The sequence below is a fragment of the bacterium genome, from assembly GCA_024226335.1.
Taxonomy (GTDB): Bacteria; Myxococcota_A; UBA9160; order SZUA-336; family SZUA-336; genus JAAELY01.
In genome coordinates, this window is sequence record JAAELY010000191.1 from 1 (window position 1) to 53002 (window position 53002).

A 53002-nucleotide genomic window follows, 5' to 3' on the forward strand; every position below is an offset into this window, starting at 1 on the left:
CAGTTGCGGTTGCTTGCGCTCCTGGGGCGTCATCGAGAAGATCATGGCTTCGATCTTCTTCAATTCCTTGCCGTCCACGTTCGCGCCTTCGGGGATCAGATCGCCCGCGAACGGCATCTTCTCCATCACGTCTTTGAGCGGACCCATCTTCTGGATGGTCTGTAGTTGCGACAGGAAGTCTTCGAGCGTGAACTGACCCTTCAGCATGCGCTCGGCGTCGGCTTCGGCGCTCTCGACGTCGACGACTTCCTCGAAGTCCTGCATCAGGCCCACGACGTCGCCCATGCCCAGGATGCGCGAGGCCATGCCCTCGGGCCGGAAGGTCTCGAGTCGGTCGACGCCTTCGCCCATGGTCACGCAGCGGATCGGCACGCCGGTAGCGGCGCGAATCGCCAGCGCGGCGCCGCCGCGCGAGTCGCCATCGAGCTTGGTCAGGATCAGCCCGTTGAGGGGCAGGCGATCGGCGAAGCCGCGCGCCACGTTGACCGCTTCGCGACCCATCATGGCATCGCAGACCAGCGTGATGAACTCGGGCTCGGTGCGTTCGAGCACCTGTTCCAGTTCGTGCATCAACTCGTCGTCGATCTGCAGACGACCGGCGGTGTCGAGGATGACGGTGTGGTGGCCGTTGGCGCGCGCGTGCTCGACGGCCTCGGCACAGATCGCCGGGGCGTCGTCGCCCTCGCGCGTGTACATGTCGACGTCGATCTGTTCGGCTAGAACGCGCAGTTGTTCACGCGCAGCGGGGCGGCGCACGTCGGCCGCCACCAGTAGCGGCTTTTCGCCCTGCTTCTTGAGCTGCAGCGCCAGCTTCGCGCTGGTGCTGGTCTTACCCGTACCCTGTAGACCCACCATCATCAGCACGCGGGTCTTCTTGGACGGTTCGATGGGCTCTTCGGCGCCCATCAGCTCGATCAGTTCTTCGTAGCAGGCTTTGGTGAAGTGATCGCTGGGGGTCACCTTCATCTGGCCGCCGCGCGTGCGCAGCTTCACGTTCTCGCCGATGGCCCGCTCTTTCACTCTGGCCAGGAAGTCGCGCACGATGCCCAGGTCGACGTCGGCCTCGAGCAGCGATAGGCGCACATCGCCGAGGGCCTCGGCGATGTTCTCTTCCGTCAGATCCGTGACGCCCCGGAAGCGGTCGCGGGCGCTGCGGAATCCCTTGGTCAGGGTCTCGAGCATGGGCGGCAAATTAGCACAAGTGTCTGGGCGCTCCGGTCAGCCGTCGGGCGAGCCCGGCTGGCTGGTCTTGGAGCGAGATTTCGTGTACAAGAGAGCCCGATTTTCCTGCGGAGAAAAGCATGTCCACGACGGTCGAGGCCCAGATCACGGGAACCGTGTTTTTGATCGAGACGCAGGTGGGCGCGCAGGTCGCTGAAGGCGACACGCTGATCGTGATCGAGTCCATGAAGATGGAACTTCCGGTCGAGTCACCGGCCGCGGGCAAGGTTTCCGAGATCAAAGTCGAGGAAGGCCAGAGCATCGAAGAGGGCGACGCCCTCGTCGTGCTCGACTGAGCCTTCCGCGCCCCTGAATGCGGGGCGCATCTCAATCCCCCAACAGAGTCTGGCCGCGAGCCACCGGCTGCGGCCGCGCTTCGCGAAGTGCGAAGCACAATGCGAAGGAGAGATCATGGGTCTACTGGATGGCAAGGTTGCAGTCGTTACGGGTGCGGGTGGCGGACTGGGTCGCGAGCACGCGCTTCTGTTTGCCAAGGAAGGCGCTTCGGTCGTCGTGAACGATCTGGGCGGTTCCCGCGACGGCTTAGGCGGTGGCGGTGCCATGGCCGATCAGGTCGTGGACGAGATCAAGGCGGCGGGGGGTGAGGCCGTGGCCAATTACGATTCCGTCGCGACGGTCGAGGGTGGACAGAACATCCTCAAGACTGCCGTCGACGCTTTCGAGCGTGTCGACATTCTCGTGAACAACGCCGGGATCCTGCGCGACAAGACACTGTCGAAGACCGAGGAAGCCGACTGGGACATCGTGCTCTCCGTCCACCTCAAGGGCACCTACTGCGTCACGCGTCCGGTGTTCAACCACATGAAGGAAGGCGGACACGGCGGTGTGATCGTCAACACCACGTCCACTTCGGGCCTGCTGGGCAACTTCGGTCAGTCGAACTACGGCGCGGCCAAGGCCGGAATCGCCGGTTTTACCCGTTGCCTCGCCCTCGAAGGCAAGAAGTACAACATCCGGGCCTGGGGTCTGGCGCCGGTGGCCTTCACGCGACTGACCAATGACCTGCCGGGTTTCAACAGCGAAGAAGCCGCCAAGATGCTCGACCCCAGCAAGGTTTCGCCGACGGTTCTGTACATGGTGAGCGATCTGTCAAAGGACAAGACGGGCAAGTTCCTGTTCGCCGGCGGCGTCAAATGCGCTGAGATGAAGGTCGTGATGGCGCCCGGCTTCAAGAACATGGCGGGCATGACGGCTCAGGACATCGCTGCAAATGAAGACAGCGTATTCCTGCCCGACGAGGGGCCGATCAACTTCATGGGCTGAGTTTCAGGGTCCCTCACGGGGCCGGGGCTGAGAGAACAGCGCCCCCGTTGCTGGTTTCCGGTGACGGGGGCGTTTCCTATTTCGGGCACTGGCGCCGCTTCAGGTGTTGCGGCGTGAAGATCTCGTCCGGCAGGTCCGTGTCTACGCGCAGGTTCTTCGTGTTCACTGTGGTCTTCACCCCGTGATTGTCGTCGGTCACGGTCGCGCTGCGCATGTAGTGGGTTTTGCCCTGTTTGGCGATGTCGTCTCGGGTCGTGCGCACGCGCTTGCGCGGTTTCGCATCCGATTCGTACAGATCGATCTCGATCGGTACGCAGCTCGCGTCGTCAATACGGGCGCGCACGCGCGTGTAGTCGGTCTTTCCCCCCGAAGGCAATGCGAGTTCGACCTGTGTGCTGCCCGGTGTCGATCCCGTGTCCGCCGTCCCGTCCAGAGTGGCCTGGGCCAGGTTCAGGGGTAGATAACGCAGATCGTCGTAGCGGATTGCGGTGCGTCCGATGCGCCCGCGCCTGGCGGCCGCGCCCGGCGTGTAGCGCAGCACGCGTTCGTCCTCGGGCAGGTAGAGCCAGATCTGACGCTCTGATTCCCGGTTGTGGATGAGATAGGCCAGGCCTTCGACGTCGCGCGGTGCGGTCATGCAGACCAGGGTGCGGCTCAGGCCATCGGGCGCGAGTTCCCAGAAGACCCGACCTTCGTGGGTGTAGCTGCGCCCGCTGCGGTCTACTGACTCGAGTCTCAGTTCCAGCACCGCAGAGCGGCGCGGCACGTTTTCGTTCATACAGGCGATCGTCGCCTCTCCGGTCTCCGCGCCATTGGCAATCAGCGGAATCGCGAAGCTCAGTGTCGCGAGTATCAAAGCCCAACGTCGTGGCATCTCGTCTCCCACCTGGTGAGTGATTCTCGAGGAAATCCGCCCGCATCATACCGGAATGGGTCTGAGTCCTGGCAGGCTGCGGAAGGGTCCGCTCCCGTCGCTCTGGGGTGACGAAAGTGGACAAGCTTGACGCAATGCAGCGGACCCGGCGTCAATACACGAGCGAAACTTCGCCGAAGGAATGCGCGCTTCGGTGTTTTCGTTAACTTGAAACCGTGCACACGAAGCAGCCTCCCGCACCGCCTGAGGAGACCCGATCCGAGGCGGATCCGCTCGAAGAGAGTCGCCCGCCCACAACGACCCCTATCCCCGACGGGGACGGTTCCGGCGATCCGTATACTTCGATGACGCCGCGCTTCGGGAACATGGCCCAGTGGTTCGCGCGTCGCTTTTTTTCGTCATTCCAGTTCGAGACCGGCGACGCCGGGACGCTGCGCTCGCTCGAGTCCACGGGCGCGATCGTGTACGTCATGCGTTATTCGTCGCGCCTCGACTACTTCCTGTTCAACTGGCTGTTCCTGTCGGCGGGCTTGCGCCTGTCGTCCTTCGCCAACGGCATCAAGTTCTACTACTACCGTCCACTGGGTGAGGCGACTCGCCTGCTCTGGAGCGGTCTGATTGAACGCATACGCTTCGGCAATCGCGGCATGCGCGAACGCGGCATCTTGCACATCCGCCGGACGATTCGCCGCGGCGATACGGCTTTTTTGTTCCTGCGCACCGACAAGACCGGATCTCGTTTGCGTACGCGCCAGGGAGCCGTCAGTTCCGCTCGCTCCGAACTGGACTACCTGCGCCAGATCGTCGACAACTGTTTCACCAGTCCGGATCCGGTGTCGCTGGTTCCGCTGGCGTTGTTCTGGCGCAAGGGCAGTCGCCCGCAGCGCCCGTTCCTGAATCTCTTCTACGGCGGGCCCGAGCGTCCCACGGATATCGGCAAGGTCATCTCGTTCATCTGGAACTACCGCAATCTGGCCGTGCGCATCGGCACGCGCATCGATCTACAGGGCTTCGTGAGCGAGCGCCGTTGGGAAGGTCGTGAGCGCATCGTCAAGCAGGTTCGACGTTCGCTGCTCATCTTCCTGCGCCGCGAAGAGAAGCCGGTTCTCGGCGCTGCGCTCCCGACGTTCGAACGCATCCAGGAAGCCGTGCTCGACGATCCCGAGGTGCGACGCACGATTCGCCAGATCGCCGACGAATCCAATCGATCCGAGGCGCGCGTCGAGGCGCGGGCGCGTCGCATGGTCGGCGAGATCGCCGCGAACCAGAGCCCAACGATGCTGGCCGCTCTCTCGGTGATCATCGCCGCGATGTTCAAGCGCTTGTTCGCGCGTTTCGAAGTTCACGGGCTGGAGCGTGTCATCGAGGTGGCCAAGCTCCATCCGATCGTGCTCCTGCCGAGCCATCGCAGCCACTTCGACTATCTGATCCTGTCGTGGATGTTCTACCAGCGGCATCTGGTGCCACCCCAGGTCGCCGCGGGCATCAATTTGAGCTTCTGGCCGCTCGGTCCCATTTTCCGTCGAGCTGGTGGCTACTTCCTGCGCCGCAGTTTCGACGGCGATCAGCTGTACTCGGCGGTGTTCCGCGGCTACGTGCAGAACCTGATCAAGGCCGGCATCACCCAGGAGTTCTTCATCGAGGGAACGCGCTCGCGCACCGGCAAGACGCTGACTCCGAGACTGGGCATGCTGCGTATGGTGCTCGAAGCTTTCTCGCGCGGCGCGCGGCGCGAGCTGTACGTGATTCCCGTCGGCTTTACCTACGAACGCCTGGTCGAAGAAGGCAGCATTCGCGAAGAGCGGCAGGGCAAAGCGAAAAAGCGAGAGAGCTTGGTTGAACTCCTGAAAGCGCGCAGCGTCTTCAACTACAGCTTCGGCAGTGTGACGGTGCGCTTCGGTGAGCCCATCTCGGTGGCGCAGCGCATGGAGGAAGCGAAACAGAGCGGTCTGCTGCTACCGGCTGCGGAAGGCGAGGCGGTCCCCAATCTGCGCCCGCTGACGCACGAACTCGGAATCGATATTTCACGCAAGCTGAACGAGCTGACGACGGCCGGTCGCTCTTCGGTTGCGGCGGCCGCGCTACTGGGCAGTCCCGCCCTGGGGATTCGCGAGAGCTTGTTCCGGGCGCGGGTCTCCGAGATTGCCCAATTGCTCGAACTGCTCGGCATGGCCCGGTCCGAGAACCTGGAGCGCTGCCTGGCCACTGAACGGCCCGCGGCCGTCATCGAGTTGCTCGAGCAGGCGGATCGAGTCAAGCGGGTCCACTCTCCACACGGTGACCTCTTGCAGATCAAAGACGGTGTGCGCGACGCGTTGGACTATTACCGTGCCACGATTGCCCCGGCCCTGGTGTGGCCAGCCGTGCTGGCGTTCGCACTGCACGAAGCGCGTACTCGCAAGAACGCCTGCGATACCGCCTCGGCCTGGCTCGATCTGCTGAGGCTCGAGTACTTCCCCATCGAGGGCCCAGAACGTCATGTAAAACTCCTCCGGCTGATCGATCACTTCACCGAGCGGGGGTGGATCGCCGATGCAGAGGACGGCAAGATGCACGTCACGCGCCGGGGCCACGAATGGCTGAGCTTCCTGGCCGCGCAGTTGCGCCCGATCATGGAGGCCTACCAGGCGATGCTTCTGGCCGTGCGCGCATCGCAAGGCAAGATCAAACGCCGAGAGCTACTGGATTCCGTGCAGAAGGTGCAGCGCGAACAACTCCTACTGGGCGAGGCGGTCTTCCCCGAGGGGATCTGCAGCGTGGCTGCCGGCAATGCGCTCGCTCGCTTGCTGGCCGACGGCGTTCTGCGAACCGACGGAAACCCCAACAAGCCCGACGCGGACCTGGAGCCCGGAGAGAACTGGGATCTACTCGAAGCCGATGCCGCGCTGGTGGGCGCCGCGTTGCGTTGGCCGTAAAACCGGCGGGCGAAACCCGCCCTCAGGGCACCTTTCCCTCAAAAAACGTGCAGTTGGGGGAATTAGTCCACAACTTTCGAACGTTTCGAACGTTTCGAGCGACAAGATGCACTCGAATTGCGCTATCCTATGGCCGATTCTCTCCACCTTTCTGGGAGCACCCTATGAGCCTCTATACTTTGCGCAGCAAGCTGATCGCTATTTCACTCATCCTTCTGGCCTGGGCACTGCCGACTCCGGCCTCTGCGAACGCGCTGTTCGCCGGAGACCTTTCGAGCACTCTGTGGACAGTGGACTCGACCACCGGTGCGGCTGTCGAAATCGGTTCGATGGGGCCGCACGTCATCTCCGACCTGGCGGTCTCGCCGAGCGGCGACCTCTACGCGGTTGGGTACTCGACTCTCTGGCGCGTCGACAAGGCGACCGGGGCCAAGACGATGATAGGAGCTCACGGAATCGCCGGTGCAAACGCTCTCGCGTTCAACCCGAGCGGGATTCTCTTCCTCGCCGGTGGTTCACAACTCGCCACCGTCGATATCACCACGGGTGCCGGTACGGTGATCGGCTCAACTGGCTTCAACTCGGCAGGTGATATCGCTTTCGGTCTCGACGGAGAGCTGTATCAGACCGCGGATGGATCAGTCGGAAACCAATTGGTGATTCTCGATACGACCACGGGAGCGGGCACGGCAGTTGGAGACATCGGTTTTGGCAACGTCTTCGGACTGGCGGCCGAAGGCTCCGGGCTCGTAGGCCTGACTTCCCGTGGCTGGACTATTTCGATTGACACCGCGACCGGTGGCGGAGTAGCCATCGCTTCGGGTGGGATCGACGCAAATGGAGCGACGCCCGTATCGGGTGGGATCGCGACAAATGGAGCGGCGTCCGCATCGGCATCGGGTCTGCCGATTCCCGAGCCAACCTCTACGCTGCTCTTTACTGCGGGAGTTTTCGTTGTGGCCTGGGCCATTCGCAGGAAACGGGAATCCTTGAACATCGCCAACTAGCTGCAAGCTAGGCGCGAACCCCGAAGCGACTGCCCGATGTGTAGCGGCGCAGGCCGCGACCGAAGAACCAGGCGGCCAGGCACGAGTAGAAGATCGCGGCAGCGAACGCCGCAGCGATGCCTTCGACGCTGAATTCCCGTAACAGGCCCACTGGCAAATAGCCTATGAAGCCGGCCGGCAGGACTGAGAACAGCAGTAGACGCAGCGGTCCCGTGAACAGCGGTTGCGGGTACAACGCGAAGGTGAGCAGGAACTCCCATACTTGACGGGCCAGACCCTGCGCGTGACCCAACCAGAATGCCGTGCTGTGAATGATGATGCCGGTCGATAGGAACACGATCGAGGCGAGCGCGACGACGAGCAACGCCAGCGGAATCTCCAGCGGAGAGACGACGCCCGATATGCTCAGAAAGAACGTTCCGCTGAGCAGATCACCCCAACCGGCTGCAAACGTGTGCGAGCCGGTCGTGTGCAGCAGGGTCGACTTCGGCTGTGTCAGGAAGACATCGAGTTCCCCGTCGGCGATCATGCGAGAGAGTTCGCGCACTCCCCCTCCCAGAACGACGGCACAGCCGAAGGAGCACGCCACGACCCCGTGCAGCGCCATCACGTCGCCGATCTTCCAGCCGCGAATATCGTCGAAACGGTCGAAGAAGATCCACCAGATCGTGAAAAAGATGAGATTGTTGAGCGCCATCATCGCGACTTGAAGAAAGAAGGCCCCGCGCCGGGCGAAGCTGGCCTTCAGGTTCGTGGCGATCAGCGCCCGCGCGAACAGCAGGTTGTCTCTGGTCGCCATGGTCAGCCTCCACTCACTTCAAGTGCCCGCAAAGCGCGTCGATAGATCCAGACAGTGAAACACGCCACGAGGACCAGCCAAGTCGCCATGCGCAGGGCGACCATCGCCGCGAGTTCCCAGTCCAGACCGAAGGCCATTCGCGCAGGGCCGTACATCAGCGACGAAAACGGACTCGCGAGGGCGATCCGGCGCAACCACTCCGGGTAGATCTCCAGAGGCAGTAAAAGGCCGCCGAGCACGAAGCCCAGCTTCTGCCAGATCTAGTACAACGGTGAAGTGTCCTGAAGCCAGACGGCCCCCAGACCGATGGCCACGGTGAAGATCAGTCCCAGGATCGATGCACCGATGCCCAGGGGGATTGCCAGCCATAGGCCGCGGGGATCGCCGGGCAGCCCACCGGCCATCGCGTAGGCGAGCGCAAACCCGACCGGCGCCAGCACCAGGAGTCGCGCCGCGTATTCTCCACCACCGCGCGCGATGCACACCCCCAGATAGGAGATCGGACGCGGCAGTTGATAGGCGATGTCGCCGCTGATCACGTCGCTTTCGACCTGCAGGAACACCCAGGGCATCGAGAGTGCGATCCACTCCGTGATTGCGACGTACCACAGGAGTTCGGGCACCCCGAGGCCCTCGACGACGTTCTTCTCCACGATGACCACCCATAAGCGAGAGAAGATCAGCAGTAGGATCGCGAAGAAACCGCTGCGCCCGAGGATCGGCGCCCACTCCCGCAAGGCGCTGCGGAAGGACAGTGAGAACAGGGCGCGGTACTTCCCCACTCGATCGGGCTTGGGCGGTGTTGCAAACGCTGTAGTCATCTCAGGCCCTTCCCGCAGCTTGTTCGTAGATCGCCGAGACGATCTCGTCCATGGGCGGATCCTCGACCCGCAGGTCGCGCAGGCGCGAAGTGCTCAGTGCGGCCTGCACGACGCATTCGACAGGAGTCTGCGAAACATCGACCTCGAGTTCGGTGGTGTGCGGGCTCCTTCCCGCGATGCGCACGCCGGGCAACTCGAATTCCACGCGCTCCTCGGAGGTGTGCAAGGTGATCAGTTTTCTCTTGATGTAGTTCCTTCGCAGGGCCGCAACGGGTTCGTCGAGCAGTAGGCGACCTTCGTGGATCACGATCACGCGATCGCAGACCCGCTCCATATCGCCGGTGTCGTGTGAGGTCAGCAGCACCGTGCGGCCATTGCTGGATTGCTCCTTGATCAGGTCGCGGATGATCGCCTTGGCGGTCACATCGAGTCCGATCGTCGGCTCGTCCAGAAACAGGACATCCGGGTCGTGCAACAGGCTCGCGGCGATCTCGCAGCGCATCCGCTCGCCCAGGGATAGCTGGCGTACGGGCCGATGGATCAGGTCTCCGATCTCGAACGCCGCGACAAGGGCATCGCAGCGCCGCCTGTGGGTCGGGAGATCTCGATCGTAGATGCGCGCGAGCAGTTCGAACGTATCGGCTGCGGGCAGGTGATACCAGAGCTGCGAGCGTTGCCCGAATACCGTACCGATGCGATAACCCAGGACGCGCCGCTGCTCCCAGGGGACGAGTCCCATGACCTCGACCCGTCCGGAACTCGGGTACAGGATTCCCGACAAAACCTTGATCGTGGTCGACTTTCCGGCGCCGTTGGGGCCGATGAAGGCGACCCGTTCGCCGCGTTTGATCTCGAAGCCGAGTCCGTCGACTGCCCGAACTTCGTGTTTCACGGGGCGCACGAGTTGGCGCAGAGCCGCGCGCAGGCCGGGCTCGCGCACGGCCGTGTAGAAGCGTTTGTTCAGATCTTCGACGATGACGACGGGTTCCATGGCGTTCTCCAAGCGGCTCGGGCGAGCCTCTAATGAAAAGCGCCCTTCCGGCGGGACCGGAAGGGCGCTTGAAAAATCTGCTCTGTCCCTTCCGGCTACGTATTTGTCCCCATGACCGCAACAAGGGCGATCGGAGCGCACGGCTGCGAAATCGACGCGCAGCCGGCGATCAGACGCTCGTTTGTGTAGTCGTTGCGGGACATCGCTTGCGACGATCTCCCGAGACGGGCGTCTTGTCAAGCCGAATCAGGCTTTGATCAAGGGGAAACGCCAGAAATCTGCTTCAACTGTCGCCAGAACTCGTGGTTGTCGTCACTCTCGCCCAGGAGTCGGGCAGGTCCGGGTTCCGGACAGAGATGCCGCGCAAGCGCCGCAAAAACGGGCCTCTTCTCTGTCGTCGTGCCCGCGGGTCGAACAGATCACTCTGGCTCCACCGAAATCAGCCGACCACAATAGCCCGATGAGGTGAGCGTTTCAGTATTAGGCCGTGGCTTCTCCAGCCGTCGGCGCAAACCCCCAGACGAAGCGATCGACGCCGAAGCCCGAGATCACCATGCGTTCTTTGCGGTTTGCCAGCATCCGCTGCGACCAGTCGACCACGCCACCGTCTCCCACTTCGCTCTCGGCGCCCGAGGCGTCGCTCAGGAATATCTTGAAGGCCGTATCGACGTAATAGCCACGCCCACTCTCGCGCGTGTCGGAGACACTGATCTCGACGTCCGGGTGATCTCGTCGGAGCGGTGCTTCGATCGAGTCGCGAAGTGCCGCCAGTCGCAGGCCGTCAGAGAAGTCCGAGATCTCCAGACGAATGCACGAGATCTCCTTGCCGATGTCCGCGGCATCGGCAAGGGTCCGCAACCAGAAATCGAGTTGTTCGCGCAAGGCCGAGGTTTCGAATGAGAAGCTGCCTTCGTCGCGCCCGGCGGTGCACAGGCTGAACAGGCGGAAATGCGGCACGTGGCTGGCGTCGAGCAACGCCTGAGCGCGAGCGACGCGCTGGCTGGTACACAGGCGCACGCGCTCGTGCCGGTTGCTTCCGCTCGCGAGGATCTCGCGTCGTCGCACGGCGCACTCCAGGGCCAGAGCGTTAGTCGGGTCCGCGCACGCTTCCGTTCCGCGCCCCGCCGAGATGACCTTGTCCTGGTTGACGCTGGCGACCGACGAACACGCACCCAGGGGCGACAGAGGGGACAGTTCCAGTCCGCTGAAGCTCTCCGGAAGATGCGAGAACGCCAGGGCGTCGAAGGCGCGAAACCCGGCCGGATCTGCCCCCGCAGGTCGAACGAACCGGTTGCGTCGGTACCGTGCCAGAAGATCGGGCGCCGACTGAGCAGCGACGTGGCGCCGGTAGACCTCGAGTAGGAGGGTCTGCAGATCGCTGGCCGACAGACGCTCGGTGAGCACGTCGACCAGATCGGGCACGCCCGATTTGCGTGTGATGCGCTGGAGCAATGGAGAGTCCATCCACCCAGGGAATCGGATCGTCAACGTCCGCGCAAGTCCGCGGACCGCGACCATGGATATTTCGCTAGGCTCGCGGGGTCGTTCGAAGTCGAAAGGTCCACCCATGCCATCGCCGCGCGTCGCTTTCGTGATACTCGATGCGTTCCCATTTCGAGGAGTTGACGAAAAGCAGACACCCTCGCTCGCTCGGCTGCGAGAGCAGGGCGGCTGGGCTCGGGAGGGTGGGCGAGCGGAGTTGTCGGCCTCTACCTATCCGAACCACGCCACGTTCGTGACCGGTGCGGCGCCGATCGATCATGGAGTCCTCACCAGCATGGTGCTCGTCGACGGTGGCTTTCAATCGGCCCAGGAGGTCGGTCCGAGAGGCCCGACGCTCTTCACGCGCTGCAGGGAAGCGGGGCGCCGTTCCGTCGCTGTGTTTGGCGATCAGAACCTTGTGGGAGTGTGCGGCGCGCAGCAGGCCGATGCGCACTGGCCACCGGGGGGAGTCCTTCCTGAAGACGCTCCGCGCGGGGGTTTGGGGTACGGCGCAGACGAAGCCGTGCTCTCCGGTCTGGAACAGGTCGACGTCGATTCCGCCGATCTGCTCGTCGTGCAACTCGATGAAGTCGACACGGCTCGGCATCTGTTCGGGCCCGGACCCGGTGTGCCCGAGGTCGCGCAGCAATGCCGCCGGACGGATGCGGCTTTGGGGCAGGTGATCGAGCGGCTCGCGCCGCGTTGGGACGACACCATCCTGATTGCGGTGAGCGACCACGACCACGAGAGCGTACGCCCCGGAGCCATCGATCTGGCTGCCGAGGCTCGCGCATCCGGCCTCGATGTCCTCGTGCAGCACGACGGGACCGCGGCGCTGGTCGTGGGAGACGTCGAGGCTTCGGAACTACTCGAGTTGCCCGGGGTGAGCGGCGAAACGGCCATCGCTCCGGGTGTCTATGTGGTCTGGGGAGACGAAGGTCAGCAGTTCGGAATCGATTGGGGGCTCAAGGCGCAACACGGCAGTCCGCGCACCGCCGGACAGCTCGCCGTCGTCGGTGGGGGACACCCGCGTGTCGCCGAACTCGCGCGCTGGGTCGAAGCCGGACCTCCACCGGCCGCGGCCTGGGCGGATCGCGTGGCGGATCTGCTCGATCTGCCGGATCGCCGCAGTTGAGGACCGGGGACCGCACCCAGATGGCCAGACGGATGGCTGCGGCTCGCTGGCACTAGGCCCCTGGAGCCGATAAGCTCCGCCCCACCATGGCACTCGGATCAAAAAGATCGAAAGAAGACAAGCAGATTTTGCGCCTCGGACTCCCGAAGGGCTCACTCCAGGACAACACTGCGGCGCTTTTCGAGCGCGCCGGTTATCGCCTGAGCTTTCCGGAGCGTTCGCTGTTTCCAACCGTCGACGATGATGAGATGGAATGCGTGCTGATCCGAGCTCAGGAGATGGCTCGCTACGTCGAAGAAGGTGTGCTGGACGCCGGTATCACCGGTCACGACTGGATCGTCGAGAACCGCGCAAAGGTGACTCAGCTCGCGGACCTGAAGTACTCCAAGCAGAGCTTCCGCCCCACGCGCTGGGTGCTGGCCGTACCCGAAGATTCCAAGATCAAGAAGGTGAGCGACCTGCAGGACAAGCGCATCGCGACCGAAGCGGTGGGGCTGGTGAAGACCTGGCTCAAGAAGCACGGTGTAAAAGCCAAGGTGGAGTTCTCCTGGGGTGCGACTGAAGTCAAGCCGCCGCTGCTGGCAGATGCGATCGTCGACGTGACCGAGACCGGTTCTTCGTTGCGTGCGAACAAACTGCGGATCGTCGATACGCTCATGGAAAGCACGCCGCGCCTGATCGCCAACAAGGACGCCTACAAGGATCCCTGGAAGCAGCGCAAGCTCGATCGTCTGGCGCTGATGCTCAACGGCGCGATCAACGCGGCCGGCAAGGTCGGGTTGATGTTGAACGCACCCTCGACGCATCTGCCCAAGGTTCTGGATCTCTTGCCCGCGCTCGCATCCCCCACGATTTCGCCCCTGGCGGACGGCAAGATGGTCGCGGTCAATACGATCATCGAAGAGGCGCTGGCGCGCGATCTGATGGCGGATCTCTTCGAGGCGGGCGCGACCGGAATCGTCGAGTTTCCGGTCAACAAGATCCTGCTCTAACGCCACTGGGCGGCGCGGTCGCCTAGCCTGTTCCCCACAGTATACCGGGAACACGAAGCGTCGACCAGACTGACAATCTCGCTCTACCTGGGTTATCTCCCGAATCATGTCGCGCATAGGTCTCGGGATCGATTTCGGTACGTCCAATTCTTCGGTCGCCCTCTTCGACGGTCGGAACACGGAGTACCTGCGCGTCGACGAAGGGGATCTACCCGAGGTGATGCCCAGCGCGCTCTACCTGAATTCCGCGCTCGAGGCGGAGGTCGGAAGCAACGCGATCTCGGCCTATATGCGCGAGAACGCTGGGCGCGTCGTGAACCTGACGCAGGAGAACGTCGGTAACATCGAAGTGACGGTCTCCGGCGGTGACAACATCCAGGGGCCGAAGGAAGAAGGTGGGGCGATCACCGATTCCTATGACGTCCACGCCTACACCGATCGCGATATGCCGGGCCGGCTGTTTCGCAGTGTGAAACGCTGGCTGGGAGACGCATCTCTGGAGCGTGTTCGCGTTTTCGACTCCCGCTACCGGATCGTGGCTCTCTTGACGCCGATGCTCACCAGCCTGCGCGAGGCCGCCGACGAGGGCAGGGCGGAGCGCCCCGCGAACATCTGGGTGGGGCGCCCCGTGCATTACGAGGGGCGCAGTCAGGAGGCCGATGAGGTGGCTGTCGAGCGCATGCTCGAAGCTTGTGGTTATGCCGGTCTGGCCGACGTCACGCTCTACCCCGAGCCGTTGGCCGCGGTGCGCAGCTATTTGCACCGGGTTCCGGCCCGCACCGGTGAAACCGTACTGACGTTCGATTTTGGCGGCGGTACGCTCGACCTCACGGTTGTGCGCGTGTCGGATTCGGGCTTTGACATCCTGGCGACCCACGGGATCGGCCTGGGAGGCGACGCGATCGACCGCTTGATCTACCGCACCCGAGTGTTTCCCGAACTGGGGGAGGGCGCGCTGATTCCGACGCCCGTCGACGATCAGTTCAAGGAACTCGCCTTCCCCTTCCGCGAATTCGGGGAGCGTCTGCTCAACTGGCCTCTGGCCTACGAACTCAATCGACCCGATCTGCGCGAGCAGATCCTGCAGGCTGCGAAATCGCGTGGAGACGTCGGCCGGCGCTTTGCCCGCCTGTACGATCTGGTCACTTTGAATCACGCCTACCGCGTCTTCCAGGCGATCGAGCGGGCGAAGGTCGAGCTGTCTTCGTGCGATCGCACCACTCTTTCGATTCCAGAGATCGATCTCGAACTGGAGTTGCGCCGCGATGCGTTCACGCGCCTGCTCGAGCCGGTTCTTGCGGAAATCGCTCACACTATCGAGACGGTGTTGGAGCAGGCCGGCGTTGAGCCGAAGGCGATTGGCGTCGTGGTGCGCACCGGAGGATCGGCGCGGATTCCCGCGGTGATCGATCAGCTCACGCAGATCTTTCCCGGCAAGGTCGTCGAGCACGATGCGTTCACCGGGATTGCGGCGGGGCTGGCGATTTCGAGCTACGAGAGCGGCGCGTAGTCTCCCGGCGTTCCCCGCTTCTGCCGGTCCTTTGCGCTTTCGGCCCAGGCCAAAGAAAAACCCGGTTGGAAGCGATGCTTCCAGCCGGGTTCCGATTCCGTCTGACGGTCCGGGTTCGAGCCCCGCTACCTCGTCATTTCCCGCAGGCCACTGGCTTCCCATTCCTTGGAAAGCTGCTGGAGCTTGCGGTTGAATTCGTCGAAATCATCGTCGAACGAAAGGATGATCTCGGTCGTGCGCGGGATGTCGTCGCCAGAAAGCAGTCCGCGATAGCGGTTGAGATTGGCGAGGATGGCTTCGGCGACCTTGAGCGCGCGCTTCTCGGTCTTGATCAGCGGCGACTGCAGAGTGTAGACGTTGTTGCGGCCCCAGAGACTCTCGTCGCGAACGATCGCGATCTCTCGGTAGATGCCGTGGATCGGGTCGAAGTTGTACTCGACGCGGACCTCTTTGAAGATGTCGGAGTTGCCGGTGTAAAAGCCTCGCTCCTTCTCGACCTTGCCCAGCTGGCGGCAGCGGGGGCAGTAGAAGGTGTCACCGTGGTTGAGCAAGAAAACGCCCTTGGCGTAATCCTCGCACTCAGTGTTCTCGCAGTAACCGACCCCGCGCTTCATTCGTGCCATCTGACTGGATCTCCCAAGGCCTTCCCGGCCTGTCTGCTCGACTGTCCTGCGGCGCTGTCCCGAGTTCCAGCGTGGCTGAGACACTTTCTCAGATGTCGTTGCTGCCCTGCGGCGCAACCAACTCAAACTGAGAAGTTCTCCCAACCTCATCCTGCCGCCCCCCGCAGCTGGAACACGTCCGCACCGATGTGAACTGAATCCAACTTTCGTGCCAGATCGAGCATGCCGCTCGATGGTCGCTTTGAAATCGCCTGTTTGGCTGCCTGATCTGCCGTGCCATTGCCTTCTCGAGAAGTAGGCTTGTTGCCAGAGTGGTGGGTCACCCGCCTCCTCGAATGAGAAGTCGACTCCCCACCCCCTCCCAGAGGCGCAGAACAAAGGTGTGGATCGCTACAGATCGAGCCCCATCCTGGATCTGCGGAATCCGCAGTTGCGCAGGAATGAAAAGGCCGGGGTAGGAGGGGACGTGAAGAGCACTCGTTCTCGCAAATAGTCAGTGGAAAGCCGTGATCGCGACTGCCCAGTACGATTAATCCCCGAGCGCTCCGCTTTGTCAACTGTTCTGTGCAAAGCGCCAAAACAGCCGCGAAGGCGAGGGGTTGAAGCCGCCCTGAAACTCGCGGTCAAGCACATTCTAGGGGCCGAGATCGGCCTGTGCAAAACTCTTCCGGATTTCAGGCTGCGGGTCGGACCCCTCAGGGACCGATCAGATCCTCGGATCTTCCTCTCCCAGCTCTTTTCGCAGCTCCGAGCGACGCGCGCGCAGGTGCAACTCGTAGCCCGCGAGCGTGACCAGGACCGTTGCGTAGGCCGCGATGACCCAGGCCATCACGCGCCTCCCTGCAGATCGCGCAGCAGCAGGCGCTCGTCCAGGCGCGCGATTTCGAGGCGCCGCGCGGCCAGGTATCCGAAACAAAGGACGTAGGCCAGCATGCCGACCGCCAGGGTCTGGGACATCTCGGCCGGCAGCCCCGCGCGCGCGGGGTTGCTCGGGTGCAGGGTGCTGCCCTTCGCGATGTCGACTGCGAAATACACGAAGGGAATCGCGGCTGTGCCGAGGATTCCGTAGATCGAAGTGAAGGTTCGGGCCGTGTCGCTGCCAAACGTCAATCCGCGCAGGAACAGGTAGGCAACGTAGACGAACCAGAGTACGAGCGCGGAGGTCAGACGAAGGTCCCAGACCCACCAGTGTCCCCAGATGGGTTTCGCCCAGATCGGCCCGGTGATCAGGCCGAGCGTGCAAAAGACGATGCCGACCTCGGCCGCGGCCAGCGCGAAGTGGTCCCATTGTTCCTTGCGCGAAACCAGGTAGCCGATGCCGCCGACCGCCGTGAGTGCAAAGCCCAGGTAGGCGGGAGGCCAGCACGGGACGTGGGCGTAAAAGATCTTCTGAGGCAGGCCCTGGACCTTTTCCAGCGGCGCGTAGAAACCGGCCATGGCCAGCCAGGCCGCGCCTGCGAACAGCGCCAGGAAACCGACCATCCGGGTGGCATCGCTGCGTTCGGCCTCGCCCAGCGCAAGCCGGATCAGCCAGGCGACGATCGCCAGAAGCGTCAGCGTGAACAGGGCGTAGAGCGCGCCGGTCATGGCTTGTCAGTCCTCCAGAACGTAGTCGAACACGAAGAACCCGATCAGGACGAAGACCCAGTCGTAGAGCGCGAGCGCACCCCACCAGGTTCCCGGGATACTGCCACCGTCGAGTGCGATGGACGTCATGCGCGAGGCGATCACCACCACGGGCAGCACAAGCGGAAAAAGCAGGATCGGCAGCAGGAACTCGCGGAAGCGCACCGAGATCGCAACACCCGACAAGAGTGTTCCCTGCGCCGTCAGGCCCGCGCAACCCAGTACGCAGATCCCCAGCGCCTGCGGAAACGCGGCGGGCCAGCTCACGTTCAAGAAGACCGTGAAGAGCAGGCCGGTCCAGAGCGCGACCGCGATCAGTGCGATCAGATTTGCAGCGGCCTTGCCCAGGAAAACCCAGCCGCGATCACAGGGCACCTGGTTCAAGAGCGCGACTGCACCCGATTCGCTTTCCGATTGAAACGAGCGCGCCAGTCCGAGCAGCGAGGTCAGCAACATCACGACCCACATCAGGGCCGGGACCCAGGCTCGGCGCGCAGCTTCGGACGACGGCAGGGCGATCGAGAGCAGAGTCGCGATCAGTGCAGCGAACACCGCCATGTGTCCGAAGCGATCCTTGCTGCGCAGATCGAGCAGCAGGTCCTTGCGCAGCACGGCCAGGGCGACGCGGGGTCCCGTCATGTCTCGAGCAGACCCGTTTCGAAGGACGTCAAGCGTCCGGCCTCGATCGACAGTCGCACATCGAAGAGGTCGGAGAGTTCGGTGACCGCGTGCGCAGCAACCAAAGTAGTGGCACCGGCTTCGCGGCGCGCATCAAGCACCTGGACGAGCTTGCGCGAAGCGGCCGCGTCCAGACCGTTCCAGGGTTCGTCCAGGAGCAGGAGTTCGGGTTCGCAGAGCAGGGTGCGCGCGAGTCCGGCGCGCCGCTGGTAGCCCAGCGAAAGAGTCCGCACCTTGCGCTGGGTCCATCCCACCAGACCCAGGTCCGAGACGACCTTTCGAACGCGTTCGCTCTGCAATCCGTGCAGTTGCGCCCCGAACTGAAGGTTTTCCTCGATGCTCAGATCGCCGTAGAGGCCGGACTGAGCACCCAGATAACCCACCTGTCCGCGAATCGAGGAACCGCCGCTCGCGAACGGGTCGCCGCCCAGGATCTCGACCTGACCACTGCTGGGGCGAGTGAGCATGCCCAGTACGCGCAATAGCGTGCTCTTGCCCGCGCCGTTGGGTCCGGCGACCAGGGCAATCGATCCGCGAGACAGTTCGAAGCTTACGCCGGACAGCGCCGCGATCCGCTCATAGCGTTTGTCGAGAGCTTCGACGCGGACGCTGATCTCGCTCAAAGTTCTGTGCCGCACCCGCCGCAGAAGCGGTCGTCCGGCCTCGCTTCGCGACCGCAACTACACACCCGGAGCGTGTCGGCGCTTGTCTTGCCTGGGTTCGATCCCGATCGGGTGACGCCGCGTTCGCGGGCGAGTGCGCGAGCCGCTTCGTGTCGCAGTTCTTCGCGAAGCCGGTCGCGATCTTCTTCCGATAGTTTCGCGGTCTCGAAGTCGTGTTCCAGATCGCGCAAGGCGGCCCTGAGGGCGTCGCTGTGCCGCTGCTCGTCGTCATCGGGCAGGCGCACCACCTTGCCGTCTCCTCCGGCCTCTGCGATCGGTTGGCCCACCAGGAAGAGAAGTCCACCGGCCAGCAGGGCGACCAGGCCCGCGATCAGGCCATCGGCGGGGGCCTGATCGGATGCCAGCGGTTCGATGCGCACGCGGCTCACTTGTCCGGGGGGCAGATCGAAGCCCACGAAGCCCAGATAGAACACATCGTCCTGGCGTGCAGGCTGGGCCGGGTGCAGGCCATCGGCCGTGACCTCGATGCCGAAGTCGCGCACGTACAGGCGCAAGCTGTCCACGCGATCGGGGAAGCGCAATTCGGTTTCCAGCAGCGCCGAGTCGTCGCCCAGGTCGAAGGCGAAGTTGACCCGCAGGCCCTCTTCGCCCGGCATGACGGGTCCGCGGACCTCGACGACCTCGCCCGCGATCGTGACTCCCTTGGGAAGCTTGCCGAAGGGCAGTTTGAGTTCCGAGTACCCGGCGGGCAGGGGAAGGCGAATTGCGGGAGGATCGTTCGGGTCGATCTGCACCATCATCGCGCTCGAGTTCGCAATCGACACGTTCACATCGACTCGGTAGACACCGGCCTCGCGCTCGAAGACCCATTGCATCGAGTTGATCGAAAGCGCACTCGCATCTTCGCTGCGGTCGAAAACATGGATCACGACCGGGTCTGCGGATTCCGGCTCGCCCGGTCGGAAGATCGCAGTGCCTCCTGGAAACACCACGCCCGCGAAGATGGCCCGCAAGAGATAGGCGGCGGGCGCCGGCAGGTCGTCGAAGCGGAAGTGCCCGTCGCTGTCGCTACGCGTTCTGCGCTCGATCGTGTCGCTATTGGGATCGCCGCTGATGCCGAGGGCCAGGATCTCCAGGTTTTCGACGGCTTCCGGTCGCGTGGAGTGCAGAACTCGCCCCTCCACGACCGCTGCCGAAACACTTCCCGCCCCGATCCAACTCAGGCAGAGCGCGATCAGGGTGGCGCCGATTGTGCGGAAGGTTCCAGGCGTTGCGGGGATCACGTTCTCGCTCCCGCGCCGCTCCCGCGCCGCTTGAAGGGCCACAGCAGTATCGTATTGCCGAATACCAGCACGAAGCCACCAATCCAGATCCAGTTGACCAGCGGATTGATGTAGACCTTCACCGCGATCGACTGATCGGGCTGAAGTCCCGCAAGGATCACGTAGAAATCTTCGCGAAGGTTGCTGGCGATGGCCGGAATCGTGGTCGGTTGTTCCTGCTGAAAGTACATGCGCTTCTCGGGCAAGAGCACACCGACGGGTTTCCCCTGGTCTTTCAAGGCGAGACGCGCGACCGCTCCCGCGTAGTGCGCGTGCCGAACCGGTCGCACCTGGCGGTACTCGAGACTGTATCCGCTCACCTCCCAGGTTTCGCCGGGCTTCAGCAGTCGGGTCTCTTCGGAGTTGAACGAGGCTCCGGCGAATCCGATGAACATGAGCACGATGGCCAGGTGCACGATGTAGCCGCCGTAACGGCGCTGATTGCGCCGGATCAGGCCGAGTGCGGCCTGCAGTGAGTTCTCGCCGCGGCGGCGTCGCGCGCGGATGCCGCGCTGGTATTCCTCGACGATGGTAGCGATCACCCAGGCGCAGAGCGCCAGGAAGGACACCGGGTAGAACTCACGTACGCCGACCGCGAGTGTCCCGACCACGGTCGCAAGGGTGATCACCGCCGGCCACAGGAAACTCTTGCGCAGGTTGATCCAGGTCGCCCGGCGCCAGGCGATCAGCGGTCCGACGCCGGTCAGGAAGAGCATGAAGATCGCCAGGGGACCCGAGTAGCGCTGGAAGAACGGCGGTCCGATCTGGGTGCGCACGCCCGTCAGCGATTCCGAGAATACCGGGTACAAGGTTCCGAAGAACACGATCGCCAGCAGTCCGATGAACACGTAGTTGTTGAGCAGGAAGCTCGCCTCTCGGGAAACGATGGAGTTGAGCTTGTTGTGACTGCGCAGCAGGGGCAGGCGCCAGATCAGCAGCGCCGCAAAGCCGATGGCGAGCACGGCGACGTAGGCCAGGAAGAGCGTGCCGAACCAACCCGCGTTCGCGAAACTGTGCACCGATTGCACTACTCCACTGCGCGTGAGGAATGTGCCGAACACGCACAGTGAGTAGGTCAGGCCGATCAAGGCCACGTTCCAGATCTTCAGCATGCCCCGCTTTTCCTGGATGATCACCGAGTGCAGAAACGCGGTGGCCGCCAACCAGGGCATGAGCGAGGCGTTCTCGACCGGATCCCAGGCCCAGTAACCGCCCCAGCCCAGGACTTCGTAGGCCCAGCGCCCGCCGATCATCAAACCCATGCCCAGGAAGAACCAGGAAACCAGCGTCCAACGGCGCGTGGTTTCGAACCAGGTCGTGCCGAGTTGTCCCGTGATCATGGCCGCAGCCGCGAAACTGAAAGGCACGGAAAAGCCGATGAACCCGATGTACAGAACCGGCGGGTGGACCAGCATGGCCGCGTGCTGCAGGAGCGGATTCATGCCCGCACCGTTGGAGTAGGCCTTCGCCGCCGGCAGGGCTTCGAAGGGGTTGCTGCTGAATGTGACGATCGCGCCGAAGAACAGCAGATTCAGCATCATCGAGGCGATGACCCAGGGCATCAGCATGCGATTGCGCTGGCGGTTCTGCAGGACGACCAGAAAGCTGAACAGTGACAAGAGCCAGGCCCAGAGCAGCAGCGAACCGGCCTGACCACCCCAGAGCGCCAGCTTGAACAGGAGTGGTTGCTCTCGTGCCGAGGTCTTGGCGACGAAGGCCAGATCGAAGCGATCGGTCACCAGGGCGACCTCTACACCGAGCATCGCCAGACAGCACAATGCGAAGACCGCGTAGACCGCGCGTTCCGAACTGCGCAGCCACGCCTCGCGTTCCGGGTTGGCGCCGATCAGCGCAGCTACGAGGGCGTAGATGCAGAAGCCGAGCATCAAGTACAGCGAGTAGTTGCCGACTGCTACGAGCAACGGGTCTCCAGTGTTCTACCGTTTCCGGCCTCGAACCGCCTCCGACCATCGGCGATTTCGGCCGGGGAGATCAGGCTTCTGTACCCGGCTCCTGGTTTTCGTATTTGGAAGGACACTTCGCCATTACACGCTCGGCCAGGAAGGTGCCTCGTTCGAAGCGGCCCTCGATCACGACCTCGGCACCGTCGCGAAACAGATCCGGTACGTCGATCCCCAGGAATCGCACCGAAAGCAGGCCGGGGTTCTCGGCGTCCTTGATCGAGAAGTCGACGTGGCCCGCAGGCAGATCCGCCTGGATGGAACCGGCGACCACGAAGCCGTGCACGCGCGCTACGCCAGCGGAGCTTTCAGGAGCGCCATCACCCACGAAGTCGCCAACACTCGAGTAGTACGTGAAGGTTCCGTCTTCGCCGTCCATCTGGGTGAGTCCGATGGCTACCGCGGCAAATACCGTGACGGCGGCGATCGCGATCTGAACTCCCTTGCTCATGCTCAGTTCCTCAGGCTCTGCAATCTTCCACCCTGTTTGGCTGCTCATCTGAGAGCCGTGCGGTCAGCGATGCTGAGGCTAACTTGGGACCCCTGAAGCGTCAAACATCAGGGAATCGCTGAGGAACCAGGAGACAGACCCGTGAATGCCAAACTCGCGCACGATGCTGCGGACGCCTCCCAGTTCCCCTCCGACGGTCTGCCCGAGGTCGCCGTCATGGGCCGCTCCAATGTCGGAAAGTCCACGTTCATCAACGCCCTGATCGGGCGCAAGAACCTCGCGCGCACCAGCGCTCGACCCGGAAAGACCCGGCGCATCCACTTCTACAGGCTGGAGCAGCGCGCCTATCTGGTGGACCTGCCCGGCTACGGCTACGCCGCGGTCGGCAAGGAAGAGCGCCGGGCCTGGAAGCCGCTGGTGGAGTCCTACTTGCTCGGCTCGCGCGCTGCACTGCGCGGAGCGGTGCTCCTGGTCGACGCCCGACGCGGTCCCGAGATCGAAGAGCGAGAACTACTGGCCTGGCTGGAAATGCAGAACATTCCCGCCCGCCTCGTGATCACCAAGGCAGACAAACTCAAGCCCAGCCAGCTCCACGCGCGCACCACCGCGATCGCAAGCGAAGTCAATCTGAAGCCAGACGAAGTCGCCGCAGTCTCGGGCAAATCAGGAAAGGGTCTGAGCCTCGCAGGCAACTGGCTCACCGACTGGATAGACCTGGAATTCCTGAGAGCCGACGGAACAAAACTGCTCTAGAGGATCAGAAGCCATCCAACGACCCACCGATCCACCGACCCACCCCCGGGCGGGGCGTAGCCCCGCTTCCATCCACCAGAGTCCGAGATGGTGCGCGATCCCCGGGGCGGCGTGACGTTTCCCGAAGTGAGCGTCAAGAGCGACCCAACCTACCCCCCAAGCAACTCATCAACCCCCGCCCCAGCGAAGCGAACGAAGGAAACGTCACGCCGCCCCGGGAACGTTCGAAGCTCTCCCTCAACTACCGAAACAGATCGAGCGCCGGATCCCGCATTAGATCGGCCAGGCTTCCGTCGCCGTGGGGCGAGAGGCCCGTGATCCAGACGCACGGCGTGCCCGCGTCCTTTTCCATCAGCAGGCCGGCCGCAGCCGTCAGTTGATCTGCGGTCGCCAGGGCGGTCACCTGCATCTCACGGCCTTCCCGGTCGCGTTCGCCACGGTAGTCGCGCACCGGTTCCAGGCCGGCTACGCCGATGGTCACGTCGACCTGACCCTCGCGCCAGGGGCGTCCGAAGGTGTCGGAGATGAGTACGGCTCGCTGCGGGCCCAGGGCCGCCAGGATCGCTCGCGCGGAGGCGTCGGGGTCCAGTGGAAGCAGGATTGCGCAGCCTTCGGGCGCGTTGGACTGATCGATGCCCGCGTTCGCGCACACCAGTCCGTGGTGCGTCTCGGTGATCAGCACGCCCGGGGCCGCGCGCACCACGCGCCGGGATTCGCCGAGAGTCAGTTCGACCAGACGCGGATCCTTGTCGACCTGTTTGGCGAGTTCGATGGCCTCGGCGGACGGCTTCACGCGCTCGAGCGGGATCACGCGATCTTCCGCCTTCGAGACGATTTTCTGCGCGACCACGAGTACGCCCGGGCCTTCTGGGACGAGCTCGGCCAGCATGCGCGGCAGGTCATCGTGCGCGCGGATTTCCGGGAGGCCCTGGAGCGCGACCAGTTCGAGACGCATCAGGACAGCAACTCGCGCAGGATTTCGCGCGTGCGACACGGCACGGCGGTGGCGATCAGGCGTACCGCGTCATCGGGCGTGTCGAGGTCGACTCGCGTCGACTCGGGCATCGCCGTGTACCAGAGCGCTTCGCAACCGGCTTCCTGCGCGGCGATCTGATGTGCGCGACTGCTCTCGGGACCGAAGCGCGCGGGGATGCGCGTGGGCGGACGCCGCAGGAGGAGGGCGGTCCCTTCATCGGCGGCCGGTGCGATGACCACCGGGTAGTCCCCACTCGCATCGATCATCGCATCGATGTCCGCGCCCTTCAGCAGGGGAAGATCGCCCAGGACCACGAGCATCCCGTCGTAGCCCTGAGCTTCGAGATCCGCCGCCGCTTCGTCGATCACCGGGTTCAGACCGGGGTCGGGCTTGCGTTCGCGCACCCGGGCTCCGGCTTCCCGCGCGGCATCGGCGACGGCCGGATCGTCGGTCAGCACCAGCACGCGATCGATATGTTTTGCGGACTTGAGCGCGTCGAGCACATCTGCAAGCAACGCTCGAAGGATGCGTTCGACTTCCGCGTCGCTGAAGCGCGAGCGCAGGCGCTTCTTGGCGCGCGTGAAATCCTTGACCGGAACCGCGGCAGCCAGTCTCATGCCGGATGTCCGGCCAGGTCCAGAGCGCTACGGGCCAGGTCCGCGGCGATCTCTACCTTTCGCATCAGCGTTTCCTCCACGCGCACTTCGATGTCGAGCGCCTCGATCTCGGCGCGCAGCCCGTCGTCCTCGCAATCGATCACCATACCGCGGCAGATCTTCCGGTACAGCTGCGCAACGCCGAATGCCGACACGGGCACGCCCAGCGCTCGCATCAGCCGGTCCGCCGGCCCCTTGACCGGCCGTCCGCCGATGATCGGGCTGACGGCCACAGCACAGCGGCGTGCCTCGAGTCGCTCCCGCACGCCGGGTACGGCCAGGATGGTTCCGATCGAGACCACCGGGTTGCTCGGGCAGATCAGTATGGTTTCCGCTCCGTCGATCGCCTCGAGCACGCCCGGACCGGGGCGCGCCGCTTCCGCGGCCGACAGGTCCACCTTCGCGATGTCGTCGGGTGCGCCGTCGCGCACCATGTACTCCTCGAAGTCACAGCGCGAACCGTCCTCGCGCACGATCATTGTCGGAGCGGGGTCTTCGCTCATGGGCAGCAGGCGGATACCCAGGCCGAACGATCGCGCGATTTCACCGGCAATCTGCGCCAGGCCCGCGCCTTCGCGCAGACGCGAACTGCGCTGGATGTGCGTGGCCAGGTCGCGATCGCCCAGATTGAACCAGACGTCGGAGCGCAGTCCGCGCAGCGCATCCAGGCAGTGATAGGTATCCCCCTGGAAACCCCAGCCCGTGTCCGGATTGACCACACCGCCGAGCGTATAGGTGACGATGTCCAGGTCGGGGCACACGCGCAGTCCGAAGAAGTCGCGATCGTCTCCGGTATTGACGATCACGGTCAGATCTTCGGGCGGTAGTACGCGTACCAGTCCCGCCAGGAATCGAGCTGCACCGACACCGCCCGCGAGCGCGACGACTCGGGGCACTAGTGTCCCGTTCCAGAAGTTCGCTGACTATCCCGGTGCCCGGACGCCCCGCTGGCAAGGCGGGAGGCCGCCGGAGTATCCGTTGATACTTCAAGGCCTTTCCAACGCAGTCGGCGGGGATGGGCGGGCGTCGCGATAGTTGGCGAACTTCTGGAACAGGGCACTAGGGGTTTGCGCTCCGGCGCAGCCGTTCGAGCCGAGCCTGCATGCGCGGCAGCCGATCCGCGAGTTCGCGCAAGCGCTCATCCTTGGCGAGTTCGGCTCCCTGCCATTCGCGTTCACCAATCAGGCGGCGCAGTTCGTCTCGGTCGCGCTCCACGAGATCTTCGAGTTCTTCCAGGCTCAGGTCGCCGGTCGTTTCTGGGTCGATCGGCGGGTCGACCGGCACCGGGTTCGCCCGGGGTGTCTCCAGGCCCGTCTCGATGGGCGGCAGTTTCGGAGCGGCACTCGCGCTCGGTTTTGCGAGTGAGCCGGGTCGGGCCGCCGTCGGCGCAAGCATTTCGTCTCCGGGTGTCGCCGGATGGGGAAGCGGTTCAATCTTGTCTGCGGGTCTGTCGGCGTCCGCTTCGCGCAGCGGTTCGCGCAGCGGCGGAGCCTGTTCGGCGGTGTTGCGCCCGGTGCGAAGCTCCGGCGCCTGCGGGGCTTCGCGCACGACAAGAGATGCGCTGACTCCGCGCGGAATGCGTTCCGGATCCGTCGTGTAGTGGCGGATGCCTTCTTCGTCGATCCAGCGATACAGCTCAGCCTTCGCGCCCAGCGGCAGCGCGCACAAAAGGGCCATCAGCGCGATCTGGACGACGACGGACCACATTCTCTGGAACTCCCCAGTCTTCCCTGCGACGTTGTCTGCAACGCCGCGTTTCGTCTCGGATTCTACGTTCGGGCCTCGAAGGTGTCGAGGGAGGCGGATGGGCGCGAGTCAGAGTCTTCACGCGGCGCCCGTGCGACGTTCACATGGCACGTGCAGCCGTCCGGATTCATTGGCGGAATTCAAGGAGAACTGGCGGCACGGGGTTTGCTCTCCCAGGGGCCCATGAGCCTCTCGATCTCCGCCGCTATCGGAATCCTGTTTACCGCCCTCGCGCCGCACTGGTGGGCGGCCCGGCCTCCGGCTCCTGTCATCGATGCCGTGCAACACGAAGACGATCTCCTGATCGCGACCGCGCACGGCCTCTACCGCGAGGTGCGCGGCGAGTGGCACAAGGTCGCGACACGGGGCCAGGCCCGCGGTCTGGCCGATACCGCGCGCGGAACCCTGATCGCGACTTCTTCCGGTCTGTACGACTGGCGCGATCGGACCCCGGCCCCGCGCGCGATCCCGCTCGGGGCCGGTGCGCGCGTCCGAGGAGTCGCGGCAAACCCGGGCGGTACTGAATGGGTGGCTTCCGAAGTCGGCCTGTTCGCCCGAGGGCCTGACGAATCGGCGTTTCGCAGAAGACTCGACCTGCCGCCCGGTGAAGTCTTCGCCGTGCAGGCAGACGGGGAGCAGGTCTGGGTCGCCGCGCGGCGTGCCCTCTGGTCGGGCAAGGCAAGTGTGAGCCATTCCGGAGTTTTGGAGCGGAGAATTCAAGCACAGGAAGATGGTTGGTGGGAACTGCGCGACCTGGCCCGCATCGCCGGAGCCACACTGCTCTGCGTTCCGCAGGGCATCTGGCGGGTTGAAGGTTCGCAGTCGCGCCGGGTGGAGCTCGGGGTCGGCGAGTTGCGGGCGATCGAGGTTCGAGGGGATCGACTCTGGGTCGCGTCCGCGCGCGGTTTGTACAGCTACGATGCGACGGACTGGGAAAACCAGGTGCCGACGAGCCTCCTGGCCTCCCCGGCCCACGACATCGTCGTGCGTTCCGGACGCCTCCTCGTTGCGACGCGCGATGGCATCGCCGAGCTCTCCACGGAACCAGGCGGAACCGGTAACGGCGCCGGCCGCGCGGCCGAGCGCAGTGGCGGTGCTTCGGGCGAAGTTCCGGGGCTGCGCTCCGGTCGAATTCCGCGCGCAGACATCGGTCGAATCCAGCGCGCCGCCCTCGCATACCTGGAGTTGAATCCATCGCGCATTGCGCGCTTGGAAGAGCGTGCACGTCGCTCCGCTCTGTATCCGCAGCTTCGCGCGGGTCTCAGTATCGACCGCGATTCTCACCGCGACCGAGATCGCGACGAGGTCCTGTCGTCGGGTGAAGTGCGCGGCCTGCTCGACTCGGAGCGCGGGCGCGATCGAGGTCTGAGTCTGGATTTTCAGCTGACCTGGGATTTCACCCGACTCGCCACACCGAACGACGCACTGGCCGTATCGCGTGAGCGACGAAGTCTGATCGAGATGCGCGACCAGGTACTGGAGCGCATCCACCGGCTGTACTTCGAACGCGAACGCGTTTTGGAACGCTTACGCGTTTCCGCGGATTCCAGCGAATCCGCCAGGTCAGAGCGGCGCGAGCACGATTTGCGTGTCCGGGAACTCACCGCCCAGCTCGATGGCTGGACCGGCGGTTTGCTCACACGCTTCGAAACCCACCCGTCCACGGGTCCCGGGAGGAACCGATGAAATCGATCATTCACTTCGTTTCGAGCCTCGTTCTGGTCACCGCAGCGGCGCTACCGGCCCAGGCGATATCTCTTCAGATCAGTGAAGTCTTCTACGACCCGGCCGGGAGTGACAACGGTCTGGTGTTCGTGGAGTTGTACGGGGCTTCCGGCCTTTCCCTGGACGGCTACCGGGTCGAGGGCGTGAACGGCTCGGGCGGGGCGGTTGGGCCGACGCTCTCGCTTACGGGCAGCATTCCCGGCGACGGCTTCTTCGTGATCGCCGATCTCGACGGAGCGACGACCGCAGTGCCGAATGCGGACCTGACGCTGAACTTCGACTTCCAGAATGGTCCGGACTCGATCGTGTTGCGGGATCCTGCGGACTCGATCGTGGACGCGCTCGGGTATGGCAGCTTCGGCGCGGGTGATGTGTTTGCCGGCGAGGGGTCGCCCGCGCCAGATCCGCCCTCCGGTCAGAGCGTGGCGCGACTGTTTGCCAACGTCGATACGAACGACAACGGGGTCGACTTCGTCGCGCTCGAAACCCCGACACCCGGTGGCGGGCCAATTGCGGTACCCGAGTCCGGGGCCGTCTCCCTCATGCTGCTCGCGTTTTGTGCGACCGGCTGGCGCCGGCTGAGCGGTATTCCTGGCTCGAGGTTCCGGCGCTGATTGTCTTCCCGTCCCCCCGGGGGCGCTCCGGTCTACCACCGGGGCGCCTCTTCTGGGTCCCGCTTCGCGGTTCTTGCGACAGCCGCGCCTGCGGGCGAATTCCGGGCCGGTTCACGCCGAAATCGAAGCGTAAACTCCTGCGCGCAAGTGACCGATAACCCCTGATGCCGTATGGGTTCTTTCTCACCGAGTGCTTGCGGGCGCACCGGGGGTCCCGCACACTTCGCGGCGGAGGGGTTTGAGAGGCAATGGTCGGCGGTTTCAACACGAACGTCCGCTACAGCGGCAGGATCTTCCACGTTCAAACGGAAGACGGCGGTGCCCAGAGTCCGAGTATCGTCACCCTCTTGTACGAGGGGGGCTCGATCTTGCTGTCGAAGAAGCAGACCTACGACTTCGAGATCGAAGATCGCGAAGCCAGAGTTCGCCAGTTCATGGAAGAACAGCACCGCGGCATCGTGAAGCAGCTCAAGGCGGGCGGACTCGACCATAAGGTGGGACTCGCGGAGGAACCGCGCGAGAACACCGAAACCGAACGCGCATCCCAGGACTTCGGTTCGGGCGTGGTCTCGAAGCGACGCCTGGACGAGGTCATCCTCGCTCATCTCGCACGGGAATAGCTCCCGTCGTACGCCTCCCCTCCGAGGCGAAACATGATCCAGATGTATCACGTCGATCTGCGCTACGACGCGACCCAGTTCGGGCTTCGCGACGTGTCGCTCGATATCGAACGCGGCGAATTCGTCTTCCTGACGGGTTCGAGCGGCGCGGGCAAGACCTCGCTTCTGCGCCTGCTATTCGGCGCCGAGAAGCCGAGTTCCGGGCAGATTCTGGTTGCAGGCCGCAATATCTCGCGCCTCACGCATGCGGCCGTCCCGGAGCTGCGCCAGCAGATCGGTGTGATCTTCCAGGATTTCAAACTGCTCCCAGAGCGCAGTATCTTCGACAACGTGGCGGTCACGCTCGAGATCGCGGGCGCTTCGCGCCGCGAGATTCGCGCGCGCGTCTGGAACATGCTCAAGCGCCTCGGTCTCGGACACAAGATCGACGCCAAGCCCCGCGCGCTCTCCGGAGGTGAACAGCAACGCGTGGCGATCGCGCGCGCCCTGGTCGACGACCCGTCGCTTCTGCTTGCGGACGAGCCGACAGGAAACCTCGATCCCGACCTCGCCGTCGACATCATGGACATCATTGCGGATGCACACGCGCGCGGAACCACCGTGATCGTGGCCACGCATGATCCCAGTCTGCTGGCGCGCTACCGGCACCGCCGGCTGGTGCTCGACAAGGGACGCCTGGCCGTCGATCGTCCACCCGACGCCCTGCCCAACACCCTTCAGAAGATGGTCTCGCACCGCTCGTGATCGACGCGCGCACGGCAAGACGCCTCTCGGTTGCGTTGCGTTCGGGTCTGCGTGGCACGCGTGAGACCCCGTTCGTCTTCCTTGTTTCCGTAGCGACCATGGCCGGGGGCCTGCTCGTGTTGGCGGGCTATCTCCTGATCGTCCAGAACATGCGCGGTGTGCTCGAGCGCTTCGGCGAGGATCTGCGCATCGTGGCCTTTCTCGTGCCCGGCGAAACTCCGGACAAGGATGCGGTGGCGGCATTTGGAGACGGGTTTCGCGCGCTCGAAGGCGTGGCGCGCGTGCAGTACATCAGCCCGGACAAGGCTCTGGGCCGACTGCGCAGCGAACTCGGCGAGGATGCGGCGATTCTCGAGGATCTGGACCACAATCCGCTGCCCGGTTCCTTCGAACTGGTGCTCGCAGATGACATGCGTTCACCCGAAAACGCTCGCCGGGTCGCGGCCAGCGCTGGAGCCACCCAGGGTATCGACGAGGTGCGCTACGGCGAGGACTGGGTGGCGGGCTACGCGCGCACCGTGCGCGTGGCGGAGTGGCTGGGCCTGGGACTGGGTCTGGTCCTGCTGATGATCCTCAGCTCGATCGTCGCTGGAACGGTGCGCCTGGCCGTCCACACCCGCTCCGACGAGATCCAGGTCCAGAGACTCGTCGGTGCGCGCGGGTTCTTCGTGCGCCTGCCGTTCTATCTCGAGGGTGCTCTCCAGGGCGCATCCGCCGCTGCTCTGGCCCTGCTGGCGCTCTACGGTCTCTTCGTGCTGGGACTTCCCCTGCTCGGGGCACCGCTCGAATTCCTTCTGGGCGATCGCCCGGTCGAGTTCTTCGATCTCGGTGGGTCGATGGGCTTGCTCCTTCTGGGCACCGGTATGGGACTGGGCGGGGCCGTGCTCTCCCTCACGCGCCTGGACGAACGGACTTGAAACTCCCGGCGACGTTGGCGCTCAGCTGTGCCTTGGCGCTGATATTCGGCGTCGGGGACGTCTCGGCCGACCCGAAGAGCGATCGCCTGGAGTCGATCCGAAAAGAGATCGAGGCGCGTGAGAAGAAGGCCAGCGAGTACCAGAGCGAGGCCGAGGGCGTCGTGGGTGAACTGGACGAGGTCGACCGCCAGCTCGCGGAAGTTCGGCGCAGTGTCCGACGACTTCGGACGAAGGAACGCTCGGCCGATGGGGAAGACAGGCGCGCTCGCAAACAGGTCAAGGCCGCAGAACGCGCGTTGAGCAAAACCCGCAGAGATCTGGAAGTGAGACTGGTTGCTCTCTACAAGTTCGCATCGACGGGAGGAGTCGCATCGCTCTACACAGCGGGAGATTTCCAGTCCTTTGCGCGCAGCCGGCAGAACCTGGCGCGCATTCTCGACAGCGACCGGCAACTCTTTCAGCGCCATCGCGCGCGCCAGCTCGAACTCGTGCGGACTCGAGAGGCCAGCCGCGTCTTGCTCACCGAGCTCAAGGCATCGCGCAAAGAACTCGCCGTGCGCGAGGATCGGGCCCGGCGCAAGCTGGTCGAGCGCAAGAACCTGGTGGCCACACTGCGCAACCGCGCCGATCGGGAAAAGCGCGCTGCGGCGGAGTTGCGAGACGCCGCTCAGCGCCTGGAAAAGGCCCTGGCCCGAATGCCGTCCGGTTCCACTTCGTCTGCTGCAACGGGCCTCGACAAGGGCCGGCTCCCCCAGCCCGTCGCGGGAGCGGTTCGCATGGGCTTCGGACGGCAGGTGGACACGGAATTTGGCACGGAAACGCTCCGAAACGGCATTGAATTCGAAGCCCCCATGGGCGCGCCCGTGCACGCAGTCGCGTCCGGGCGGGTGCTGTTTGCGGGCTGGTTCAGGGGCTACGGGCAGATGGTGATCGTGGATCACGGGCGTGGAGATGTCAGCGTTTCGGGCTATCTGAACGAACTGGGCGTCGAGGCGGGAGCCGACCTGGAACAAGGCGATCAGATCGGAACTGTGGGAGATACTGGATCCCTGTCGGGACCCGGGCTTTACTTTGAAATTCGACACCGTGGCAAGCCCGTGGACCCAAGGGTCTGGCTGGGTCTCTAGCGGCAGACGACAAACAACGGGGAACTCAGATGAAGCTTCGAACGATCGTGACCGGACTGGCGCTGACCGGTCTGGTGTTCCTTTCGCTCAACGGCGGCGGCCTGCTGCGTTCGAGCCACGCGGGGCCGAGTTATCAGGACCTGGCGCTGCTCACGAGTGTTTTGCACCTGGTGCGCCAGCACTATGTCAAGGACGTCAGCGAGCGCGACCTGGTCGAGGGAGCCCTCGAGGGCATGCTCGATACGCTCGATCCTCATACGTCATATCTCTCGCGCGACCTTTACAAGGAGGTGCAGCGCGACACGAAGGGTGAGTTCGAAGGGCTCGGCATCGAGATCACCAAACGCGATGGCTACGTGACCATAGTCGCGCCGATCGACGGCACACCCGCTGCGCTCGCCGGTCTGAGGGCCCGCGATCAGATCGTGGCGGTGTGCCCCGACGCGACCGAAGAAAGCTGCAAGTCGACACAGGACATGAACCTGATGGAGGCCGTCAAGCTCATGCGCGGCCCGCGTGGGACCAAGATCCTGATCCAGATCATGCGCAAGAGCTTCACCTCGCCGCAGCCCTACACGATCAAGCGTGCCTCGATCCGTGTTTCCAGCGTCACGATGCATATGATCGAAGAAGATATTCCCTATGTTCGCCTGAGTCAGTTCCAGGAGCGCACGACCATTGACCTCCAGGAGGCCCTCGACGCCGCGCGCGAGTCGCATTCCGAATTCCGCGGACTGATTCTCGATATGCGCGACAACCCCGGCGGTCTATTGGATCAGGCGGTGCGCGTCGCGGACCTGTTCCTGGAAGATGGCTTGATCGTGTTCTCGGAAGGTCGCGGCGGTGGCAATCGCATGGACTGGAGCGCGAAGAGCGATGGAACCGAACCGGGCTATCCGATCGTGGTGCTGGTGAACGGCGGCAGCGCTTCGGCGTCTGAGATCGTCGCAGGTGCGCTACAGGACCATCGCCGCGCACTCGTGATCGGCACCGAGACCTTCGGCAAGGGATCTGTCCAGACGATCATCCCGCTCGAAGACGGGTCCGGGCTGCGCCTGACCACTGCGTTGTACTACCTGCCGAGTGGCCGTTCGATCCAGGAAGTGCGCATCCAGCCCGACGTCGGCGTCGAGCCGTACAGCCAGAGAGAACTCGAGGGGCTCGACAAGCCGGCCGAACGCAAGAGCTTTGGCGAAGAGGATCTCGAGGGCCACTTCACGGCCGAAAAGCAGGATCCGGTGCCCGAGGAGCTTCGCTCTGAAACCAAGGAACAACGCTTCCAGCGCCAGCTTCCCAAGGATCGCCAGCTCACGCGGGCCATCGATCTGCTGAAGAGCTGGACCATCTTCTCGAAGCTCGACGATCCGGAGACCTCGTAGGCTCGGAGCGAAGGATTTCCGCCCGCCGCGACCGGCCGGTCGCGGCGGGCGGGCGCTCCGCACGGCCGGTCCCCGGCCAGCGATCGGGATCGTTATCATGGGCTCATGGAAGTTCCAGGTGGCGAGGCCGACCAGACTCTCCGGGTTTCGGAGCTGATCGCGAAGCTTCGCGAGCAGTTTGACGACTTCGGAACCGTCTGGGTCGAAGGTGAAGTCGGATCGGTGTTTCGCTCGCGCGCGGGCCATTTCTATTTCGATCTGAAGGACGAGCAGACGCAGCTTCGCGCCGTGTGGTTTCACGGCAGTGCAGCCCGTTCCCCGATCGAACCCGAAGAGGGCATGCTGGTGCGAGTGCGCGCGCGGCTCGACCTGTATCCAGAACGCGGTGCGCTACAGCTGATCGTCGACCGGTTGGCACCGCGCGGTGAAGGTGCGTTGCGCGCCTCGTTCGAACGCCTGAAGAAGAGACTCTCCGAAGAGGGGCTTTTCGATGCCGAGCACAAGCGCCCGCTGCCGTATCTGCCGCGCCGCATTGGCCTGATCACTTCCCTCGAGGGTGCGGCCATTCACGACTTCTTGCGGGGTCTGCGCGCGCGCTTTCCAGCCTCAGATGTGCTGGTCTACGGCGCGCCGGTGCAGGGCGAAGGAGCCTGGCGCAAACTCGTGCGCGGACTCCATCTATTGGACGCGCGTCAGGATATCGACGCGATCGTACTCACGCGCGGCGGCGGCTCGATCGAAGACTTGTGGAACTTCAATCGAGAGGAACTCGTGCGAGCGATCTTCGAGCTCGAAACGCCCGTGGTCTCGGCGATCGGTCACGAAGTCGACGTGATGCTCAGCGATCTGGTTGCGGATGTCCGTGCGGCCACGCCGACGGCCGCGGCGGAGCTGATCGTGCCCGATGCCGGAGCGCTTTTCGAGGCGCTCGAGGCGCGTTCTCGTCGGCTCTCACTGGCGCTGCAAAGGCGGATCGACGGTCTTGCGAGCAGGCTGGACGGGCTTCGTCGGGGCGTGGTCCATCCGCGCAGCAGGATCGAGGAGATGACACGGCGTGTTCAGCAGATTCAGTTGCGACTGATCGCGGCGGTGAAGCGCGGACACGAACGCTCGTTTTCGAAGCTCGGCGCGCTGGGCGGCCAGCTCGACGCGCTCTCACCCCTGGGAGTGCTCGGGCGCGGCTATAGCATCACGCGACGCGAATCCGACGATGCGATCGTGTTTTCGAGTGCGCAGGTTTCGCAGGGCGAAACGATTCGCGTGCGGTTGAAGGACGACGCTCTACTGGCATCGGTGCTGGAGACGGAGATTTCGTGAGTACAGGTGAGAAGAAGACGGTGAAATCGACACAAGCGGCCGAGCCCAGCTTCGAGGAGGCACTCGAGCGTCTCGAATCGGTGGTCGGGCGGCTGGAAGACGGAGAACTCGACCTGGAGAAATCGCTCTCGGCCTTCGAGGAAGGCGTGCGCCTGGTCAAGCTCTGTTCGGGCAGACTGGAAGCTGCGCGTGTCAGAATTCGCCAGCTCGAGGACGGTCCCGAAGGACCCGTCGAGAGCCGTCTGGCGCTATCGGAGGATCCGGGTGAGTGAAGTGAGTTTTGGCGAGCAGGAGATCCTGGACGAAGTGTGCGCGGCGACCGGTCTGAGCGACTTCGGTTCTGACTATCTCGATGGATTTCGAATGCTCCTGCGCACCTACGATGTGAACGCGTACTCGGAGAAGGGCCGGCGCGGCAATCGTCGTCGCCTGGTGCAGTTGTTGTCGACGCGACAGCGCATCGAGAAGGCGTTCAAGGAACATCCCGAGATTCGCGAACGCGAGATCTCGGCACCGATGGTACTGACCGGGCTGCCGCGCTCCGGAACGTCCGCTCTCTTCAGTCTACTGGGAGCGGATCCGGCGGTGCGCCCCCTGCGGATGTGGGAGACGCAATTTCCCGATCCCATGGAAGGCCTGGAGCCAGGCGCGTCCGATCCGCGCCGGGACGCGATCGAAGCGCATTTTGCCAAGACCCGCGAGAACAATCCCGAGTTCACGAAGATCCACTACACGAGCGCGGACACTCCCGAAGAGTGCGTGCTGCTGCACGCCTACGCGATGCACGGCGTCCAGATGGGCGTCGAAGTCATGCTCGAACCCTACGCTTCCTGGTACCGCGATCAGGATCTGCTGGGGATGTACGCCTACTACGCCGACCTGTTGCGTCTGCTCGACTGGCAGCGGCCAGGTGAGCGTTGGCTATTGAAAGCGCCCGCGCATATGTGGGGCATCGACGCACTCACGTCCACGTTTCCCGACGTATCCATCGTGTGGAGCCATCGCAATCCACTGGCCTGTATCGCGTCGATATGCAGCATGACCCACGTCCTCATGAAGAACAAACTCGAGATCGATTCGCACCTGCTGGGTCCTGTCGTCATGGATTTCTACGCGACCTCGCTCGAGCGGGGACTGCAAGAGCGGGATCGCCTGGATCCGGGGCGCTTTGTCGACGTGAGTCACGACGAATTCGTCGACGATTCCATGAAGGTGGCCGAGCGAATCTACGGGCAGTTCGATCTCCCTCTCCAGGGCGCCACCCGGGCGTCGCTGGTCGCGCACATCGAGAGCCACCCGAAGGACAGACACGGGACTCACGAGTACAAGCTGGATGACTACGGACTCACGTCCGACGCGATCCGAGAACGCTTTGCGGGCTACGCCGAGCGTTTCAAGATCGACATGGGTTGAGGAGGCCCGAGAAGATGGCGGACGATCCCGTTGGCAAGCTGGCTTCTGGTGAAGCCTGGAACGAATTCTGTGATCTCTTGAAGAAGGCCGGTGACGTCATCTTGCGCGAAGATCTCGGTGCTTCGGACTTCGATCGCGCCGAAGGCCTGCGCTATCTGACGCGACTGTTGAGGGCCGGCTTTTCGTCCTTCGCAGAAAGCACGGGTTCGGATCACCCGGTCTTTCGCGCCATGCCCGATCTGGTGAAGATGGGTCTCGACAATCCGGACAACTACTACGTGAGTGCGTCGGTGAAACCCAATTTCACGTACCGCATTCGCGGCCAGCGAGGCACGATTCACTACCTGAGTTTTGCGGCACAGAATCAGAACTTCGCGGCGAAGACCCGCATCAGCGGCGGAGCCGGGCATCTGAACGACTCGGAGCTCAAGTTGGAATCCGACGGTAGCTTCGAAATCATCGCGAGCCAGAAGCAACAAACGGGAAACTGGCTGCAGATGAATCCGGACACCGCCCAGATCCTGGTGCGACAGACTTTTCTGAATCGCGCGACCGAGCGAGCCGTAGACATCGAGATCGAGTGTCTCGACACGGCCGACAAAGCGCCTCCGCGTCTGGATCCCGAGCGTGTTCCCGGCCAGCTCATGGGCTCGGCGATGTACGCCATGGGGTGTGCGCAGTGGTTTGCCGACTGGGTCCTGGCCTTTCGCGACAAGGCGCCGGTCAATGCCTTTCATCTGCCGGACGAGGAAAACCACCGCCTCGTAGGCGGGGATCCGAATATCCGCATCTGGCTGGGCCTCTGGAGCCTGGCGGAGGACGAAGTACTGCTCATCGACGCACAGCCGCCGAAGTGCGACTACTGGAACTTCCAGCTGGGCAACGTCTGGGCGGAGTCGCTGGACTATCGCTTCGAACCAGTGCATATCAACAGTGCGGGCGCCCAGTACGCTGACGATGGCTCGTTCCAGCTCGCGATTGCATCCGAGGATCCGGGCCACCCGAACTGGATTTCCACGGCGGGCCACGATCACGGCACGATGTGCGTGCGCTGGGTGCGAGCCGACCAGCACCCCGAACCGCGCTGTCGCGTCGTCAAGCGCTCGGAGTTGCCAGCGGCGTAGCGCGAAAGGATTTCGGTTGGATCACGATCTGGACAAGTTCATCTCCGATAGCGCGCAGCGCGTCGACCACTACCTGGACAAGAGTCTGGCCCCCGTGGTGGATCCTCCGGAGATCCTGCACGAGGCGATGCGCTACGCCGTGTTCTCGGGTGGCAAGCGTCTGCGCCCGGCGATCTGCTTTGGCGCGGCGGTGGCGGCCGGTGCCAGTCCAGACGCAGCCCTGCCGGCGGCGGCTGCGGTCGAGCTGGTCCACGCCTATTCGCTGGTTCACGACGACCTGCCTTGCATGGACGATGACGACGAGCGCCGCGGCCGACCGACGGCCCACGTGCGTTTTGGTGAAGCAAACGCGCTGCTGGCCGGAGACGCCCTGCTGACCGAGGCCTTTGCGCAGCTGGGTTCCAGCGACCGAGCCGCGCCCCTGGTCGCCCAACTGGCTCGAGCGGCCGGTTCACGCGAACTGATTGGCGGTCAGGTCGACGACCTGGGCTGGGCGAGCGGCACGCCGACGTTTCACCGTGTGGTTTCCGTTCACCTGCGCAAGACGGCGGCGCTATTTCGATTCTCCGCGCTCGCTGGCGGGACTCTGGCGGGACTTGCCGGGACTGAACTCGAGTCGCTCGATCACTTCGGCCGGGCCTATGGACTGGCTTTCCAGACGGTGGATGATCTGGACGATCAGGGCGCCGAGGAATGCTCGATCCTCCAGGTCATGACGCCGAATGAGGCTCGAGCCCGTGCGTCCGAACTGGTCGAGGAAGCTCTCGAAGCATGTTCCATTTTCGGCGATCAGGCCTGGGTCCTCACAGGTGTGGCCGAAGCATTGGTCGGACGGCTACCGTAGGGAAAAATGAGTTCCATTCTCGATCAAATCCACAACCCCGCTGATCTGCGAGCCCTGCCCACTGAGCAGATGCCGGAGGTTGCTCACGCATTGCGCCAGGCGATCCTCGAGACGATTTCCAAGACCGGAGGGCATCTGGCGGCGAGCCTCGGAACGGTCGAGCTGACCACGGCGCTTCACTTCGTTTTCGATACCCCGCGCGACAAGCTCGTATGGGATGTCGGTCACCAGGGCTATCCGCACAAGATGCTCACCGGTCGTCGCGAGCAGTTTCCGACGATCGGCAAGAGTGGCGGAATGGGCAAATTCCTGCGCCGCCAGGAGTCGGTTTTCGACGTGTTCGGCGCAGGTCACGCGGGTACGTCCATCTCCGCGGCCACCGGTATCGCCGAGGCGATTCGCCGGCGGGGCGGAGAAGAGTGGACGATCGCTGTGATCGGCGACGGTGCGCTGACGGCGGGCATGGCCTACGAAGGCCTGAACAACGCCGGTTATCTGGGCCTGGACAAACTCGTCGTCGTGCTCAACGACAACGAGATGTCGATCTCGAAGAACGTCGGTGCCCTGACGAGTTTCCTCGCGCGTCGCTGGTCCGGTCCGCAGATGCGTCGCATGAAGCATTCCGTTAAATCCCTGCTCGAGTCGATACCTCGCGCGGGGGACGATCTACTCGAAATGGCGCGCCGCGCCGAGCAGAGTTTCAAGGGCTTCATCTCGCCGGCACATCTCTTCGAAGGTCTCGGCTTCAACTACATCGGACCGATCGATGGACACAATGTTTCGGAGCTGGTCGAGACTTTCAGTAATGTGCGCGACATCGTAGAGAACGAGCACCCGATACTCGTGCACTGTCGCACCGAGAAGGGTTACGGCTACGAGCCGTCCCAGGCCGACCCGATCAAGTACCACGGTGTGAGCAAGTTCGAGATGTCTTCGGGTACGTTTGCGAAGAGTGGCGAGGGTCCGCCTTCCTGGACCTCGATTTTCTCTGATGCTCTGATCGAACTCGCGGCGGAGGATGAGCGGATCGTCGGCATCACCGCTGCGATGGCGTCCGGAACCGGCCTCGATCGCTTCCAACAGGCGCTCCCCGAGCGCTTCTACGATGTTGGCATCGCCGAGCAGCACGCCGTGACCTTTGCCGCGGGTCTGGCCACCGAAGGCCTCAAGCCGGTCTGTGCGATCTACTCGACGTTCCTGCAACGCGCGTACGATCAGGTCGCGCACGACGTCTGCATTCAGAATCTGGATGTGACTTTCGTTCTGGATCGAGCGGGTCTGGTCGGCGCCGATGGGGCTACCCACCAGGGTCTGTACGATTTCTCGTATCTGCGCTCACTGCCGAACATGGTCGTGATGGCGCCCAAAGACGAGAACGAGTTGCGCCAGATGCTGCGCACCGCCATCGAGTATCCCGGCCCGGCCGCACTGCGCTTCCCGCGCGGGGCCTGTTTCGGACTGTCGCTCGATACCGAGATCAAGCCGCTGAAAATCGGGGAAGCCGAACTCCTGCGCGACGGTTCCGATGTTGCACTGATCGGCATCGGAAGTACGGTCTCGACGACGATCGAAGCCGCGGAAAAGCTGGGTGAAGTGGGAATCAGCGCAGCCGTTCTGAACGCTCGCTTCGTCAAGCCGCTCGATGCACGCTGGCTGGGCGAACTCGCACGCCGTTGCCGGGCGATCGTCACCGTCGAAGAACACTGTGGTGTGGGTGGCTTCGGTGACGCCGTGGCAGCTGAACTCGCCAGCCAGAACTCTCGCGTTCCACTGCGCGCGATCGGCATACCCGACGAGACGATCGAGCACGGCGATCCCGGACGGCAGCTCGAAGAAATGGGTCTCGACGCCGCGGGAATTGCTACAGCAGCGCGCGAGCTGCTGGGAGAGTAGGCGTCGGCGATGGCCAGAGGCCACGAACGACTCCCTCCGTCAAAGGGGCGGGTGCGTCTGGATCAGCGCCTGCTCGACCTCGGACTCGAAACCAGTCGGAATCGCGTGCGGGCTCGAATACTGGCCGGTGACGTGCGCCTGGGAGATCGCGTACTCGACAAGCCTGGAATGCTGGTCGATGCCGACTCCAGACCATCGCTGATCGCGCGCAGCCCTTTTGTGTCACGCGGAGGCGAAAAGCTGGCAGGTGCACTCGACGCTCTGCAGATCGACCCGAAGTCCTGGATTTGCGCGGATGTCGGCGCATCCACTGGGGGGTTCACGGACTGTCTGCTTCAGCGCGGAGCGGCCAGTATTCTCGCGATCGATGTGGGTTACGGTCAGCTAGCCCATCGATTGCGCGTCGATGGGCGGGTGCGGGTTCTCGAGCGCACGAACATCCGCCATCTGGAACTCGCAGATCTTGCCGGCCAACACGATCTGGTAACGGCTGACCTCAGCTTCATCTCGCTCCGGCTGGTTCTGCCGAAACTGCTCGAACTCGCCAAGCCCGAAGGGCGTCTGTTGCTGATGGTCAAGCCGCAGTTCGAACTCGAACGCGCAGACGTGGCTTCCGGCGGTGTCGTGCGCGATCCGGTCATGCGCGCAGCTGCAGCGACGCGGGTGCGCGAAGCCGCCGAGGCGTTGGGACTGCGTTGTATCGGACAGGTCGACAGCACATTGCCCGGGCCGAAGGGCAATATCGAGATCTTCCTGCTTCTCGAGCCCGGCGGATCTCCCAAATAGCGGAAAAGCAAAGCGTTTTGCAGGTGCGACCGGTCGGCGACCGGCGAGCGGCGAAAGAGTCGCTTGAACTCCGGCATTCCGTGCCTAGCCTGAGCACCTGCACCGCTTCCCGACGCGACCTGATGGGATGTGCGGGCTAGACTGTGAAGAGTCGGGAGGACCGAGATGATCACCGTGACTGAAACTGCAGCGGCCAAGGCCAAGGCCCTCATGGAACGCGACGGACGCGAGGGTTTTGGCCTGCGTCTCAAGGTCGTGGGTGGAGGCTGTAGCGGCCTGCAGTATCAACTCATGTTCGACGACCAGGTTGGGGAGTGGGACCAGGAAATCGAGCAGCACGGCCTGCGCATCTTCGTGGACTCCAAGAGCGCGGTCTACCTGGTGGGGACCAGCGTCGACTACGTCGACGACCTGAACGGCTCGGGTTTCAAGATCGAGAACCCGAATACCACTTCGACCTGCGGCTGCGGACAGTCCTTCGGCGCCTGATCCGAGCGCGCCTGCACTTCGCTCAGAAACTCGGCATGCGCCCGCGCGATAGCTGAGTCAGCGTGAACATGTCTTCAGGCACCTCTGCACCTACCAGAATGTTCCGTACCTTGCGGGTGGTTCGTCGACCCGTGCGCAGATCGAACATCTCGTCGCGCATCGGAACCCACCAATCGAAGTGCTTCACGAAGTGCTCGGGTTCCACCCGGTAGCGCTTCCAGAGTCCCTTGCGATCGAAATAGTCGGTTCGAATGATCACCGGGCGCTCCGTGGACAGCCACATCAGCATCATCTTGTAGGGGCCCGACATCGGACGCAATCGCAGTACCCGGCAGGGCTCGCCATCAATGAGGTCCGAGCCCAGTACTTCGATGCGGTAGTCGTCCGCTTCATGCGCGCGGAAGTCCTCGTAGGAAAAGTCGCTTCCGAAAAGCGGCCATCGATACTCACCGGCTGAAGCAGGTCTCACCTGGCCGCGACGGCCGTCGCCGACGTAGATCTTGTCGCGATCTCCCCGGGACTGCAGCAAGAGCATGCGAGGTGCTTTGCGGTCTTGGGTTGCTGAGTACAGGAGCGTGCGGGTCTCGCCGCCGCGCCGCTTGCGGCCGTACGCAAAGGTTACCGGCTGGGCGGGGCGGGCTCCGCGCACCATCGAAAGCTCGATTGCGGCCAGGACCCCGGGCGAGTAGAGGTTGTCAAAGGCCCGGTCGAGGGCCTTACGCGCCTGGGAGCCGTCTTCGAAACCGAGGAGAAATGGGACGAGCGAGAGGAGCAGGAGGCTTCGTGTGCGCATGATGCCTGTTTTCGAAGCGGTACCCGGGGTGGCGAGGGGGAGTTCCGCGGTCGTTCATTCGATTCGCCATGCCTCTGATCGGCAGCTCGAAGCCGAGCATGAGATCCGCAAAACAAGGTGTAATCTCACCGGCATGAGCGACGAAACCCCGATCTTTCTCGATCACCACTCGACGACTCCTTGTGACAGGCGCGTCGTCGAGGCGATGCTTCCATATCTGAGTGAGGAGTTCGGGAACGCGGCGAGCCGGACGCACGCGTTCGGCTGGCGCGCAGAGCAGGCCGCTGAAAATGCGCGTCGCCAGGTGGCGGGACTGATCGGCGCAGATGCGCGCGAGATCGTCTTTACCTCAGGCGCGACCGAATCGAACAATCTGGCGCTTTTCGGAGCGGCGCGCGCCGCACGGGTTCACGGCGATCACATCATCAGCTGTCAGACGGAGCATCCCGCAGTCCTGGATTCTCTGCGCGCCCTCGAACGCGAAGGCTTTCGCGTGACGAGGCTGGGCGTGAGCCCCGACGGTCTACTGCATCCGGGCAAACTCGAAGCGGCGATCGAGCCGGGTACGGTCCTGATTTCGATCATGCACGCGAACAATGAGATCGGCGTCATTCAGCCCGTTGCGCAACTCGCGGCGCTCGCTCGCGAACGCGGTGTGTTGTTTCATACGGACGCCGCGCAATCGGCCGGCAAGATTCCCGTCGACGTGAAGGCGCTGAGCGTCGATCTGCTCTCGTTTACCGCGCACAAGCTCTACGGCCCCAAGGGTGTCGGCGCACTCTTCGTACGACGTAGGCACCCGCGCATTCCGATCGAGCCGCTGATCCACGGAGGCGGGCATGAACGGGGTCTGCGGGCTGGAACTCTTCCTGTACCGCTCTGTGTCGGGTTTGGACGCGCGGCGGAGATTGCGCTGGAGTCCATGGAGAGCGACGCCTTGCAGCAACGCGATCTGCGCGAACGGCTCTGGAATCGCCTGGCCGCGGGTCTCGACAGCCTGGAACTCAACGGACATCCCGATCAGAGACTGCCCGGGAACCTGAATGTGAGCTTCCTTGGCGCGGAGGGAGAAGCGCTGCTTCTGGCCGTGCCAGGTGTGGCGCTGTCATCGGGTTCGGCGTGCAGTTCCGCGAAGCGCGAATCCTCACACGTGTTGCGCGCGCTGGGTGTGGGTGAGCTACGCGCACAATGTGCTTTGCGCATCGGCATAGGGCGCGGGAATACCGGCGAGGAAGTCGATGTCGCTGCCGATCAGCTGATCGAACAGACGCGACGCTTGCGCAAGCTGTCGCCTGCGTGGGACGAGCCGGGCCGCAGCGGCCGGCGCGGCCAGGGGCGTTGAGCGTTCCCTATAGTGAGTCGGTGCTGGAGCACTTCCGCAACCCGAAAAATGCGGGTCGCCTCGCTCGCCAGGATTTCGATGTCGGAACGGGTGACGCGCGGATCGACGCTTCGGGAGAACGGATCGTCCTGCAGGTGCGAGTTGCATCGGGACGTGTGCGAGAAGCGCGTTTCAAGGCATTTGGCTGTCCCGTGACGATCGCGTGTGCGAGCTTCGTGAGCGAAGCCGCGCTCGATCGGGATTCCGTGCAGTTGAGACGGCTGGGCGAGAGCCAGGTCGCGCAACGCCTGCAACTCGACCACGACCAGCGGCCGCTGGCGCGTCTGGCGCTTCGGGCGCTCAAGGAGGCGTGTGAGGATTTCGATGCCAAGCAGCGACCCTGAGTGCGTGCGAGTTTTCCTCTATGCTGCGCACCGATTCCCGACGGAGGTGGCATGAGCGAGCGCCCGAAAAGCAAGAACATCACCTGGAGTCACAGCTTCGTCTCCAGGGAATCCCGGCACGAGCTTCTGGGACATCGCTCGGCCACTCTCTGGTTCACCGGCCTCTCGGGATCGGGCAAATCGACTGTCGCGCTCGCCGTCGAGCAGTTGCTGGTCGCCCGCGGTGCCAACGGCTACGTGCTCGATGGCGACAACGTCCGCCAGGGGCTCAACTCGAACCTCGGCTTTGCCCCGCAGGACCGCACCGAGAACATCCGCCGCATCGGCGAGGTGGCGAAGCTTTTCAACGACGCGGGTGTGATCGTGCTGACTGCGTTCATCTCGCCCTATCGAGTCGATCGCGACCGAGTGCGAGCGGCGCTCCCGGCGGGGGAGTTCATCGAAGTTTTTGTCGATTGTCCTCTAGATGAATGTGAGCGCCGGGACGTGAAAGGGCTGTACAAGAAGGCTCGCGCGGGTGAGATCCCGGAGTTCACAGGCATCTCTGCGCCCTACGAGGCCCCCGAGAGCCCGGAACTGGTGGTGAAGACCGCCGAGTCGGAGGTCCTGGAGTGCGCGCAGCAGGTCATTGCCTACCTCGAACATCGAGGTGTGTTGAGCGTCTGAACCGGGCATGTCCAGATTCCCACAGGTGGCAACTGGCACGGGTTCAGCGATCCGTGGGCAAGCCGATACGCTAGCAGGTACGCTGGTTTGCCGACGCAAAGGGGCGCTGCTAGGATGCCGAAATCAAAGGGCTTCCGGGTGTACCTCTACCCCAGGCGGCTTCGCACGATGACAAAAACTCCCGCTCAGATTCTTATGTGCTGCCTCGCGCTGGGCTTCGCGGGTGCGTGTGGTACGACCTCGGGTCCCGAAAGCCTTCCCCCTCTGCCCTTGTCGCCGGAAGCTGAAGCGGGTGCAGCCTTCATTCGCGGCCACAAGCTCGAACTCGAGGGGCGTCTACTCGAAGCGGCCGAAGCCTACGAGAACGCGGCTCGCATCGATCCTGAATCAGCTGAACTTCAGCGTTACCTGGCCCAACTCTGGTTGCGCGCCGACGACGCAGAGCGCGCACTCTCTCACGCGGAACGTTCTTGCGAACTCGATCCCGAGAACGATCAACTGCGTTCGAGCCTGGCCAGTCTGTACATCTCCTTGAAGCGCTATCCGCAGGCGGCCACGCTTCTGGAGCCGGATTTCGAGGCTGGAGAGCTTTCGGATGAGGGCAGAATGACCCTCTTCAACCTCTATCTGCGCATCGAGAACGCCGATGGAGCCGAGAGAGTCGCCCACCAGATGGTGGAGACGGCTCCGGGTGATGTTCGCGGATACATGGCGCTGGGGGCGGCCCGCGAACGATTCGACGATCCGATCGCCGCCCTGCGCGCGTACCGCGAAGGCCTGGGAGTCGATCCGCATCAAGCCGTGTTCTACGACTCGATCGCGCGCGTCCATCGCAAAGCGGAGGATGCGGAGAGCGAGATCGCGATCCTGGAGGAGAAACTCGTCGTTTTTCCCGGGGATCCAGCCGCCTATATGAGACTTGGGCAGGTCTATGACGATCGCGGTGATCGGGATTCCGCGATCGAAGCACTCGAGAATCTGGTCGGGGTCCATCCCGAGATCCTCGGCGCTCAATTTCGCCTCGGTTATTTCTACTACGAGAGCCGACGACTCGATGATGCCCTGGAACGCTTTGAAATCGTTGCGCGTGGCCGAGGCGGCATCGAAGACCAACGCTATCGCGATGAAGTGCGTTACTTCCTCGGCCTGGTAAGAGAGGAGGCCGGTCAACTCGACGAGGCTCTGGAATCGCTCGAGCAGGTGCCGCGCGAGTCGCCCCGTTTCGCGGATTCACGCGTGTTGATGGCGCGCATCCTCGAGAAGCGAGAGGAATTCGAACGCGCCATCACGGAACTCAAACGCGCCATCGCGTCCGCGCCGAGCAATACCGCGCTTTCGATCTATCTCGCGGGTATCTACCAGCGCAACGGCGACGTCGAGCGTGCCGTTGCGATCGTCGAAGACCTGATTGCGGAAAACCCCACGGAGATCGACCTGTACTACGACCTGGGCGTGATCTACGGCGATGCGGAGAACTACGAAAAGTCACTCGAGTACATGAACAAGGTTCTCGAGATGAATCCGGATCACGCCAGCGCTCTCAATTTCATCGGCTACACCTGGGCAGAGCAGGGCGAGAATCTCGACGAGGCCGAGAGCATGCTTCGTCGGGCGGTTGAACTTCGGCCCGACGACGGATATATCACCGACAGTCTTGGCTGGGTCTACTACCAGCAGGGACTGCGGAATCTGCGCAACGGTGACCCCCAGATCGCACGCGACTACTTTACTCGAGCCCTGTCCGAACTGGAGCACGCCCTGGAATTGCTGGAACGCGACGATCCGGTCATTACCTGGCACGCCGCCGACGCCTACCGATCCATGGCGCGCTTCGATGACGCGCTTCAGGCGTATCTGCGCGCACTGGAATTGAAGCCCAGCGAAGCCGACGCGAAGAAGATTCGCGATGAGATCCGTCTCCTGGAGATCCAGATGCAGGAATCTCCACCGGAGGAATCGCGTTGAGCCGACTGCACGCGACCGCGCTCGCGTGCTCGAGTTTGTTGTTGAGCGCATGTCTCGGCATTGCCCCTCACGGGAAACTCGAGCCGATTCTCGACGAAGACGTGCGAATCAAGGGCTGGCTCGAGCGGATCTCGAGGCAGGGGGAGGCGCTTCGCAGTTTGCGGGCCGTAGGCAAGCTGCGCATTCGCTCGCAGGCCGGCGGCGGGAGTGTCAAAGAGGTCATTCTGGTCCAGCGCCCCGGGCAGTTGCGCCTGGAGTCCCTCGGTCTATTGGGCAACTCGCTCAATCTACTCGTGACCGATGGTCAGAGTTTCTCGTTCTTCGATGGACGCTCGCTCGAGCGGGGCGTCGTGGATGAGCAAGTGCTGTCGCAGCGCCTGGGTCTTGCTCTGACGCCGAGCGAAGCGATCGAGGTACTCCTGGGCTCGATTCCCCGCAACGAATGGCCGCCTGCCAGGATTCTGGGCAGCGAGACCGTTCGTCAGGTGTGGTTGACCGGGCAGCGCCTTCTACTCGGTCCGAGCGGCGAACTACTCGAAGTCGAAACCCTGGCCGCGAATGGGCGCGTGCGCTGGGTTGTGCGCTACGGGAAATATCAGGAACTGCCCGGTGGCACATACCCCTTCGCCGTAGATTTGATTTTTCCCGACGAGGCTTTCAATGCGGAGCTTCGCTTCAGCGATGTCGAGCTGAACCCGTCGCTTTCTTCGGCGCTTTTCCGCGTCGCATGGCGGAAGGACTGATGAGCGAAGCGGTTCTGAAAGTCCGCGGGCTGCGCACGACGTTTCACACTCCAGAAGGCGTGCTCCCGGCCGTGGACGGAGTGAGTTTCGATCTGCACGCCGGTGAAACACTGTGCGTTGTAGGGGAGTCGGGATGCGGTAAATCGGTCACCGCGCTCTCTGTTTTGCGTTTGCTTCCCGAGCCGCCCGCGAACATCGAAGCGGGTGAGATTCTATTCGACGGCGACAATCTGCTTACTCTCGATTCCGAACAGATGCGCCAGATTCGCGGGAATCGCATCGCGATGATCTTCCAGGAGCCGATGACTTCGCTCAATCCGGTCCTGCGCATCGGCTATCAGATCGAAGAATCGCTCCAGGTTCACACCGACATGGATGGTAAGCACAGGCGCGAGCGGGTCGTTGAACTCCTCAATCTCGTGGGTATTCCCGAAGCGGAGCGACGGGCGCGCGACTACCCTCATCAGCTCTCGGGCGGCATGCGTCAGCGTGTGATGATTGCGATGGCTCTCGCGTGCGATCCCGAAGTGTTGATCGCGGACGAGCCGACCACCGCTCTGGACGTAACGATCCAGGCGCAGATCATCGAGCTTCTGGAGACCTTGAAGAAGCGATTCAACATGGCCGTGTTGCTGATCACGCACGACCTCGGCGTCGTAGCCGAAGCCGCGCAACGTGTGGCGGTACTCTACGCCGGGCGCGTCGTCGAAACGGCGACAGCGGATGAACTCTTCCGCGAGCCGCGTCATCCCTATACACACGGCCTGTTGCTCGCGATGCCCAGTTCCAAGAACAAGTCGCGTGAGCCGCTTCACGTGATTGCAGGCATCGTCCCCGACCTGATCAGCCGGCCCGAAGGTTGCAGTTTTCGCGAACGGTGTCCGCGTGCGCAAGAAGTTTGCGCGAAGATCGATCCCGAACTCGATAGCATCGGACCCGATCATAGTGTTGCATGTCACAACGCCGTGCCTCCCGAGGGTGACGCATGACTGAGCCTCAGCTGCGGGTTCGAGGTCTGTCGAAGTCCTTTCCTGTCGGCGGTTCGGTGTTCGGCCGACGCCTGTTGTTGCGCGCCGTCGATTGTGTGGATCTCGATGTGGCTGCAGGCGAAACCATTGGGCTCGTGGGCGAATCCGGCTGCGGGAAATCGACCTTGGCGCGTCTGATCCTGAGATTGATCGATCCCGATGCGGGAGAGGTGTTCTTCGAAGGAGAAGACGTGCGCGCCATGAGTCGCCCGGAGTTGCGCACTCTGCGTCGCCGCATGCAAGTCGTGTTTCAGGACCCTTTTGCCTCGCTGAATCCCCGGATGACCGTGGGGGAAGCGATTGGCGAGGGATTGATGATCCACAACCTGGCCAATCGCGTGGAACGTCGCGAACGCGTGAACGAGTTGCTGACGACCGTGGGCTTGCGCGAGAACCATGCGAACCGCTATCCCCACGAGTTCAGCGGCGGACAACGTCAACGCATCGGTATCGCACGCGCGTTGGCACTCAAACCCAAACTCATCGTCGCCGATGAGCCGGTATCCTCGCTCGACGTTTCCATTCAGGCACAGATCCTGAATCTCCTGCTCGAACTCCAGGAACGATTCGGCATCACCTACCTGTTCATCTCGCACGATCTTCGTGTGGTCCAGCACCTGAGTGATCGCGTAGCCGTCATGTACCTGGGGCGCATCGTCGAGTTGGCGCCTTCGGAAGGCCTGTACGAATCACCGCAGCATCCCTACACGGAAGCTCTCTTGTCGGCGGTGCCGATGGCTGATCCGTCGATGCGACGCGAACGCATTATTTTGTCCGGTGACGTGCCGAGTCCAATCTCGCCGCCGCCCGGTTGTCCTTTTCACCCGCGCTGTCCGAAGGCGGTCGAGCGCTGCACGAGCGAAGTTCCGAAGCTACAAGAAGTGGCTCCAGGACGGCTCTCGGCCTGTCTATTGGCCCCATTCTGAGGAGCAATTCTATGCGTATTGAGTACAAGTTCGGTCTTGATGATGTCGAGGTTCCTTGCTTTTCCGTCGAGAGTTCAGAGGGACCGCAGAAGCTCTTCACGCTGGCAACGTTGGTTCTCAACGTGCTGTACGACAAACCGCGCGTGGACGTGATCTTCCACAGTCCCAATCGCGATGACCTGCCCAAGAAGATCCAGGCGCTCGAGAAGATTCTGGGAAGTGCACCGATCGTTCTAGGTCTGAAATACGAAGAAGGAAGCTCGGGTTCCGTCGGGAGTTCCTACTACCAGTGGGTCAGCATCCATGCCACCGGTGGTTCCGAGAAAGGCTGACGGCAATTACTTCGCGGCGCAGAGCTTCGGCGTCCCCGCTGAAACCACTCTGTTCCAGATAATCACCGAAGGCGACCTCACGCAGTGAGGCGGGCACGTAGTCCGGAAGGGCTGCGTTGATCTGCGCCAGGTTCTTCACGCGATGCCTGGGATGGATTCGCCGCCCGAAGCGAACCCGGCCATAATCGATGAGATGTGGAACCCGTCCGGGCGACCAGAGAATGTTATTGGCCTTCAGGTCGGCGTGATAGATGCCCCGCCGGTGAAGTCGCGCCAGCAGTGTAGATAGGGCTCCGGCCATCTCGCTGCGCTCGGCGTCTCCGGATTTCTCGAACTCCGGTTTGATCCAGTCGATCAGCGTGTCACCGTCGTCGCGCATGACGAGCCAGCGTCCGCTCCAGGCCAGGGCCCGGCCTGTGGGAATGCCGCGCACTTCGAGTCCGTGTCCGGCCACCCAAGCGCGCTTCGCCTCTTTGCGGTTGATGTGCTTCTTCAACATGAAATTCCCGCAGCGATACAGATCTCCTGCGCGCCCGAGTTTGAGCACATCACCATCTGCGCCTAGATCCAAAGCCCGATTCAGCTCTTCTTCATCGATATCGCGTCTTCGAAAGCCGGTCTTTCCCGCGTGTTCGAAGGAGGTGAAGACCGAACTGTTCTTCAGGCAGCGTTTCGTGCGACTCCTCCAGTGCTGGTGGGCCCGTCTTTCGGTGGCCTCGCCAACGTGTCGCAACTGTTCAGGGATCGGCTCTCCAAGCGAGTAGGCGAGGAATCCGAGTTCGCGTTCGCGCAGGCGTCGCGGGAGTCCGGGAAGAAAGATCATGCGTTGTAGATCGAGGATTACGACGCGAGCACCCACGACGACGAGATTCCCAATATGAAGGTCTCGATGCAGTGCGCCGGCCCGGTGCATGAGTTCCACGGCCTCGAGAATTGCATCCAGGTCCTCCCGCGTCGCCGCCCGCGCACCCTCCAGGTATTCCGTCGCGACCCAGTGCTCTCCCGCGCTACGAACCGCGGGTACCGAGATTCCCAGCGCCGCAGCGCGGCGCAGTGCTCGCTCCTCGTGGCGCGGAGTGCGCGAGCGCTTCAGGAAGACTTTCAGGAAGTCGTCACCGGATCGCACGGCCACGCGAACGAGGGACCGTTTGACCTCCTGAATCCCAGGAGGCATCTCTCCTCTGCGGATGCGTTCGGCCAGGTCTTCGAAGTCGGCGTTCGTCAACCCGCGACCTTCCGATACAGATCGAGGATCACATCTGCGTGTCGGGCCCAGGTATACCCTTGGGCCACTTCGCGGGCGACGCGACCCATTTCCTTGAGCCGCTCTTTATCGGCCAGCGCCAGGAAGGCGGGCGTGAAGTCTTCTTCGAGCACGAAACCGGTGCGCCCGTCTTCTATGAGTTCGGAAGCGCCAGCCATCGGCGTTGTCGCCGGAGGAACTCCGGATGCCATGGCTTCGAGAACCACATTTCCAAAGGCGTCGTAGCGAGTGGGAAGTACGACCAGGTCGGCGACGGCGTGCAGGCGTTCGATATCGGCTCGGACGCCGAGGAACCGCACCTGTTCGGCTATGCCGAGGCGTTGGGCTTGTTGACGATAAGGCCTGGGGTCGCCTGCGCCAGCAACTAGCAAACTCGCTTCTGCGCCGCTTTTCGCCAGTCCGTCGATCGCGCGATCCAGGCCCTTGCGCGCGAACCCACTGCCGACGAAAAGCGCAACGGGTCCCTCGATGCCGAGTTCTCTTCGCAGGGGTCCGGAGAACTCTTCCCTGTTTTGCGGGCTGAAACGCATGACGTCGACGCCGGTGCGCGTGACGACGAGACGTTCCCGGGAAACTCCATAGCGGTTTGCGATATCCGTTGCGTCGCGCTCCGTCAGGCATTGAATGATCTGACGCTCATCGCGAAAGACGGCTTCTTCAATCGAGAGAATCGCGCCATGGCGTGGTGACCAGCGCTGCAGGCCCGGGCGAGCGTAGAAACGATCCATGAACTCGGCGTGGCTACCGCCCCCGGCGCGATAGATATCCTGGTGCCGGGTTCGCGAGTAGCTGTGTACGACATCGAAGCGATCGTGTGTGGCCGTGCCTGCGCGCGACGAGAAAACCAATACCCGAAGTGGTTGCCAGAATGACGGCCCACCCACGATCTCGAGTGAGGCGCCCGGCGGAGCCGCCAGGCTGGCTTTCCGGCACACAATACTGAGCGATACGTCTCGCTCGGAGAAAGCCTGAGCGAGTTCCACTGCATCGCGCTCGGCTCCGCCGGCGCCGCGCTCGAACGACTCGATGACCAGGGCGATACGCATTGTCTGCTCAGTATCCGAAGTGCGCCAGCTCTTCTTCGAGCAGTTCCTCTAGCATCGCGATCTGCTTGGGTGACATGCTCTCACGCCAGCTGGGAATTCGAAACGCCACCTGGTTTGCGTCTACGATGCTCGTCGTTCCCAGATGTCGTCCAAATCGTGAATCCGATGCGTCGGCGCCCAGGAACTCGATGCATTCCCGTGCCGTTGCGTGTGGATCCGCGACCATGTCTTCGTAGCGCACCAGTTTGATTGCATCGTCGGGGAGTTCGCTGGTGGTCTCTCGCAGGGAGTTGATCAGGATCTTCCATTGCACTCCAGCCAACGCCAGGAAGCTGTGATCGTACTTTTTCAGGGCTTCTTGCAACTCCGCACCTGGCTCGCCCCAGCGCCACTTGGAAATCCCCTCGTAGCCTCGCCAGTAGTTGATGTTGACCAGTGAATTCACCACGGCTCGCGGATTGCGAACGATGTGAATGAAGATCGCATCCGGGAAGATCTCGCGGATGAAGCGCACTCGAGACCAGCCGGAGTATTCCGCGATGAAGCGCGGTTTGGCGTGACTTTCCAGGATATCGACCACTGCGCGTTTCATGCCGTGACGCGCGCGCGGCGTTACGTCGTCTTCGGTCAGATCGCGGAAGGGCTCCGAAAAGCCCGCAAACGCCCTTCGCCAGTAGCCCCATGCTTCGTCGTGAACCGGAATATAAGGCTGCAAGCGGAACTTCAGCGGTCCGCGCAATAGCGGCCATTCGACGATTCGTGAAAGTCGACCGATCCAGGCCTTGTCGGGCATGCGCTCGTGATACTGCGAGGGCCAGCCGAAGTCCGGGTGATAGGCAATCAGATCCATGAGCGGACTCAGCCCGCAGCGGCCGGTGCCGATCACGAACGCTGGGCGTCGCACGTCAGCGCTCATCGCAGAACTCCGTAGCCTGCTAGGGAATCTCTGCACAGGGAGGAATCGAGCGAGAAGCGGGAGTCGCCGCCTGAGCAAGAAGCGTGATCCGATCGCAGATCCGTAGATCTGCAGAGGGTCGCGCGACGCAGCGCAGGCGGATGCATCACGCTTCGCAGCC

At 63.4% G+C, this 53002-nt stretch carries 53 protein-coding genes; 31 read left to right on the forward strand and 22 right to left on the reverse strand.

All coding sequences use genetic code 11. The features are described 5' to 3' along the window. A partial coding sequence (ffh, locus tag GY725_09455) for a signal recognition particle protein (protein ID MCP4004407.1) occupies positions 1 to 1182 on the reverse strand: 1182 nt, incomplete at its 3' end. 119 nt (positions 1183 to 1301) lie between these two features. Between ffh and GY725_09460 the strand changes: the two genes are divergently transcribed. Together GY725_09460 and GY725_09465 are read left to right on the forward strand one after the other, a co-directional pair. Further along, the gene (locus GY725_09460; protein ID MCP4004408.1) at positions 1302 to 1517 is read left to right on the forward strand and encodes an acetyl-CoA carboxylase biotin carboxyl carrier protein subunit; all 216 of its coding nucleotides are present in this window, start codon (positions 1302 to 1304) and stop codon (positions 1515 to 1517) included. A gap of 115 nt (positions 1518 to 1632) precedes the next feature. Then, positions 1633 to 2505, forward strand: a complete 873-nt coding sequence (locus GY725_09465) for an SDR family NAD(P)-dependent oxidoreductase (GenBank protein ID MCP4004409.1) — start codon at positions 1633 to 1635, stop codon at positions 2503 to 2505. Positions 2506 to 2581: 76 nt separating this feature from the next. Here the strand turns inward: GY725_09465 and GY725_09470 are convergent, their stop codons facing one another. Continuing rightward, positions 2582 to 3379, reverse strand: coding sequence for an outer membrane lipoprotein-sorting protein (locus tag GY725_09470; protein MCP4004410.1), 798 nt, complete (start codon positions 3377 to 3379; stop codon positions 2582 to 2584). 344 nt (positions 3380 to 3723) lie between these two features. Between GY725_09470 and GY725_09475 the strand changes: the two genes are divergently transcribed. After that, entirely contained in the window at positions 3724 to 6294 is a 2571-nt protein-coding gene (locus GY725_09475; GenBank protein ID MCP4004411.1) for a hypothetical protein, read from the forward strand. A gap of 164 nt (positions 6295 to 6458) precedes the next feature. Then, positions 6459 to 7301 (forward strand): PEP-CTERM sorting domain-containing protein, encoded by an 843-nt coding sequence (locus tag GY725_09480; protein MCP4004412.1) that lies wholly within the window; start codon positions 6459 to 6461, stop codon positions 7299 to 7301. A 7-nt stretch (positions 7302 to 7308) separates the two neighbouring features. Here the strand turns inward: GY725_09480 and GY725_09485 are convergent, their stop codons facing one another. The 5 genes from GY725_09485 to GY725_09505 all read right to left on the reverse strand — a co-directional run bounded on the left by GY725_09485 (position 7309) and on the right by GY725_09505 (position 11364). Continuing rightward, complete coding sequence (locus GY725_09485) at positions 7309 to 8100, reverse strand: hypothetical protein (protein MCP4004413.1); 792 nt, start codon at positions 8098 to 8100, stop codon at positions 7309 to 7311. Between the two features lie 2 nt (positions 8101 to 8102). Continuing rightward, complete coding sequence (locus GY725_09490) at positions 8103 to 8339, reverse strand: hypothetical protein (protein ID MCP4004414.1); 237 nt, start codon at positions 8337 to 8339, stop codon at positions 8103 to 8105. Between the two features lie 21 nt (positions 8340 to 8360). Beyond that, complete coding sequence (locus GY725_09495) at positions 8361 to 8921, reverse strand: hypothetical protein (protein ID MCP4004415.1); 561 nt, start codon at positions 8919 to 8921, stop codon at positions 8361 to 8363. Position 8922: 1 nt separating this feature from the next. Then, entirely contained in the window at positions 8923 to 9912 is a 990-nt protein-coding gene (locus GY725_09500) for an ATP-binding cassette domain-containing protein (GenBank protein MCP4004416.1), read from the reverse strand. Between the two features lie 480 nt (positions 9913 to 10392). After that, positions 10393 to 11364: a hypothetical protein gene (locus GY725_09505; GenBank protein MCP4004417.1), complete on the reverse strand. Its 972-nt coding sequence runs from the start codon at positions 11362 to 11364 to the stop codon at positions 10393 to 10395. 115 nt (positions 11365 to 11479) lie between these two features. Here GY725_09505 and GY725_09510 point away from each other — a divergent pair, with 115 nt between their 5' ends. The 3 genes from GY725_09510 (at position 11480) to GY725_09520 (ending at position 15031) form a co-directional block, all read left to right on the forward strand. Continuing rightward, positions 11480 to 12529: a hypothetical protein gene (locus GY725_09510; protein ID MCP4004418.1), complete on the forward strand. Its 1050-nt coding sequence runs from the start codon at positions 11480 to 11482 to the stop codon at positions 12527 to 12529. 86 nt (positions 12530 to 12615) lie between these two features. Next, complete coding sequence (locus GY725_09515) at positions 12616 to 13521, forward strand: ATP phosphoribosyltransferase (protein ID MCP4004419.1); 906 nt, start codon at positions 12616 to 12618, stop codon at positions 13519 to 13521. Between the two features lie 106 nt (positions 13522 to 13627). Then, entirely contained in the window at positions 13628 to 15031 is a 1404-nt protein-coding gene (locus GY725_09520) for an Hsp70 family protein (GenBank protein ID MCP4004420.1), read from the forward strand. Between the two features lie 125 nt (positions 15032 to 15156). On the opposite strand, the gene GY725_09525 is transcribed toward GY725_09520, so the two are convergent. From GY725_09525 to GY725_09555, 7 genes are all read right to left on the reverse strand, one after another. Next, positions 15157 to 15654 (reverse strand): hypothetical protein, encoded by a 498-nt coding sequence (locus tag GY725_09525; protein MCP4004421.1) that lies wholly within the window; start codon positions 15652 to 15654, stop codon positions 15157 to 15159. A gap of 828 nt (positions 15655 to 16482) precedes the next feature. Continuing rightward, entirely contained in the window at positions 16483 to 17241 is a 759-nt protein-coding gene (gene ccsA, locus GY725_09530; protein ID MCP4004422.1) for a cytochrome c biogenesis protein CcsA, read from the reverse strand. 6 nt (positions 17242 to 17247) lie between these two features. Continuing rightward, positions 17248 to 17919, reverse strand: coding sequence for a hypothetical protein (locus GY725_09535; GenBank protein MCP4004423.1), 672 nt, complete (start codon positions 17917 to 17919; stop codon positions 17248 to 17250). Continuing rightward, complete coding sequence (ccmA, locus tag GY725_09540) at positions 17916 to 18581, reverse strand: heme ABC exporter ATP-binding protein CcmA (GenBank protein MCP4004424.1); 666 nt, start codon at positions 18579 to 18581, stop codon at positions 17916 to 17918. Before ccmA ends, GY725_09535 begins: the two co-directional genes overlap by 4 nt. Beyond that, the gene (locus GY725_09545) at positions 18578 to 19906 is read right to left on the reverse strand and encodes a hypothetical protein (GenBank protein MCP4004425.1); all 1329 of its coding nucleotides are present in this window, start codon (positions 19904 to 19906) and stop codon (positions 18578 to 18580) included. Before GY725_09545 ends, ccmA begins: the two co-directional genes overlap by 4 nt. Next, the gene (locus GY725_09550; protein MCP4004426.1) at positions 19861 to 21825 is read right to left on the reverse strand and encodes a heme lyase CcmF/NrfE family subunit; all 1965 of its coding nucleotides are present in this window, start codon (positions 21823 to 21825) and stop codon (positions 19861 to 19863) included. Before GY725_09550 ends, GY725_09545 begins: the two co-directional genes overlap by 46 nt. Positions 21826 to 21895: 70 nt before the next feature. Continuing rightward, positions 21896 to 22315: a cytochrome c maturation protein CcmE gene (locus GY725_09555; GenBank protein ID MCP4004427.1), complete on the reverse strand. Its 420-nt coding sequence runs from the start codon at positions 22313 to 22315 to the stop codon at positions 21896 to 21898. Positions 22316 to 22456: 141 nt separating this feature from the next. Between GY725_09555 and GY725_09560 the strand changes: the two genes are divergently transcribed. After that, entirely contained in the window at positions 22457 to 23068 is a 612-nt protein-coding gene (locus GY725_09560; GenBank protein MCP4004428.1) for a YihA family ribosome biogenesis GTP-binding protein, read from the forward strand. A gap of 241 nt (positions 23069 to 23309) precedes the next feature. On the opposite strand, the gene cofE is transcribed toward GY725_09560, so the two are convergent. The 4 genes from cofE to GY725_09580 form a co-directional block, all read right to left on the reverse strand. Next, positions 23310 to 24023, reverse strand: coding sequence for a coenzyme F420-0:L-glutamate ligase (gene cofE, locus GY725_09565; GenBank protein MCP4004429.1), 714 nt, complete (start codon positions 24021 to 24023; stop codon positions 23310 to 23312). Beyond that, positions 24023 to 24661 (reverse strand): 2-phospho-L-lactate guanylyltransferase, encoded by a 639-nt coding sequence (gene cofC, locus GY725_09570; protein MCP4004430.1) that lies wholly within the window; start codon positions 24659 to 24661, stop codon positions 24023 to 24025. The genes cofE and cofC overlap by 1 nt, the downstream gene beginning before the upstream one ends. Beyond that, positions 24658 to 25596 (reverse strand): 2-phospho-L-lactate transferase, encoded by a 939-nt coding sequence (locus tag GY725_09575; GenBank protein MCP4004431.1) that lies wholly within the window; start codon positions 25594 to 25596, stop codon positions 24658 to 24660. The genes cofC and GY725_09575 overlap by 4 nt, the downstream gene beginning before the upstream one ends. Before the next feature lie 163 nt (positions 25597 to 25759). Further along, complete coding sequence (locus GY725_09580; protein MCP4004432.1) at positions 25760 to 26407, reverse strand: DUF4124 domain-containing protein; 648 nt, start codon at positions 26405 to 26407, stop codon at positions 25760 to 25762. Between the two features lie 222 nt (positions 26408 to 26629). On the opposite strand from GY725_09580, the gene GY725_09585 reads away from it, so the two are divergent. The 15 genes from GY725_09585 (at position 26630) to erpA (ending at position 41438) form a co-directional block, all read left to right on the forward strand. Then, positions 26630 to 28132, forward strand: a complete 1503-nt coding sequence (locus GY725_09585) for a hypothetical protein (protein MCP4004433.1) — start codon at positions 26630 to 26632, stop codon at positions 28130 to 28132. After that, on the forward strand, positions 28129 to 28785 hold the full coding sequence (locus GY725_09590; GenBank protein ID MCP4004434.1) for a lamin tail domain-containing protein: 657 nt from the start codon (positions 28129 to 28131) through the stop codon (positions 28783 to 28785). The genes GY725_09585 and GY725_09590 overlap by 4 nt, the downstream gene beginning before the upstream one ends. A 248-nt stretch (positions 28786 to 29033) precedes the next feature. Beyond that, complete coding sequence (locus GY725_09595; protein MCP4004435.1) at positions 29034 to 29405, forward strand: hypothetical protein; 372 nt, start codon at positions 29034 to 29036, stop codon at positions 29403 to 29405. Between the two features lie 33 nt (positions 29406 to 29438). Beyond that, entirely contained in the window at positions 29439 to 30149 is a 711-nt protein-coding gene (gene ftsE / locus GY725_09600) for a cell division ATP-binding protein FtsE (protein ID MCP4004436.1), read from the forward strand. Continuing rightward, on the forward strand, positions 30146 to 31066 hold the full coding sequence (locus GY725_09605; GenBank protein MCP4004437.1) for a hypothetical protein: 921 nt from the start codon (positions 30146 to 30148) through the stop codon (positions 31064 to 31066). The genes ftsE and GY725_09605 overlap by 4 nt, the downstream gene beginning before the upstream one ends. Further along, on the forward strand, positions 31063 to 32193 hold the full coding sequence (locus tag GY725_09610; GenBank protein MCP4004438.1) for a peptidoglycan DD-metalloendopeptidase family protein: 1131 nt from the start codon (positions 31063 to 31065) through the stop codon (positions 32191 to 32193). Before GY725_09605 ends, GY725_09610 begins: the two co-directional genes overlap by 4 nt. Positions 32194 to 32222: 29 nt before the next feature. Further along, positions 32223 to 33572: a S41 family peptidase gene (locus tag GY725_09615; protein ID MCP4004439.1), complete on the forward strand. Its 1350-nt coding sequence runs from the start codon at positions 32223 to 32225 to the stop codon at positions 33570 to 33572. A gap of 105 nt (positions 33573 to 33677) precedes the next feature. Further along, positions 33678 to 34889 (forward strand): exodeoxyribonuclease VII large subunit, encoded by a 1212-nt coding sequence (xseA, locus tag GY725_09620; protein MCP4004440.1) that lies wholly within the window; start codon positions 33678 to 33680, stop codon positions 34887 to 34889. Between the two features lie 20 nt (positions 34890 to 34909). Beyond that, positions 34910 to 35161, forward strand: a complete 252-nt coding sequence (gene xseB, locus GY725_09625; protein MCP4004441.1) for an exodeoxyribonuclease VII small subunit — start codon at positions 34910 to 34912, stop codon at positions 35159 to 35161. Then, complete coding sequence (locus GY725_09630; GenBank protein ID MCP4004442.1) at positions 35154 to 36302, forward strand: sulfotransferase; 1149 nt, start codon at positions 35154 to 35156, stop codon at positions 36300 to 36302. Before xseB ends, GY725_09630 begins: the two co-directional genes overlap by 8 nt. A 14-nt stretch (positions 36303 to 36316) precedes the next feature. Continuing rightward, positions 36317 to 37426, forward strand: a complete 1110-nt coding sequence (locus tag GY725_09635; GenBank protein ID MCP4004443.1) for a DUF1214 domain-containing protein — start codon at positions 36317 to 36319, stop codon at positions 37424 to 37426. Beyond that, the gene (locus tag GY725_09640; GenBank protein MCP4004444.1) at positions 37260 to 38270 is read left to right on the forward strand and encodes a polyprenyl synthetase family protein; all 1011 of its coding nucleotides are present in this window, start codon (positions 37260 to 37262) and stop codon (positions 38268 to 38270) included. Before GY725_09635 ends, GY725_09640 begins: the two co-directional genes overlap by 167 nt. Before the next feature lie 6 nt (positions 38271 to 38276). After that, the gene (gene dxs, locus GY725_09645) at positions 38277 to 40163 is read left to right on the forward strand and encodes a 1-deoxy-D-xylulose-5-phosphate synthase (protein ID MCP4004445.1); all 1887 of its coding nucleotides are present in this window, start codon (positions 38277 to 38279) and stop codon (positions 40161 to 40163) included. 9 nt (positions 40164 to 40172) lie between these two features. After that, positions 40173 to 40949, forward strand: a complete 777-nt coding sequence (locus tag GY725_09650) for a TlyA family RNA methyltransferase (protein MCP4004446.1) — start codon at positions 40173 to 40175, stop codon at positions 40947 to 40949. 165 nt (positions 40950 to 41114) lie between these two features. Beyond that, complete coding sequence (gene erpA, locus GY725_09655) at positions 41115 to 41438, forward strand: iron-sulfur cluster insertion protein ErpA (GenBank protein ID MCP4004447.1); 324 nt, start codon at positions 41115 to 41117, stop codon at positions 41436 to 41438. A 22-nt stretch (positions 41439 to 41460) separates the two neighbouring features. On the opposite strand, the gene GY725_09660 is transcribed toward erpA, so the two are convergent. Beyond that, the gene (locus GY725_09660; protein ID MCP4004448.1) at positions 41461 to 42231 is read right to left on the reverse strand and encodes an outer membrane lipoprotein-sorting protein; all 771 of its coding nucleotides are present in this window, start codon (positions 42229 to 42231) and stop codon (positions 41461 to 41463) included. 133 nt (positions 42232 to 42364) lie between these two features. On the opposite strand from GY725_09660, the gene GY725_09665 reads away from it, so the two are divergent. The 8 genes from GY725_09665 (at position 42365) to GY725_09700 (ending at position 49616) form a co-directional block, all read left to right on the forward strand. After that, a complete protein-coding gene (locus GY725_09665; GenBank protein ID MCP4004449.1) occupies positions 42365 to 43573 on the forward strand; it encodes an aminotransferase class V-fold PLP-dependent enzyme in 1209 nt (402 codons plus the stop codon). Then, on the forward strand, positions 43570 to 43956 hold the full coding sequence (locus GY725_09670; GenBank protein ID MCP4004450.1) for a hypothetical protein: 387 nt from the start codon (positions 43570 to 43572) through the stop codon (positions 43954 to 43956). Before GY725_09665 ends, GY725_09670 begins: the two co-directional genes overlap by 4 nt. 51 nt (positions 43957 to 44007) lie before the next feature. After that, the gene (cysC, locus tag GY725_09675) at positions 44008 to 44622 is read left to right on the forward strand and encodes an adenylyl-sulfate kinase (GenBank protein MCP4004451.1); all 615 of its coding nucleotides are present in this window, start codon (positions 44008 to 44010) and stop codon (positions 44620 to 44622) included. A gap of 168 nt (positions 44623 to 44790) precedes the next feature. Next, complete coding sequence (locus tag GY725_09680) at positions 44791 to 46587, forward strand: tetratricopeptide repeat protein (protein ID MCP4004452.1); 1797 nt, start codon at positions 44791 to 44793, stop codon at positions 46585 to 46587. Then, the gene (locus GY725_09685) at positions 46584 to 47330 is read left to right on the forward strand and encodes a hypothetical protein (GenBank protein MCP4004453.1); all 747 of its coding nucleotides are present in this window, start codon (positions 46584 to 46586) and stop codon (positions 47328 to 47330) included. The genes GY725_09680 and GY725_09685 overlap by 4 nt, the downstream gene beginning before the upstream one ends. Next, complete coding sequence (locus tag GY725_09690; GenBank protein ID MCP4004454.1) at positions 47330 to 48319, forward strand: ABC transporter ATP-binding protein; 990 nt, start codon at positions 47330 to 47332, stop codon at positions 48317 to 48319. Before GY725_09685 ends, GY725_09690 begins: the two co-directional genes overlap by 1 nt. After that, positions 48316 to 49284: a dipeptide ABC transporter ATP-binding protein gene (locus GY725_09695; protein MCP4004455.1), complete on the forward strand. Its 969-nt coding sequence runs from the start codon at positions 48316 to 48318 to the stop codon at positions 49282 to 49284. The genes GY725_09690 and GY725_09695 overlap by 4 nt, the downstream gene beginning before the upstream one ends. 11 nt (positions 49285 to 49295) lie before the next feature. After that, the gene (locus tag GY725_09700) at positions 49296 to 49616 is read left to right on the forward strand and encodes a hypothetical protein (GenBank protein ID MCP4004456.1); all 321 of its coding nucleotides are present in this window, start codon (positions 49296 to 49298) and stop codon (positions 49614 to 49616) included. On the opposite strand, the gene GY725_09705 is transcribed toward GY725_09700, so the two are convergent. From GY725_09705 to GY725_09715, 3 genes are read right to left on the reverse strand one after another with little or no spacing between them, the layout of a single operon-like run. Next, positions 49579 to 50841, reverse strand: a complete 1263-nt coding sequence (locus tag GY725_09705; protein ID MCP4004457.1) for a phosphotransferase — start codon at positions 50839 to 50841, stop codon at positions 49579 to 49581. The genes GY725_09700 and GY725_09705 overlap by 38 nt on opposite strands. After that, positions 50838 to 51926, reverse strand: coding sequence for a glycosyltransferase family 4 protein (locus GY725_09710; GenBank protein ID MCP4004458.1), 1089 nt, complete (start codon positions 51924 to 51926; stop codon positions 50838 to 50840). The genes GY725_09705 and GY725_09710 overlap by 4 nt, the downstream gene beginning before the upstream one ends. 7 nt (positions 51927 to 51933) lie before the next feature. Next, positions 51934 to 52842: a sulfotransferase gene (locus GY725_09715; GenBank protein ID MCP4004459.1), complete on the reverse strand. Its 909-nt coding sequence runs from the start codon at positions 52840 to 52842 to the stop codon at positions 51934 to 51936. Positions 52843 to 53002: the final 160 nt, after the last annotated feature.

Excerpts from the sequence above, each read along its gene's own strand:
- GY725_09460 (MCP4004408.1), top strand. The coding sequence starts at position 1,302 with ATGTCCACGACGGTCGAGGCCCAGATCACGGGAACCGTGTTTTTGATC.
- GY725_09465 (MCP4004409.1), top strand. The coding sequence starts at position 1,633 with ATGGGTCTACTGGATGGCAAGGTTGCAGTCGTTACGGGTGCGGGTGGC.
- GY725_09470 (MCP4004410.1), bottom strand. The coding sequence starts at position 3,379 with ATGCCACGACGTTGGGCTTTGATACTCGCGACACTGAGCTTCGCGATT.
- GY725_09475 (MCP4004411.1), top strand. The coding sequence starts at position 3,724 with ATGACGCCGCGCTTCGGGAACATGGCCCAGTGGTTCGCGCGTCGCTTT.
- GY725_09480 (MCP4004412.1), top strand. The coding sequence starts at position 6,459 with ATGAGCCTCTATACTTTGCGCAGCAAGCTGATCGCTATTTCACTCATC.
- GY725_09485 (MCP4004413.1), bottom strand. The coding sequence starts at position 8,100 with ATGGCGACCAGAGACAACCTGCTGTTCGCGCGGGCGCTGATCGCCACG.
- GY725_09495 (MCP4004415.1), bottom strand. The coding sequence starts at position 8,921 with ATGACTACAGCGTTTGCAACACCGCCCAAGCCCGATCGAGTGGGGAAG.
- GY725_09500 (MCP4004416.1), bottom strand. The coding sequence starts at position 9,912 with ATGGAACCCGTCGTCATCGTCGAAGATCTGAACAAACGCTTCTACACG.
- GY725_09510 (MCP4004418.1), top strand. The coding sequence starts at position 11,480 with ATGCCATCGCCGCGCGTCGCTTTCGTGATACTCGATGCGTTCCCATTT.
- GY725_09515 (MCP4004419.1), top strand. The coding sequence starts at position 12,616 with ATGGCACTCGGATCAAAAAGATCGAAAGAAGACAAGCAGATTTTGCGC.
- GY725_09520 (MCP4004420.1), top strand. The coding sequence starts at position 13,628 with ATGTCGCGCATAGGTCTCGGGATCGATTTCGGTACGTCCAATTCTTCG.
- GY725_09525 (MCP4004421.1), bottom strand. The coding sequence starts at position 15,654 with ATGGCACGAATGAAGCGCGGGGTCGGTTACTGCGAGAACACTGAGTGC.
- ccsA (MCP4004422.1), bottom strand. The coding sequence starts at position 17,241 with ATGACCGGCGCGCTCTACGCCCTGTTCACGCTGACGCTTCTGGCGATC.
- GY725_09535 (MCP4004423.1), bottom strand. The coding sequence starts at position 17,919 with ATGACGGGACCCCGCGTCGCCCTGGCCGTGCTGCGCAAGGACCTGCTG.
- GY725_09555 (MCP4004427.1), bottom strand. The coding sequence starts at position 22,315 with ATGAGCAAGGGAGTTCAGATCGCGATCGCCGCCGTCACGGTATTTGCC.
- cofE (MCP4004429.1), bottom strand. The coding sequence starts at position 24,023 with ATGCGTCTCGAACTGGTCGCGCTCCAGGGCCTCCCGGAAATCCGCGCG.
- cofC (MCP4004430.1), bottom strand. The coding sequence starts at position 24,661 with ATGAGACTGGCTGCCGCGGTTCCGGTCAAGGATTTCACGCGCGCCAAG.
- GY725_09580 (MCP4004432.1), bottom strand. The coding sequence starts at position 26,407 with ATGTGGTCCGTCGTCGTCCAGATCGCGCTGATGGCCCTTTTGTGCGCG.
- GY725_09585 (MCP4004433.1), top strand. The coding sequence starts at position 26,630 with ATGAGCCTCTCGATCTCCGCCGCTATCGGAATCCTGTTTACCGCCCTC.
- GY725_09590 (MCP4004434.1), top strand. The coding sequence starts at position 28,129 with ATGAAATCGATCATTCACTTCGTTTCGAGCCTCGTTCTGGTCACCGCA.
- GY725_09595 (MCP4004435.1), top strand. The coding sequence starts at position 29,034 with ATGGTCGGCGGTTTCAACACGAACGTCCGCTACAGCGGCAGGATCTTC.
- ftsE (MCP4004436.1), top strand. The coding sequence starts at position 29,439 with ATGATCCAGATGTATCACGTCGATCTGCGCTACGACGCGACCCAGTTC.
- GY725_09615 (MCP4004439.1), top strand. The coding sequence starts at position 32,223 with ATGAAGCTTCGAACGATCGTGACCGGACTGGCGCTGACCGGTCTGGTG.
- xseA (MCP4004440.1), top strand. The coding sequence starts at position 33,678 with ATGGAAGTTCCAGGTGGCGAGGCCGACCAGACTCTCCGGGTTTCGGAG.
- GY725_09635 (MCP4004443.1), top strand. The coding sequence starts at position 36,317 with ATGGCGGACGATCCCGTTGGCAAGCTGGCTTCTGGTGAAGCCTGGAAC.
- GY725_09640 (MCP4004444.1), top strand. The coding sequence starts at position 37,260 with ATGGCTCGTTCCAGCTCGCGATTGCATCCGAGGATCCGGGCCACCCGA.
- dxs (MCP4004445.1), top strand. The coding sequence starts at position 38,277 with ATGAGTTCCATTCTCGATCAAATCCACAACCCCGCTGATCTGCGAGCC.
- GY725_09650 (MCP4004446.1), top strand. The coding sequence starts at position 40,173 with ATGGCCAGAGGCCACGAACGACTCCCTCCGTCAAAGGGGCGGGTGCGT.
- erpA (MCP4004447.1), top strand. The coding sequence starts at position 41,115 with ATGATCACCGTGACTGAAACTGCAGCGGCCAAGGCCAAGGCCCTCATG.
- GY725_09660 (MCP4004448.1), bottom strand. The coding sequence starts at position 42,231 with ATGCGCACACGAAGCCTCCTGCTCCTCTCGCTCGTCCCATTTCTCCTC.
- GY725_09665 (MCP4004449.1), top strand. The coding sequence starts at position 42,365 with ATGAGCGACGAAACCCCGATCTTTCTCGATCACCACTCGACGACTCCT.
- cysC (MCP4004451.1), top strand. The coding sequence starts at position 44,008 with ATGAGCGAGCGCCCGAAAAGCAAGAACATCACCTGGAGTCACAGCTTC.
- GY725_09680 (MCP4004452.1), top strand. The coding sequence starts at position 44,791 with ATGACAAAAACTCCCGCTCAGATTCTTATGTGCTGCCTCGCGCTGGGC.
- GY725_09690 (MCP4004454.1), top strand. The coding sequence starts at position 47,330 with ATGAGCGAAGCGGTTCTGAAAGTCCGCGGGCTGCGCACGACGTTTCAC.
- GY725_09695 (MCP4004455.1), top strand. The coding sequence starts at position 48,316 with ATGACTGAGCCTCAGCTGCGGGTTCGAGGTCTGTCGAAGTCCTTTCCT.
- GY725_09700 (MCP4004456.1), top strand. The coding sequence starts at position 49,296 with ATGCGTATTGAGTACAAGTTCGGTCTTGATGATGTCGAGGTTCCTTGC.
- GY725_09710 (MCP4004458.1), bottom strand. The coding sequence starts at position 51,926 with ATGCGTATCGCCCTGGTCATCGAGTCGTTCGAGCGCGGCGCCGGCGGA.
- GY725_09715 (MCP4004459.1), bottom strand. The coding sequence starts at position 52,842 with ATGAGCGCTGACGTGCGACGCCCAGCGTTCGTGATCGGCACCGGCCGC.